This is a genomic window from Tenacibaculum gallaicum (genome assembly GCF_003387615.1).
Lineage (GTDB): Bacteria > Bacteroidota > Bacteroidia > Flavobacteriales > Flavobacteriaceae > Polaribacter > Polaribacter gallaicus.
In genome coordinates, this window is record NZ_QUNS01000005.1 from 170,178 (window position 1) to 227,848 (window position 57,671).

Genomic DNA, 57,671 nt, shown 5'->3' on the forward strand with positions numbered 1-57,671 from the left:
ATCCGCTAAAATGAAAGTAAGTAAATATAAAAAAGGTCTGTGTTCAACCGAAAAGTTAGTTTGTAAAAATCCGCTACTATTCTTATACGAGACCGTTAGGCTTAATTTAAAAAGCGAGGGTGCACAAAATAACAGACTAAAGATTTTTATATGCCATTAAGAGCCTTGATAGATGATATCGAAATTATTTCAACTTATTTGACTTCAAATGATTGGGATGAGCTTAAAGATAGAATAAAACAAGAATCATTAGATGTAATAATATCTCAGACAGAAAAGAAAGGTTATTTACGAACCAGTAAAAACGGATTGCAACATTTTGTTCATAAAAAAGGAGAAGCACCAGAAGACTATAAAACTGAATCCCCTCAATTACTATTTATTAAAAGTCAGATTTTATTAGGGTGCAAAGAAGCAGGATGGGATGCAATTTCTGAGTATGAAGAAAGTAAATGGAGTGCGGATGTTTTAGCAATTAATGGAAAAAACAGAATTGCATTTCAGGTTCAGTGGTCACCATGCACTTATGAAAAAACAATAGCAAAACAAAAGGAATATAAAGAAGATAGTGTAAGAGGGTGTTGGTTTTTTAAAAATCCACCAAAAGAGCTTAGGGATTGGGATAAAAAACCTATTGCAAATAAAGATATACCTCTTTTTAAAATTATAGAGGCGGAGGATAAGAGTTTAAAAGTTGATTTCAATAATCAATTATTTGAAATTAGCGAGTTTGTGTTCTTTTTATTAAGCAGGAAAATTAAGTTCTGCTCGACAATGAAAGCTAGGGAAAAGCAATCTATAACGATTAATTTTTACAAAAAAAGTTGTTGGAAATGTGGAGCAAATCAGCATTCTTATTTTTTATCTGAAACTGTAAAAAGCATTTGCGGTGAAGATATGTATCTTGAGAGTGTTATGTGGGAGAATGATGCAATCGAATTTAGTCCCGTGATTCAAAATGCAATTAAAGAGTTTCTTCTAACCGACAAAGGAAAGAATATAAAGATTGGTAAGATAAAAAAACGATTCAGTAAAACGGTTGGACATTCTTATATGTCATTTGGATGTGTGAAATGTGATGCAATATTTGGTGGCTGGCATAATCATGAAGAAATAATGGAAGTTAAAATGTATGGAGCAGATATTGCCTATGAAGTTGAGTTAGAATTGCCAATAATTAGAGAGGAAAGAGAACATTGGTGTTTAAATAAAAGCAAAGAATTTTGTGAATAATAAAAACTAAGCCCAACATTTTGTATAAGTAATGGCAGGTGATGTAGTAAATATAAAGGTTTGTAATCCGCTCAAACTGCGTCGCAGTTTGACAGGAAAGTTCTACGCAATCTGCCACTACTCATACAATTTACCGTTGGTAATAATTGCCTGCGGCACGTAGAAACCGTGTTTTAACAAACACTCCTTTTCTACTAATTATTACCAAAAAAATCCTGTATAGAATAGTTCATTTTTCTCTAAAATAAGATATATTTACATTTTGTATACAATATACAATTTATGATTAATCAAGAATCTTTAAAAAGTCAAATTATAAAAGCTTTGTGGGAGTTGATTATTGAGGGACACATCAAACCAAATGAACCCCTACGAGAAACTAACTTAGCCAGTTTGTTAAACATAAGTAGAACGCCATTGAGAGAAGCACTCCAGCAACTTGAATGGGAAAACATTGTTGTATCTGAACCTAGAAAAGGATTTCGATTAGCGCCACTTTCAGAAGAAGATATTTTAGAGATTTATCCTTTAAGAGCTAAATTAGAATCGTTTGCATTAGAGCTTTCAGGCGTTCCAACAAAACATATAATAAATGAACTCTTTCAAATTAATTCAAGAATTTTAAAAGCAAAATCATCCAAAGAAATTGTAGAATTGGATGAACAATGGCACTTATTATTAATATCAAATTGTCAGAATAAGAGATTGTTAAAAATGGTAAAAACTCTTCACAGGCAATCTCAACGTTATGAATACGCCTACTTGGCAATGAATAAGACAGTAGAAAAGTCTGTTATTCAACATGAGAAAATTATTAAGTATTTACAAAAAAATCAACTTCAAAAAGCAACTGAAATTTTTGCAAAAAACAATTTAGTAGGTGTTGACTCACTGATTAACTGGTTAAAACAACAAGAAAATGAACATTAAATTAATAATTGTATTCCTTATAACCTTCCTTAGCTCACAATCAACTCTTCCTTGTACCATGTACAAAATAACTAAGAACGGTAGAACCATTGTCGGAAATAACGAAGATTTTTTAAGCCCAAATAATCAATTTTGGTTTGAAGTTGCTGGAGATAAAGATTACGGAGTAATGTATATGGGTCTTTTAAATAATTTCGCTCAAGGAGCAATTAATGATGCAGGCTTGGTTTTCGATGGTTTTGCAGAACCTGAATTGCCAATCGTAAATACAGAAGGGAAAAAACAAATTTGGGTTGGGAAAGCTATTAAAAATATCATGCAGACAATGTCTACTGTAGAGGAAGTCAAAGGTTATTTAGAAACCATCAATTTAAGTTCACTTTCAAGTAGTCAACTTGTATTTGTGGATAAATCAGGAACTTATTTAATTGTTGAAGGTGATGAATTGATTATAGGAGAAGAATCTGAAAAATCATTTTCAAATTTTTATTATTCGCAAATAAATTCTTTAGAAGATGTTACACTTCCATGGTTTAATGTAGGTCAAGAATTTTTGAAAAAAACTACTGCTAAAGCCTCTTTAAACTATTGCAGTAATGTTATGAAAAACTACAAGCAGGTAGCAAAAGATTTATTTTCTACACAATTTACTACTGTATATGATTTATCTACTTTAAAAATTAGAGTGTATCTCTACCATGATTTTACAGAGTTTATAGAAATCGATTTAAAACAAGAATTGAAAAAAGGAAACCACAACAAAATGATGGTTGATTTATTTTCTGAAACATCACTCGCTCGTAAATTTTATGACCAATATAATGATAGTAAAAACCCCATTTCATTTCTTCAAGAGCAAATGAATCCAGATATATATTCCGAGAAAGAGTTACTAAGAATGGAGTTTAATGAAACTATTAGCATATTAGGTTATGAATGGTTAAATCAGAAGAAAAACCCAGATGCAGCCATTAAGATTTTTAAATACGGTGTTACTTTAATGCCTAATAATACCGATTTATACGATAGTTTAGGGGAAGCCTATTTAATAAATAACGATTGGACTAACGCAATAAAAAATTACGCCAAATCTTTAGCATTAAACCCTGAAAACGACAATGCAATTGATCAACTTGTATCGGCAAAAAATGACCGTGAACAATTCAAAGTAAAAAAGTTTAAACAATTGGCAGATCTAATTGACCAATATGCTGAAGCTACTTTAAAAAATGGCAATATTAACTCCATAGCTTTAGCTGTTTATAAAAATGGATTAGTTTATCAAAATTATTATGGAGAAATAGATAAAGGTGCTAATAATAAACCTTCAGACAGCTCGGAATATGAAATAGCGTCAATTACCAAAACCTTTACAGGTGCTTTGGTTGCAAAAGCAGTTTTGGGTGGTAAGCTAAACTTAGACGACGATATTCGAAAGTATTTGGATGGAGATTATTCTAATTTAGAATACCAAGGTCAAGCAGTCACCATTAAAAATTTGCTCACGCATAGTATCGGTTTTGATGATGAGGATAAAAACGGATTATCCACCATAAGTAACAAAATTAATCGTGGTGCTTTAAACAGCAATGAAGTTAATTATACCATTCAAGATTTTTTTGATGAACTTAAATCAGTAAAAATCAGCCATCAACCAGGAACGGTGTACGACTATAATTCTGTGGGGCCAGAGCTTTTAGCTTATATCTTAGAAAAAGTTAACAAAACGTCCTATATCAATCAGTTGGATGTGTTTCTTAAAGACTTAGGGATGCATAATACCTATATGCAAGGTCACGATAAGACTTCAAAAAACTTAGTCAATGGCTATGCCAACGGAAACTTAACGGAAATAAATGTCAGTCCATTGTATGGTGCAGCAGGTGGCGCCATATCTACTTTGCCAGATTTAACCATTTATATAAAATATTTACTTGAACATAAAGACGAAGCTTGGGTTAAGGAAGCTTCCCGTTCTTTGTTTGTAGATGAGGAGGATGATGAGAATATAGGCTATTTATGGCAAAACATAGGTTATGCCGAGGAAGAAGGCTATTATTATTCTAAAACAGGAACCTCTAATGGAGTGCAAAGTGGTGTCTTGATTTGTCCAGATTCTGACTATGGAATGGTTGTAATTGTAAACAATACAGGAGATAAGGCATTCAATGACTGGGGAACCTTATTTTTTAGAGATATTGAACCCGACGTAATAAAGTATCCTAAAATCAATTTATATGCTTTAACCAAACCAGATTTTATTAGGAATAAAACCATAGGATTAGCAAAATTTAATACGCTTATGAAACAAAAGGACGCCTATTACAATACGGACTTATCATGGTGTTTGAACAATATAGGGTATGAGTTGCTCAACAAAAAAGAAAATAATCAGGCCATAGAAATGTTTGAATTTGCAATAGAACAAGACCCTGAAAATGCAAACCTGTATGACAGCCTTGGAGAAGCCTATTTTATAGCAAAAGAATACAATAAATCACTTTTAAACTATGAAAAATCGCTGAAGCTTAATCCGAAAAACGATAATGCTAAAGCATATATTGATAAGATTAAAAAGAAACTAAAAAGATAAAAATACTATTGCTAACTTAAGCCGTATATAATTTATTGCTGGCGTCTCGCCTACTTACGAAAGTCCTCACGGACTTTCTATCTGTGATTTATTTACTAATTTTAGTGCTTGAAACACGTTGGTAATAAGTGCCTGCAACACGTAGAAACCGTGTTTTAACAAACACTTCTTTTCTACTAATTATTACCAACGCTCTAGGTTAATTGCTCCTCTAACAACTATATTTTGTACCTTTAGCTTTCTTCGTGAACTACACACGAAACTATAAACAACAAAATATATAACAAATGAGGCACAATTATGGCTCCTCGTGAGGCTGCGCCTCACGCGCCATACACCTAGAGCGTTGTGCTTAATGTAAAAAAAACTCCGAAAATTGACAGAATTACAGAAATATATTACTTCATACTTTGGAATTACAAACCAAAATATGGACAAAATAACGTCCTTGTTCACGAAATCTGAACTGAAAAAGGGAGATTTTTTTACGAAAACTGGTCTATATTGCGAAAAACTGAGTTTTGTGCGAAGTGGTTTTATTCGAGTTTTTGCAAACTCCAATCACAAAGAAGTTACCCAATGGATTTCTACCAAGGGCTATTTCATAACCGATTTGTACAGTTTTACTTTTAAGCAGCGAGCAAAATGGAATATTCAGGCATTAACAGACTGCGAACTTTACACAATCGATAAAGAGAATTATGCACTTTTGAACAATTTGGTTCCGAATTGGGCTGAGATGGAAAAACAGTTTATTGCAGGTTGTTTCGTTCAATTAGAAGATAGAGTATTCAGTCATTTATCACTAAGTGCAGAAGAGCGTTACGACAAACTTTTTGAGAACAACAAAGAGCTTTTTAACCAAGTTCCATTGCAATATCTTGCTTCAATGCTGGGAATGTCGCCCGAAACTTTCAGCCGAATAAGAAACAAAAAGGTTTCTTGATTTTTGTCAAGAGCAAGAACTCGATTTGAACCGAACTTTGTCAAATAAATAAAAAATTATGGCAAAGCAAATTAAAACATTGATTACAATAAACGCAAGTAAAGAGAAAATATGGAAAATACTTACCGACTTTGAGAATTATCCTGAATGGAATTCATTTATAAAGTCGGTTACTGGAGAAGTAAAAGTTGGAAACCAAATTCAAATAAAATTACAGGGAATGACCTTTAAACCTATTGTATTGACCTTTAATGAAAATACAGAATTAAAATGGCTTGGTCATCTTTGGTTCAAAGGTATTTTTGACGGAGAACATAAATTCAAATTGACCGACAACGGAAACGGAACAACCAATTTTGAGCAAAGCGAGAATTTTAGTGGAATCTTGGTCAAATTGTTTTCAAAGAGTTTGGACAAGGACACTAAAAGTGGTTTTGAGAAAATGAATCTGGAATTAAAGCTACGTGCGGAAAAACACTAAGCACAACAAAACCTATAAACAATACGGGGTTAGGTTTTAAACGCTAAGGCCTGCGTATATTTATAATATCGCAAAATCTTTGGGATTTCGCTTTCGAACAAAATTTCGCTACGTGCATGGCGCAAAGTAAACGCTAGTTTGCTCCCGTACTGTTCATAGCTAAGCCGTTGGTAATAATTGCCTGCGGAACGTAGAAACCGTGTTTTAACAAACACTCCTTTTCTACTAATTATTACCAACGCTCTAGGTTAATTACTCCGCTAACAACTATATTTTGTACCTTTAGCCTTCTTCGTGAACTACACACGAAACTATAAACAACAAAATGTATAACGAATCAGGCCCAATTATGGCTTCTCGTGAGGATGCGCCTCACACGCCATACACCTAGAGCGTTGCCAACAAGTTGAAAAGACTGTATGAATAAAATAATAATAGGGCTGATTTTGATAATTGGTTCAATGAATCAAACATTTGGACAAAGCCTACAAGAAGGACAGAAACGATGGAGTTCTGAACAAAAATTAACAATTGAGGATTTTAAAATCAAAATCAGCGATGAAAATAATGATGCTGTTTATAGTCAATTTATGATTTCACACGCAATTGGTGGATTTGACTTTATGAAACGAAATCTGAATCAAAAAATAGAAAACATCTTTCTTGGAAATGCCTCTTGGATTGACACAACAAAAGTTGCTGAAATTCAAAAGCAAATTGATTTTCAACAGATGCAGTTTGACCTTGCCGAAATACACGCAAGAAAATTTAGAAAACGAGCGCTAGAGAATAAGAAAAAAATTGCAAAAGGATTTGATATAATAAGTCAAATCAACAACGAAATTATGACTGAATTTTCAGAAAGTCGTTTAAAATTGATAAAGGAAACCGTAGGTGGACAAAATGAAGAAAAAATTGAGGAATGGAAAGAAAAAATTGCGACTGAATTAAAGGGAATGTATGAGTTTCGTTACGAAAATAAAAAGAAAATAAAAAGAAAATAAAACTGAATAAATAAAACCAGTTGGCAACACCGTGTATAATTCATTGCTAATTCTAGCCTACTTGGAAATTCCTTCGGAATTTTCTCTGGTTCGTTTTTGTTTACTAATTTAGTTGCTGAAACACGCAACGAAATCATACACAAACACGTTAGGTGCAATTAAAACCAACTCATCGTTAAACAATGACACCAGAATATCGAATAGAAACTGAAAATCACATTAGAGAGTATTTTAAATCATTTGATGATATAAAAGAAATTGTGAATATTAAATGTGAAGAAACCTTTACCGATTTAGATGTTGTTGTCAACGTTTGGAATGTAAAAACTGAAAATGAAGCTTATTGGGTAGTCGAAGGAGAAAACGCACCTATGAATTTATATACTCAAAGAGAGCATTATTTTTCCGCAGACGAAGCCTATTCTTTTCATATGGGAATTACTCAACGATTAACTAAAAGACATCAAAATGATTTTAAACATATAATTGATGAAATCCCTTTAGATATTAGTCATTTAAAATCAATAAGCAGAAAGTTAAATATGGCTTCAGAAAAACTTTCGATTGATTTAGAACCTGAAGAATTTCAATCTATCGGACTTTTATGTCGAGAAAGTTTAATAGACTTATCCAAAGTACTGTGTGAAAGAAATCCTGAATTGATAAAGGAAAAAGGATTAAAAAAATCTGACTTTAAAGGTGTAGCCAACGCTTTTATAGAATTTTATATTCCTGGAAATCAAAACTCGGATTTAAGAAATTATTCCCGAAAATTAGTAGATAGTGCTTGGAGCTATAATTCAATGGTGGTTCATTCAAAAAATAAAAAATATCCAGATGCAAAAATTGCTTTATTATTTACTTCTTCAACGATTAGTTTACTTGAAAATTTATTTTTTAAACATATAGGCTTCGACCAAGAATTACCTTGTCCTGAATGTGGAAGTTTACAAATGGAATTTATAGAAATTGAAAACGATAAATTAAAACAAGTCTGCATGAAATGTGAACATGAAGAAATTTTACACCTTGAAAAAGAAGAATAACTGCACCTAACAAAGAACTGAGGTAAAAAACAAGTAAATTTTATACTTTTTTAAACCAAAATACTTTTATAATTCGTATCATAAGGTAAACCACTTTTTACTATTTCAAAGGCTTGTTTTAGTAGCTTATTGCGTACCGCTATTAGACTAACTTAAGATAAATAACCACAATTAAGACGGATTCAGAACCCACTAATCAAAGCTTAAACATATCTTTAACCGTACATTTTTGTACGGTTTTTTATTTTGTTTTATCTTGGCTTACGCTTAATAAAAAAAACAAAAATTGCTAAAAACTTCCGCTTATAACCTTTAAGGTTCCGGGTAAAAGTAGTTTTAGTTCTTTTATAACAAGTTGTACGTCATATAACAGAACCCAAATGGCAATCCCGAAAAACAAAGAAGAGCTAATTTTTGAAATCGAAAATAACTATTCCAAACTAAAAAAGGATTTGGAAATAATTCCTACTAAATTGACCAAGGAAAAGGAACTCGAAGGACACACAAAAGGAACTCAAATGAGCGTTTCAGATTTAGTCGCTTACCTCATTGGTTGGGGCGAACTCGTGTTGAAGTGGAATCGAAAAATGAACAGAAACGAAAACGTGGACTTTCCCGAAACGGGGTATAAATGGAACAAACTCGGAAGGCTTGCTCAAAAATTCTATTCGGACTATGAACATCTTGACTATAAAATGCTTTTGGACAAATTGGATAAAGTTGTCATCGAAATTTCAGATTTGATAAAAAATACTGAAAATACCGATTTGTACGAAAAAGCATGGTACAACAAATGGACTAAAGGAAAAATGATACAGTTGAATACTTCTTCACCATATAAAAATGCGAGAAGCAGAGTAAGAAAATGGAAAAAGCTAAATGAAGGAAGAATACAAACTCATAACAATACATAACTGCAATTATAGCGGGTTCGACCACCCTTCTGCTTTGCTCAGAACATAATCCACTTAGAATTGATAACTGAAATAAATACTAATGCAATCCCTAACTGATATATAAAATCGTTAGAGGCAAGCTAAACCAACAATATGAAAAAAACAATAGTAGACATTCATTGTGATTTACTAATTCATTTAACAAAACCTAACTCCAGTGTTAACGATAAAGATTTAGGATGCTCTATTCCTTACCTCAAAAAAGGAAATGTTAAGCTACAAGTAATGGCTATTTTTGCGCCAACACAACCCAACAGTCATAAAACAGGACTTGAACAAAGTGAAATTTTCAAGAATTTAAATTTAAAAGAAGAGCCTCTTTATGCTATACAAAAACAGCATTTAAAAAACTTAAATAATAGTGATAATATAGGAATGCTGGCTGCTATTGAAAATGCATCTGCTTTTTGTAGTGAGAATACTACACTTAAAGAAGGTTTTGATAATCTTGAAAACATAAGAAACAATGTTGGCAATCTTTTTTATATAGGTTTCACACACCATTCAGAAAATAGATTTGGTGGAGGAAACTATACTACCACTGGTTTAAAAAATGATGGAAAAGCTTTAATAGATTATCTAGACAATAAAAATATTGCTATTGATTTTTCACATACAAGCGACAATTTAGCTCATGATATACTAAACTATGTAGCAAAACAAAATATAAACGTTTCAATTATTGCTAGCCATTCAAATTACCGATCTGTTTTTGACCATCCACGTAATTTACCAAATGAAATAGCACAAGAAATAATAAGTAAAAAAGGGTTAATTGGTCTTAATTTTTTAAGAGCATTTGTTAATAACGAAGACCCTAAAACGCTTCAAAAACATATTGAATACGGAATTAATTTAGGTGCCCATGATGCAATATGCTATGGTGCAGACTATTTTTATCATAAAAGTCACCCTGACAAATCAAGAATACCATTTTTCTTCAAAGAGCATGAAAATGCAACCTGTTATCAAGAAATAAACTCAGTTATTGAAGAAAAGTTTGGTGCTGAAATAGGTAACAATATTAGTTACAAAAATGTTATTAATTTCTTAATGAAACAGTGGGAATAATGAATTTACAAAAAGATTATTATTTAGAGAATTCAAGGGTATTATTAAAACCTTTGGTAATAGAAGACACTAACAAATTAGCTAATATTGCTATTAACGAACCTGACTTATGGAATTATACATTGAATAAACCTAATTCAGAGAAAAAACTAAATACATACATAACAAATGTGATAGCTGATAGAAAAAATGGAGTTTCTTATGCTTTTAGTGTTTATGACAAACAAAAGCAAGCCTACGCTGGGTGCACAAGAGTTTATGAAATTAATTCTATTCACAAAACTTGTGCTATCGGATATACTTGGTATAGTAAAAATTTTCAAGGAACTGGTCTTAATAAAAACTGTAAATACTTATTGTTTAAGTTTGCTTTTGAAGAATTATTAATGGAAAGAATTCAATTTCGAGCTGATAAAAATAACATTAGAAGTATAAATGCTATTAAAAGCTTAGGTTGTAAAGAAGAAGGGGGTTTGAGAAGTAATATGTATAAACCAGATGGAACAAGAAGGAATAGTATGATTTTAAGTATTTTAAAAAATGAATGGCTCAATTCTGAGAAAAAAAAGTTAAAAGATAAAATAGAAATTCATCACTAATAAAAAACGTATATAAAAAATTATTCGTTTTAAACTAAACAAGAAATCATTGAACGTTTACTACTTCTAAAAACCAATAAATGAACAAAACATTAAAAATAAGCTTAATAATAGTACTAACAATAGGTGTGTTATTCTCATATTTTTTATGGCGATTTCTTGGAAAACCTTATTATAAAATAACCCTTCTTGGAACAGAATATGTAGAGAATTCTGACGAGTTAAAATATGTTAATGAACAACTTGAAGATGACCTCTATCTAATTAAAAAATATAAATACTCAAAAGATGTTATGCTAATTGGTTTTGGCGGCGGCGGAAGTAGAACTGATGATTATTATTCTTACGGTATTGCCGATAAAAACAAAAACACCCTATTGAATCCTAAATATCAATTTCTAAATACTAAAACAAACTCGCATAAAGAATTAATTATATACGGACTTCCGTATGTAGAAAAAGGAAATGAAAAGACGATGTTTTATAAAATTGTAAACGGACAAATAGAATTGATTAAAGAAGAAAATAGTTGGTAACAATGTATAGTTGAAATATACTTTTTTTAACTCTATATTTTTGTATGTTTTCTATTTTGTTTTACCTTGGCTAATACTTAATAAAAGAGAATAAAATTGCTATCAACTTCCTTTTCTTATTTCCTAAACAAGTTTGCTTTAATTATAATGAGATACTACAATATAATATTTATTTTATTGCTTTTTCAAAGCTGTAATACAACTACACTTTCAGAAAAAGAAGCTAATAACATTTCAAATATACAAGTTGAAATATTGATTGAAGATGGTATTAAAGAAACATCGTTGAATAAAATTAATGCTTATATATCCAATGGTGAAAAAAGAATTATTAACGAAAACATAAAGATTCTATTAAACGGAAAACCATTAAAATTGTTTGTTAGAACTGGAAATTATTATGATAAATATCCTGTTTATTTGACAGATAATCTAGTACGAAGAGAATCCTACTACTTTGAAATAATTTTACCAGACAGTACTAGATATCCAATAGCTTATATAAAGCCTAGTAAAATAACATCAGAATTCAGTTTTCCAAAAAATATACCTTTAGATGAAGACTTCGTACTAGACTGGAAAACTAATAATATATCAGCAAATGTAGAATTATGGAAACTAGTACATCAAAAAGATAAACCAAATACGCACTCGGGAGGAAAATATGCAGAATCAACAATTCATCATACTATAAATACTGAAAATGGAAACTACAAAGTGCCAAAATTGTTTTATGAAGATTCTTTAACAATTGCTGATTATTTAAAAATTCGAATTAGCAGTAGGGAAAGTGGATTGACAAACCCTAAATTAATAACAAATAGTAAAATTTTATATACTTATGTAATAGAAAAAACAATTAGTTTGGAAAATTAACCAATTTTTGTTTTTTCGTTTTACAAAATAAAAACACTTATAAACATCTTAAAAACTATTGTTAACCAAATAAAATAACTGATAAAAAATATGGCAAGAATATATTACGATGAAAAAAAACTATACGGAAAACCGTTTAAATCAACTATTCTTAATATCAATTCTTTCAAGCACATATTTGAGAATACAATTATTCCAAAAAACTTTCCGAAAAAAATTGAATTTACTAATTCTAAAAAAGAGGTTTTTAAAACGTTACTTTTATATACAGACGATATTGAATATAATTCAAGCAAACGTAAAGTTTATATTCCAAATTCAATCATATTTTATGATTACGAAGATTATAACTTCCCTACAGAGTTTTATTTTATTGTCAGAGTTGAAAACCAAATTGAAATAAGAAAGTGTAATGGTGGGAAAGATGTAAAATGGTTTCACATTCCAGATATGCATAAACCTGTTTGTGATTTAAAAATTATAACTAAAGTAGAAGCTACTTTCTCAGAACTCATTAAACTCGTAGAAGAAAACTTAAAAAGAGAAAAAAACTCGAATAAAAAAGTAAACACAAAAAAAGAGTGTCCATCTATAAATAATATTCAGCGAGAAGCATACCAAGAACTGGCAGAAATATGTGTTTCAAACAAAAAAGAACGCATTTTAAACCACATAAAAACTCTTAAAAATTATGATAATGACAGTGAATATTTTACAACACTTAATTATCTAATAGACCTTTTAGAAGATGACGATATTTCGTTTATTATAAGATTAGACTGGAAAGCTGATATTAAAGATTTAGAATGGTTTTTAAAATCAACATTAAAAGATAATTATAACTTATCTATTGACTTACCCAGTCCTAATGATTATACAAAAAACGCATCTGTTTCTTTTGATAACGTTTTTGAGGATTTCGACAAACCTTTAAGACAAAATAACCTTCAATTAGGTTTTATAGATACTCAATCAGACGAATATGTTTTTATTTTACATAAAATTACAGATAAAGAAAAAATACAAAAACTTATTAAGCTTATTGGATACAACTATTACGAAAAATAAAAAGTTATTTAAGTTACAAACACTAATTATATAGTTATTTAATGAACTTAATTACAAACCACCCATATTTATCAACAATCATAATCATACTTGTTTTGAATTCTATAATTAAAAAAATTACACGAGCTAAACATTCTCCTCTTCTAAAAGCATTCTTGTTTATAATGGCAATTATCTCTCAAGCTTGTAGTCCTTTTGCAGGTCCTGTAGATAAATCTATTTCAGATTCCTATTACTATTCAAAATCAAAAAGTAACATCTGTTATTCTCCTATGGGAAATTGGTTTGAATTGGGTAATACCAAAATAAATGCAGATGTTGAGAGTTTTAAAGTTTTAGGAAGAGATTTTGGGAAAGACAAGAATCATTTATACTTTAAAACTCATATTATAGATAATGAAGTAGATATCGCTACTTTCTATGTTGATGATGATAATTACATCTGTTTTGATAAAGACCATGTATATAGAGCTTTAAATTATTTACCTCACGACTTTACTCAAACAAATCAAGAGAAAAAGCATTTATGGAAAGTTGCTAAAGCTAATCCGAAAACATTTCAAAGAATTGATAGTGACTGGTCTAAAGACGACAAACTTTATTTTTATAATTATGTTCCTATTGATGTGGATTATAACTCTTTTACTATTTTAAATAACAGCTTTGCTAAAGACAAAAACCAAGTATATTCTTTAAAAAACTATGAATTGTTAGCTTCTTCAATAAACCCTACTACAACAAAAAAAATCAACAGTAGATATATTGCAGATAAAAACAATATTTATGATTTTCAAGAATATGTAAATGGTAAAAAGGTAGATTCTCTCACTTCTATACCCTACCAAAATATTGATAATTTAACCATATTAGAAGATAAGTTTCTTCTATTTGATAATAAGGTTATGTATGATGGAATTATAATTGAAAAAGCTGATGCTTCGTCTTTTCAAATCATTCAATTTCCTTACTCTAAAGACAAAAATCATGTGTTTTATCACGAGGAGGTTATTGAAAAAGCTGATCCTAATACCTTCAGTATCTTTGAAACATCTTTTTACTCAAAAGATAAAAACCATGTATTCGTTTATGGGAAACTATTAAAAGATGCTGATGTAGCTACTTTTGGACCAGTAAACAAAAAACATTCTTTATTGTATAAAGATAAAAATCATACTTATCGTGGTGATCAGATTGTAGAGAACAATTAAACCTACTATTTAATATTAACTAAATGAAAAATAAACATGAAATACGGATACACTATACTTTATGTTGAGAATGTAAAAAAGACGATTAGCTTTTATGAAAAAGCTTTTGGTTTTACCCAAAAATTTATCACACCAGAAAACGATTATGGAGAGTTAATCTCAGGAGAAACAACCATTGCTTTTGCTTCTTACGAATTAGGAAAATCTAACTTTAAAAAAAAAATTAAGAAAGTAAGTTCATCTGACAAACCTTTTGGAGTAGAAATGGTTTTTGTGTCTGAAAATATAGAAGCAGATTTTAAAAAGGCTATTGATATGGGAGCTATTGAATTTGAACCAATCAAAGAAAAACCTTGGGGACAAAAAGTAGGCTACGTAAGAGACATTAATGGTTTTTTAATAGAAATTTGTTCGCCTATAAAAACTTAAGCAACTTTAATTCCCCTTATATTTATTTTGAAACCTGATATTCACTCGGGTTTTTACCTGTGTATTTTTTAAATGTCCTATTAAAATGGCTAGAGTCTGTAAAACCAATTTTATCAGCTACTTCACTTATACTTAAACTACTTTGCTTTAATAAACTTTCAGCCATTTTAATTTTGGTCTCCATTATATAACGCTGTAACGATATACCTGTATGTTTTTTTATAAAAATCCCCACATAGTTTGGCGATAAATGAAAAGCTTCTGCTATAGTGCTAACTTTTATCAGGTCTTTGTTTTGTACGTTTTGTCTTATATACGTCAGCATTAAATCAACTTTATTCTTATCATAAACATCTCCACTATTTTTTAATGTCGACTTTAGGTTTCTGGACAGTATTATTAACAAAGCACCAAACAATTCAGTCAATACATTACGGCTATAGGTTAACGGACTATGCAATTCACTTTTAATTAAATGATAAAGCCTAAAGAGCTGTTCTTTATCCGTAGCACAGCTAATCACACTTTTGGCAACAATATTTCGATGAAAAATTACAGACTCTAAATTCTTTCTCCAATAATTACTTGTAGAAAAAGTTGCTTTTTCTATAAACATCTGTTCTGTAAATTTTACCACACCAAATTTTGTAGGTTCCCCTATAATAAACTCATGCTCATCCTTTGGAGTTAAAAAAAACAAATCTCCTTCTTTATAATCTATAACACTTTCATTTAAAACATGCTTACCGCTTCCTTTCAAAACAAAAGTTAGTTCAAAAAAATGATGTTTATGTCTTGGGTACCCCCACTCCTTCTCTGCTTCAAACTCAAATACATCTAAGTTCTTGGTAATATAAAAACGCTGTGTCATCAGAATGTTTTTATACAAATATACAATGTATTTATACAATAAAATAGCCAAAATCTACTAGTAATTTTGCAGTCACAACAGTTAATTAAACAGAATTAAAATGAAAAAAAACAGCATTATAGTATTTGTTATCATAGCATTAAGCTTAACATTAAATGCTTGTAAAAAAGAGCAAAAGAACACAAATAAAGCAACCTCTAGTTCTTCAAAAACAGAGACTACAGTAAAGAAAAGCTATTGGCCGAATAAAGCACAATTAGTTATTTCTTTTTCAATGCAGTTTGAAACAGGAGGACAACCTGAAGGAGCTGAAAGTCCTTTTTCAGGAAACCCTTTACCTAAAGGAAATCCTGACTTGCCTGCTGAAAGCTGGTTTCGTTATGGAGCTAGAGAAGGCATGTGGCGAATGATGGATTTATGGGATAAACATGGAATAAAAGTAACCTCACATGTTGTAGGTGAAGCGGCAATAAAATACCCTGAAATTGCTAAAGCGATGGCTAATAGAGGGCACGAAATAGCTGCTCACGGAATTGCATGGGACGATCAATGGAATTTAAGTTACGAAGAAGAACTTGCCTTTGTTAAAAAAGGAATTGATACCGTAGAAGCCATAACAGGAAAAAGAGGACGTGGATACAATGCCAACTGGTTACGTAGAAGTTCTAATACATTAAAAGTTTTACAAGAACTTGACTTTTTATACCACATTGATGATGTAAGCCGTGATGAACCTTTTATTACCAAAGTAAGAGGTAAAAACTTTGTTGTTATGCCATACACTCTACGCAACAATGATATTGTAAATATAGCCGGTAAAAACTGGTCGCCAGATCAATTTCTTTTTCAATTAAAAACAGAGTTTAATCAACTTTATAAAGAAGGAGCTTCTAAAAGAAGAATGATGAGCGTAAGCCTACATGACAGAATTGGAGGAACACCAGCTGTAGTAAATGTTGTAAATCAATTTATTGAATATGCAAAACAGCATGAAGGAGTTGTGTTTATGCGTAAAGATGACATTGCAAAAATGGTCATAAACGACCCTAACACTCCTATTGATAATGCTGAACTAAAGTTTAACCAATAAAAATATAAACATGAAACATTTAATTTCTCTATACTTTGTATTATGTACACTAACTGTTATCAATGCACAAAGTAAGTTACCTTTTCAATTAGAAAAAGACTGGGAGTTAGAAGGTTTGAAAAACCCTGAAAGTGTAGTTTTCGATACATCAAACCAAGTATTATACGTATCTAATATAAATGGTGCTCCAACAGACAAAGATGGTAATGGTTTTATTTCTAAAATAAGTTTAGAAGGAAAACTACTGGAACTAGAATGGCTTAAAGGTTTTGATGCACCAAAAGGGCTGACTATTTACAAAGGAAAGCTGTATACTACCGATATAAATACTATTGTTGAAATTGATATAGCTACTAAACAAGTACAACGTTTTACAGCCAAAGATGCTACTTTTCTCAATGATATTGTTGCTGACAAAAAAGGAAATGTCTATGCTTCTAACACCTTTGGTTTTAGTGGAATTTACAAACTACCAGTAAAAGGTAAAAGAAGGGTTGAGTTGTGGTTAAAAAACGATAGTTTAAATATGCCCAATGGCTTACTTATAGAAAAAAACAACTTAATAGCTGCTGGTTGGGGCATGGATTTAGACCCTAAAACATTTGCTACTAAAACACCAGGTCGTTTAGTTAAAATAAACTTGAAAACAAAAAACATTGAATTTATGAGTAAACCTTTCGGAAACTTAGATGGGTTGAGTGAAACACTCCATGGTTTTCTTATTACTGATTGGTTTGCCGGTAGCTTGCTTTACTTCAAAAAAGGTTATGATAAAGGTCAAAAAGTAATCGACTTACCTCAAGGAAGTGCTGATACTTATTTTGATAAAACTGCTAAAACACTATACATTCCATTAATGTTGAATAATAAGTTATTAAAGTATCATTTTAAAAAGTAATAACATGAAAACCACACCTAAACAAACAGCGTATGCTTTACTACGTATTACCATGGGGATCAACTTTTTCGGACATGGAGTAACAAGACTGCCAAAAATACCTTCATTTCGTGATTGGATGGTAAGCCAATTTCAAGAAAGCATACTTCCAGAGTCTCTTGTGTATGCTTGGGCTAGCGTACTACCCTTCATTGAGTTTTTTATAGGTATCCTATTAATCATTGGTCTATTTACTTACAGAACAGCTATAATAGGCGCTATTGTCATTGCAATACTTATTCTTGGCTCGTGTTTAACAGAGCATTGGGAATGGGCAGGTGGTCAAATGTTATATGCCTTGTTTTACTTCTTTATTATAAGTCAAGTATCAGAAAATAAATGGTCTCTCGACAATAAATTATTAGCATCAAAAAGTTACACCCCCGTAAATAATTAAAATAAATGAGTTCACAATATCAAACAGAAAGGTTAATCATACGACCAACAAATACTGAAGATACCAACTTTATTTTCAATTTATTTAACTCTCCTAAATGGATTGAAAACATTGGAGATAGAAACGTAACTTCAACTACTCATGCAAAGCAATATATTGAAACAGTTATGCTTGAGCAACTCAAACAATTAGGGTATTCTAGCTATACTGTAATTAGACAATCTGATAATGAAAAAATAGGAACTGTTGGTCTATATAATCGTGATGGTGTAGATGGAATTGATTTTGGTTTTGCTTTTTTACCCCAATTTGAAGGTAAAGGATATGCTTTTGAAAGTGCTTCTAAAATAAAAGAAGTAGCTGTAAATGAGTTCAAAATTCAAAACCTAGTGGCTATTACACGTCCTAGTAATACTGGTTCACAAAAATTACTCAATAAATTAGGTTTCAACTTCAAAAAAGACATCATTCTTCCTAAACATGAGTTTAAAGAATGGCTTTTATATACTATAAACAAATAACAAAACTCTTATGAAAGTAGCAACAATAAACACAGCAGGTAATTGGTCTCCTTTTTGGACAGAGTCATTAAAAAAAGCGGCTCTATTAGGAACTAATTGTCATGAAATTGGACAAAAATTATTGTTAGAAAACAAACGAATTAAAGTATGGAATATTCAGTTAAAAGCTGGTAGCACACTATCTTTTCATAAACACGACAAACCATATTTTTATGTTTGTCATACAAAAGGTATCTCACGCTCCTATTATTCAAACGGCTCTATAATTGAAACACAATATGAACCTAATGATATTAAATACTTTAAAGATTTAAACGCCGAAAATTTCTTTATACACAACTTGGAAAATATTGGTAACACTACCCTACATTTTACAACTGTTGAATTCACATAATAACACAATATATTTTTACAAATAGAGCATGTAATTATACAACAAAAACATCTCTAAACAACAGTAAATTTGTAGTATTAAATAATTAAAACTTTATAAATCATGGCTTTTGAAAAGTTATATCAAACATATAATAAAAATAGTTTAACATTAAAAAACAGGTTTTTAATGGCTCCTATGACTCGCTCTAGAAGCTCTCAACCTGGTGATATCCCTAACAAATTAATGGCGGAGTATTACGGACAAAGAGCTTCCGCTGGAATAATTATATCTGAAGCTACTCAGGTATCGTTACAAGGAAAAGGGTATGCAAAAACACCTGGAATCTATACGCAAGAACAAATAGAAGCTTGGAAATTAATTACAGAAGAAGTACATAAAAAAGGAAGTAAAATATTTTTACAACTATGGCATGTTGGCCGTGTATCTAGTTCTAAAGTAAACGGATTGCAACCTGTAGCTCCTTCTGAAAAAGCTGCTAAAGAAATTAGCGTTTATATTTTTGACGGTGCTCCAAATGGTGATGCAACTTTTGTGCCTGTAGAAGAGCCTAGAGCAATGACAAAAGATGATATTACCCAAGTAATTGAAGAATTCAGGATAGGAGCAAAAAATGCTATTGAAGCAGGTTTTGACGGTGTTGAGATTCACGGGGCTAACGGATATTTAATCGATCAATTTCTAAGAAGTAACTCTAATCTACGAACAGACGAATACGGAGGAACCAAAGAAAATAGAGTACGTTTGTTAACTGAAATCACTCAGGCAGTTGCTCAAGAAATAGGTAGTGAAAAAACTGGCGTTCGCCTCTCTCCTTTTATTAGTTTTAAAGATATGAATGATCCTGAAATATTAGATACTATAATGATTGCGACCCAAGAGCTTGAAAAAATTGGAGTTACCTACTTGCATTTATGTGAAGCAGACTGGGATGATGCTCCTGAAATTCCTAATAACTTTAGAGAGAACTTACGTAAAGCATTTAGCAGAACTATTATTGCTACAGGAAACAAAACACCAGGGCAAGGAGAAGATTTATTAAAAAAAGATTTAGTTGACCTAATTGGTTTTGGACGCAATTTTTTAACCAACCCTGATTATCCGGCAAGAGTTAAACAAAATGCTCCACTAAACAAAATTATTGATACACATACGTTATTTGGTGGAGGTGATGCAAGAGGTTATACAGACTATCCGTTTTTAAAATAAATAAACTATGAATACTATTGAAGAAAAAATAAAAGCATTAGGCCTAAAACTACCAACTCCCAAACCTGGAGTTGGGGCTTATAAAGCTTGGACTATTTTCTCAAATAATATTGTTTGTACATCAGGACAAATTCCATGGAAAGAAGAAAAAGTAGCTTTTGTAGGTAGACTAGGAGATCAGGTAACTACAAAACAAGGAGCTCTTTCTGCTCAATTATGCGCTTTACACGCTATTGCACAATTAAAAGAAGCCACTAATGGTGATTTAACTAGAGTTAAACAAATTATTAGGGTTGAAGGTACCATTTATACTTCTCCAAGTTTTAGTGAACATTCGCAAGTATTAGATGGTGCAAGCAACCTTTTTAATGAAGTATTTGGATAAAAAGGCAGACATACTAGAACAGCTCAAGGTACGAATGCTTCGCCCCTTAATGCTAGTACTCTAATTTATATTTTTGCCGAAATTGAATAAATTCTACAGTCATGAAAACTACACCTTTACAAATAGGTCAAATTGATCTAAGCTTTCATAAAGTTACTGCTGCTATTGTTTTAGCTTATTTTGATACTATAGGACAAGCTTACCAATTGCACACCGAGCCTCACGAAAAATTATTTGAAAAATATAGAAAAAAGGAAATAGATATGATTTTGGGTGCGTGGTTACCTTCCTCTCATGGAAAATACATAAGAGAAGTAGAAAACGAAACACATAAATTTTCAACACTATATACACCTTTTTGTATTTGGGGAGTTCCAGATTATCTTCCAAAGAATATAGAAAAAATAAGTGATATCACAAATCCTACAACCGCAAAAAAATTTAATAAAACCATTCAAGGTATTAATGAAGGTGCGGGTATTTCAAGGTTTTCAAGAAATATTATAAAATCTTATGGTTTAGATTCTTTAGGTTTTAAATTTAAGACTGGAACTATTTCAGATTGTACTAACACCTTTATTGACAGCTATAAAAAGAAAGAATGGCTAATTATTCCGCTATGGAAGCCACAATATCTTTTTCATACGTATGCTATAAGACCTTTAAAGGAACCTAGAGGTTTATTAGGTGGTAAAGACAAGTCTACAATTATAATTAATAAAAATGCTGTAAATAAATTAACCCCTAAAGCTCTTAAATACATTAAAGATGTAACGTTTGGTAACCAATTAGTTACTAAACTTGACTACGAGTATCAAGTAAATGGGAATACACTTCAAAATATTGCAAATACATTTTTAGAAAATAAGTTTGAGTAATTTATTATTTTCTAATACTCCTCATCAATCAATATTTTAAAATAAATAAGTACTTTAGTGGCTGTTACATTAACTAACAGTCACTAACTATGTCCAAAAAAATAGGGTTAAAAGAAGCCATTTCAATAGGAATTGGTGGTATGGTAGGCGGTGGTATTTTTGCCGTTTTAGGTCTTGCTGTTTTGCTTGCCAAAGGAGGAACTCCAATTGCTTTTTTACTTGCAGGAATACTAGCTTTACTAACTTCATACAGCTATGTGCATCTTTCAAAAAAATATCCAGATAGAGGTGGCACTGTAAAATTTATTAATCAAGGGTTTGGTAGAACCATTTTTAGCGGAGCTATTAATAATCTTTTATGGATTAGTTATATTGTCATGCTCTCGTTATATGCTTCTGCATTTGGATCTTATGCTCCTAACCTTTGGGAAATTACTCAAAATAAAACAATCAATTTTCACATATACGCTAGTGCAATTATTATAATAGCTACAGCTATTAACTACTATAGTATTGCTGTGGTTGGGAAAATAGAATCGTACGCAGTAGTTATAAAACTCTTTATTCTTATTGGTTTTATTGCTATTGGAACTTACGGACTAATTGGAAACCCTAACGTAGCTCAATTATCTATTAGTAATTGGGAAAATCCCATCAAACTATTTGCTGGAGGTATGGTTATTTTTGTAGCCTATGAAGGTTTTGAATTAATAGCCAATGCTGCACCTGATATTATAAACCCTGAGAAAAACATTTCAAAAGCTTATTACTACTCTGTAATATTTGTAATTGTATTGTACATTATCATTGCTCTTGTTACTGTAGGTTCCCTCCCATTTAATCAAATTGCGAAAGCACAAGATTATGTATTAGCAGAAGCCGCTAAACCAATGTTAGGAAAAATAGGATTTACTATTATAACCATTGCTGCATTAATTTCTACATTCTCCGCTATCAATGCTTCATTATACGGGGGGAGTAAAGTAAATTATGAAATTGCTGAAGATGATGAACTGCCACATCATTTTCTAGCCAAATTTTGGAATCAACCTATCGGGTTACTTATTACGGCTGTAGCAACTTTGATATTAGTTAACACATTGAATTTAGAGAGTATTTCTACCGCTGGTAGTGTTGGGTTTATCCTTATTTTCGGAATTGTAAATTACGTAGGCTTTAAGCTTTCAAAAGAAACAAACTCTAATAAAGCAATTCCTTTATTAGGTTGTATTCTATGTACAATCGCCTTAGTAATTTTAATAAAACAACAGCTAGAATCAAATCTAATCGGAGTCTTTGTTTCTTTAAGTATTATTGTTTTTTGTTTTATCACTGAGTGGCTTTACAAGAAGAATGAAACAAAAAATACATCAAAGGCTATGTAAAATGAATTCATTCTAATAGCCTTTACCTTTTAATAAATTATTACTCTTCTAATTTAGAGTGTTCAGAATAGGTGCGCCATTTCTCTAAACAAGCAGTAATGTCTTCTGGTACTTCAGAATTAAATTGTAAAAATTTTCCTGTAGTTGGATGCGTAAACCCTAAGGTTTTTGCATGTAAAGCTTGTCTTGGTAACACTTTAAAACAGTTATCTACAAATTGTTTGTATTTAGTAAAAGTAGTTCCCTTTAAAATAGCATTTCCACCATAACGTTCATCGTTAAAAAGCGTATGACCAATATGTTTAAAGTGGGCTCTAATTTGATGCGTTCTACCCGTTTCTAACTTACATTGCACTAATGTTACATATGTAAGTCTTTCTAACACTTTAAAATGAGTAACTGCATGCTTACCATGTTCTCCCTCAGGGAAAACATCCATCTGAAGGCGATTTTTAAAGCTACGCCCTATATTTCCTTCAATAGTACCTTCATCTTCTTCAATATCCCCCCAAACTAAAGCATAATACAAGCGTTCCGTGGTACGATCAAAAAACTGCTTAGATAAATGTGCCATTGCATATTCAGTCTTAGCAACCACCAACAATCCACTAGTGTCTTTATCAATTCTATGTACTAAACCAGGTCGCTCATTTGAGTTCTTAGGTAAATTTTCAATATGGTGTATTAGTCCGTTAACCAATGTTCCTGAATAATTTCCATGACCTGGATGCACTACCATTCCTGCTCGTTTGTTCACTACTATCACTTCATCATCTTCATATACTATATCAATAGGAATGTCTTCAGCAACTAATAAGTTTTCATGAGGTGGGTATGTTAATACAACTCTCACAACATCCTTAGGTTTTACCTTATAATTAGGCTTAACGGCAATATCATTTACCAAAACATTTCCTGCCTTGGCTGCTTGTTGTATTTTATTTCGAGTAGCATTTTCAATAAAATTCATTAAAAACTTATCTACTCGTAAAGGTACTTGTCCCTCTGTTGCTACGAATTTATGATGTTCGTATAAGTCATCATTTTCTATCTCTGGAGTGTTATCTTCCTGCATCAATCAATTATAAAAAATTAGTATCCATTACCATCACCTAAAATCAAGTCGATGGTTGTTTGTTTTGGCAACTTAGTTCCTGGCTCTATTTTTTGTCCGTTATGTTTTAATCCACGAACCACATCTTTTCCTATATCATGAACCCAAGTAACTTTTGTTCCTACCTTAAATCCAATAGAACGTAAGTGTGTTGTTGCTTGACGCCTTGTACGTCCATTTAAATTAGGCACTTCCACATCTCTATACTTTGACGGATTCAAGGTTAAGTATATCTTACGCTTTTCTTTTACAAAGTCACCTGCTTCCGGATCTTGTTCAATAATTGATTTCTTTGGATAATCTGGGTTATAGCTAGCACTATCAATTACCACAAAATCTAAGTTCAACTCTTCTAACTTTTGCTCAACGTCACTTAAAGACATTTTGTGCAAGTTAGGCACCTGTATTTTTTGATTATGATTCGTTGTAACTCCTAACCACCATTGTAAAACAAATACAAAAACAAGTATCGAAACAATTGCTATAATTACGTTTTTTAAAAAAGATTTACTTTTAATAAATTGAAATAAACCTTTAAATTTTTCTGTAAAATTACTCATATCATTTTTTTGTAAGATCGCACAAATTTACAGTAAAAATATTACTATTTTAAATTCAATAAGTCTTAAACGAGTTTTTTTGGTAAGTTTGTATAATCCAACGGTTGGATTTTAGGCAAACAATGATAAAAACAGTAATTGAAATACATTTGAAGTGAAAAAAAACATCGCTATTATTATGGGAGGTTATTCCTCAGAAGTAGGAATTTCTCTAAAAAGTGGTAATGTAGTTTACAAACATATTGATACAGAAACACATAACGCATATAAAATTCATATTTTAGAAGATAAATGGGTATATGTTGACGATAATGAAGCGGAATATCCGATAAATAAAAAAGATTTTTCAGTTGAAATTGAAGGACAAAAAATCACATTCGATTGTGTTTTTAATGCCATTCATGGTACACCAGGTGAAAACGGTGTTATCTTAGCTTACTTTGATCTTATTGGCTTAAAACACACCTCTGCCCCATTCTATCAAATGGCTTTAACCTTTAATAAGCGTGATACCTTAAGCGTGGTAAAACAATACGGAATAGCAACTGCTATTTCTATTTATCTTAATAAAGGTGATGAAATAGATTGTGATGCTTTTATTAAAAAAGTAGGACTTCCATGCTTTGTAAAACCAAACGGGGCAGGTTCTAGTTTTGGTATTTCAAAAGTATACACAGAAGAAGAACTAATTCCTGCTATAGAAAAAGCTTACAAAGAAGATACTGAAATATTAATTGAAAGCTTTTTAGATGGTACTGAGGTTTCTGTAGGAGTAATTCAATATAAAGGAGAAACAAAAGTATTACCAATGACCGAAATTGTTTCTGAAAATGATTTCTTTGATTACAAAGCAAAATATGAAGGAGAATCACAAGAGATTACCCCTGCGCGTCTAACGAACTCTCAAAGAAAAAGAGTTAAAGAAGTTGCCAAACGCGTATATGAAATTTTAAACATGCGTGGTTTTTCTCGTTCTGAATATATTTTAGTTAACGATGAACCACATTTTATAGAAATGAATACTGTTCCGGGACTAACCGAAGCTAGTATTTTACCACAGCAAGCCAATCATGCAGGTATTTCGTTGTCTCAATTATTCGGAAATGCTATTGAAATGGCTTTAAACGACAAAATATAATGAAAAGAGCAATTTTTCCTGGGTCTTTTGATCCAATTACTTTAGGACACTTAGATATTATTGAACGTGGCGTTACACTTTTTGATGAATTAATCATCGCAATTGGTGTAAATGCAGATAAAAAATATATGTTTTCTTTAGAAGAGCGTAAGCGTTTTATAGAGGAAACTTTTAAACACGAGCCTAAAATAAAAGTGCTTACCTATAGCGGACTTACCGTGAATTTTTGTAAAGAACAAGATGCTCAATTTATTTTAAGAGGTTTACGTAACCCTGCTGATTTTGAGTTTGAAAAAGCTATCGCACACACCAACAGAAAACTTTCTGAAATTGAAACTGTTTTCTTACTAACCTCTTCGGGGAAAAGCTATATTTCTTCATCTATTGTAAGAGATGTTATAAGAAACGACGGTGACTATACAGGACTAGTACCTGATGCTGTTAGAGTTTAAACTTAAAAAACGCCTTTCTTTTGAAAAAACTACTTGTACTATTTCTAATAATAACTGTTGCTTGTAAACAAAAGCCTACAAAAAAAATTACAGATTTTACAACACTGTTTGAAACCTCAAACGGAACAGAAACACCTACATATCAAAAAGTAATTTCTTTTTATGAAGGTTTAGCTGAAGTATATCCTGAAATTTCTTTGTTTGAAATAGGTCGTACAGATATTGGGAAACCTTTGCATTTAGTTGTTTTCAATACTGAAGGGAAAATCGACGTCAAAGAACTTAAAAACTCTTCTAAAAATAGGGTTTTAATCAACAATGGTATCCATCCGGGAGAATCTGACGGCATAGATGCTTCAATGCTTTTATTAAGAGATATCGCTCAAAACGATTCTTTAAAAAAAAAGTACAAAAACTCATTAATTTGTGTTATTCCTGTATACAATATTGGCGGAGCATTAAACAGAAATTCACATACGAGAGCCAACCAAAATGGTCCAAAAGAATACGGTTTTAGAGGAAATGCTCGTAATTATGATTTAAATCGTGACTTTATTAAACAAGATACCAAAAACGCTGCTTCTTTCGCTGAAATTTTTCACACAATAAATCCTGATGTTTTTATTGATAACCATGTTAGTAATGGAGCAGATTACCAATATGCTATAACACATTTATTTACACAGCATAACAAGTTAGGTGGAAAGTTAGGCCGTTTTATTGAAACAAAAATGCGTCCTAAAATAGAACAGTCTTTGGCAGAAAAAGATATTATTATTACCCCATACGTAAACGTTTGGGGAAGCACTCCAGAAAGTGGTTGGTCGCAATTTTTTGATTCTCCTAGATATTCTACTGGCTACACTACCCTATTCAACACATTAGGATTAATGGTTGAAACTCATATGTTGAAACCATACAAAATTCGAGTAGAACAAACGTATGAATTGTTGCTCTCTACTTTAGACTTTTCTGAAGAAAACAGTACTAAAATAAAAGATTTACGAGAAAAAGCTGTTGAAGAAATCATTAATAAAAAAACATATCCTATCTCTTTTAAAGTTGATAATAACAATCCTTCAGTATTAGATTTTAAAGGATATAAAGGAACTTTTATAGATAGTAAAGTTACCAACGGAAAACGTTTGTTTTATGATAGGACAAAGCCTTACAATAAAAAAGTTTCTTATTATAACAACTTTGTTTCTACCAAAGAAATTACCATACCAAAAGCCTATATATTAGAACAAGGTTGGCATGATGTTGTAGAGCGATTAAAAAATAACAAAATTGAATTTATCCGTTTTAAAAAAGACACTATACTAAATATTGAAGTTCAACATATAAAAGACTTCAATACTCGAAAAATGCCATATGAAGGTCATTATTTGCACTATAACACTATAGTCTCAAAAAATAAAAAAGCTATTTCCGTTAAAAAGGGAGATATTTATATCCCAACGAATCAAACAGGAATACGTTATATTATTGAAACCTTAGAAACCGAAGCTACAGATTCTTTTTTTAACTGGAATTTTTTTGATACTATTTTACAACAAAAAGAAGGGTACTCTGCTTATGTTTTTGAAGATATTGCTGAAGATTTCTTAAATAATAATCCCTCAATAAGAGAAGAGTTTCTTAAGAAGCTAAAACTGGAGGGAGATTTTACTAAAAACTCGCAAGCACAATTGTACTGGATTTATCAGAAAACGCCTCATCACGAAAAAGCACATAAGAAATTACCAATTTTTAAGTTATATTAATAATTTTTTAACCTCTTAATTACATTTTCATACATTTGCTACCGATTAGGAACTTGATTTAAATGAATAAAGAACCCTTAAAATCTGTTTGTGAGCAAAAAAATTTTGAAGAAATTTTTAATCAACACTCACAAACATTGAGAAATTATATATATTACAAGTGTGGCGATACTCAGCAAGCTGAAGATATCGTACAAGAAGCATATATAAAGTTATGGAGCAATTGCGCTAAAGTTATTTTCGAAAAAGCCAAATCTTACCTATATACAGTAGCCAACAATCATTTTTTAAATGATATAGCACACAAAAAGGTTGTTTTGGAGCATCAAAAAAAAAACGTTTCTTCTGGTAAAACTAATGAGACACCTCAGTTTATTTTAGAAGAAGAGGAATTTCATATAAAGCTAAAAAAAGCAATTTCCGACTTGCCAAAAAAACAACGAGAAGTTTTTTTACTTAGCAGAATAGACAAAAAAAAGTATAGTGAAATTGCAGAAATTGTTGGAGTCTCTGTGAAAGCAGTAGAAAAAAGAATGAGTAAAGCGCTGCTTACCTTAAAGGAGCAAATAGGTAAAGTATAACAAAAAATAATATTTGTATTAGGTAGGGTAATTAGTCTTCTACTTGTTTTTAATACAAATAGCACGAATATATAGAAAATGAATATAAACTATAAAGATGAAACCTTTTTAGCCAGATGGGTAGCCAACGAGCTGTCAGCTGAAGAATTGAAAGAGTTTCAACAAACTGAAGTTTACCATCAATTTAAAGCCATTGATGATGCTTCGCTATTATTAAAAACTCCCTCCTACAATAAAAAGGAGGCTTTTAATAAAATTATGAAGAACATAGAGCCTGTAAAAACTAACAAAAAAGTGGTGAAGTTAATCCCTACTTGGTTGTACGGTGCAGTTGCTTCTATAGCTTTATTAATTAGCTTTTTATACTTTAATAACAGTACATCTAATTTTTCTACAAATTATGGAGAACAACTAACAATTACGTTACCTGACAATTCTAAAGCTCATCTATCACCTAAATCTACAATAACATATAAAAAACAAAACTGGAACGATAGAAGGGAATTATCTTTAAAAGGGAAGGCTTTTTTCGAAGTGGAGAAAGGAGAATCTTTTACTGTACAATCTAATGGAGGTAATGTAACCGTACTAGGAACAAAATTTACTGTAAATACTTCAGAAAACTATTTTGAAGTTAAATGTTATGAAGGTAAGGTAAAAGTTACCTCAAAAAACAAAGAAGAGATTATTCTAACTAAGGGAAAAGCTTATAGAAATTATAGTAATTCTAGTGAAAAGTGGGTATTTGTAGATGTTTTTCCTTCTTGGATAAAAGGAGAAAGTTCTTTTAATAATACTCCTCTACTTCAAGTAATAAAAGCTTTAGAGAATCAATTCAAATTAAAATTTGACGCTTCAAAAATAGATACCTCTCAACGCTTTACTGGTACTTTTACACATGAAGATGTTGATATAGCGTTACAAACTGTTTTTGCTCCTATGAAAATTTCTTATAAATTAGCGGAAAATAGTTCAGTTATATTGACATACAAGTAAATGAAGATAAAATTAAGTATACTTTTTATATGCTTAGCGATGTCTATTTTTTCTCAGGAAAAGGTAGACATTTCTTTTATTGATGTTCCTTTATTAAATGTTTTAAAAGAAACAGAAACCTATTTTGGAGTAAAATTTTCTTTTAATACTGAAGTTATTAATGGTAAAAATATCTCTTTTAAGAAAAAGAAATGTGAACTTGTGTATCTTATTAGTGAAATTGAACGTCAAACAGCTTTAATTTTTAATCAAATTAATGAACGTTATTATTATATAACAAAAAGCTCAACCTCCAAATCAAACGAATATAATCTTTTAAAGGAAGTCCTCGTAACTAACTATATTACCTCTGGTATTAATAAAAAAAGAGATGGAACTATATCTATTCTTCCAAAACAATTAGGAGTTTTACCAGGGTTAACTGAACCAGACGTATTAGAAAGTTTAAAAATTATCCCTGGCGTTCAAAGCCCCAACGAAACAGCTACAGGAATATATATAAGAGGTGGAACACCCAATCAAAACTTAGTTTTGTGGGACGGGATAAAAATGTATTATTCTGGGCATTTCTTTGGAATGATCTCAGCATTTAACCCATATACTACCAAAGAAATTACCCTCTCTAAAAGCGGCACAGGTGCAAGGTATGGAAACAGAGTATCTGGTGTAATTGATATTAAAACTACAGAAAAGATACCCAATAAAATAACTGGAAACTTCGGCTTGAACATGACGCATGCCGATGCTCTTCTTACCATTCCTTTTTCAAAAAAAACAGCTCTTTCTTTTTCTGCTAGAAGATCTTTTTCAGATGTTTTAAAGACATTTACTTTTAATAAATTATCAATGCGTGTTTTTCAAACATTTGATGATAATCAAGAAAATCAAATCATTGATAAGAATATTAAATTTGATAGAGATAATGAATTTAAATTTTCTGATTACACTACAAAGTTTGTATACAAACCTAATGAAGATGAGTTTTTAAGTGTAAGCTTCTTACACACAAAAAACCAAATGTTTAACAACTTTATAATTCCAAGGTACAAAGACAAATACAATGATAAGTTAGATATTAATAACACTGGTATAAGTGTAAATTGGAAAAAACAGTCCTCTGAAAAAAAGATTCATAATATAAAAAGTTATTTCTCTAATTTTCAGCTTGATTATGAAGGAAATTATAACTACATAGACAACTACCTAATTTTATTATCTACTAAAAGCAACTCTATAACTGATTTTGGTCTTTCATATAATATGAATTATTCTTTTAATGATAAAACAGATTTATTTTGGGGCTATGACTTTACATCTACCAAAGTAGCTTATGAGTTAAAGTATTCTATAGACTTAGAAAATGAGAACAGGTATTCTTCATTACAAGAAGATAAAGGAACAAATAACACACATTCAATTTTTGCTGAATACTTATACGATAATAATAACTGGAATATAAATTCAGGTATAAGATTTAATTACTTTTCAAAAATCGATAAACTTGTTTTAGAACCCAGATTATATTTTGAAAAAAAGCTTACATCAAGCTTAAGTTTCAAAGCCTCTTTTGAACAAAAGCATCAAACATTGAGTCAAATTATAGAGTTTCAAACTTCTAGATTAGGTTTTGATTTAGAAAACCAAATATGGGCTCAGGTAAATAATGAAAATATTCCTCTACAAAAAAGCTTACAAATTTCTACTGGAATGCTTTTTAATAAAAGTAACTGGAAAATAGATATTGAACCTTATTATAAAAAGGTTAGCGGAATGACATCACAAACAATCGGTTACAACGATCAAACCAGTGATTTTTCTAACGGTAAAGGAAAAATATATGGTATTGATATACTCATTAACAAAAAGTTTAATAACTACAGAACTTGGATTAATTATTCCTACACAAAAAATAGATTTAAATTTTTAGACTTAGAGAATAAGTTTTTTCCAGCAAATCATGATATAACCAATTATTTTTCTTGGTCTCATGCTTATAAATTAAATAACTACGAATTCTCTCTTGGATGGATCTTTAGAACTGGTAATCCTTATACAGCTATTAAAAGATTTTATACTGATGATGAAGGTGCTCCTCGTATTATCATAGATTCAGATAATATCAACGGACTCAGACTACCTAATTATAGTCGATTGGATGCTTCAGTCACCTACTCTTTTAGTTTCTCTGAAAAGTGGAAAGGTAAATTAGGTTTCTCCTTACTTAACATTTTTAATAAAAAGAATATTTTGAATAGAACCTATAACGCTATTCCAATTAGAAATTCTGATAATGAAATTGAGTATAAACTAAAGGAAGTAGATAAAATTTCTTTGGGAATTACCCCTAACTTTGTTTTTAGAGTAAATTTCTAACAAAAAAGACTCTACAAAATATGTAAAGTCTTTTTTTAGTTTAATAATTTCTATATTGTTTTGTTTCTTCAAAAATGTGTTCTAAAATTTGTTTTTCTCTTTCATCAAACTCAATACCTCGTCTTTTCATTACTACTTCAGCAACCTCAAAAACTTTATTTGTTTTATATTCAGTAAACCCTGAAGCTCCTCCCCAACTAAATGATGGAACAAAGTTTCTAGGAAAACCACTTCCAAAGATGTTAGCTGAAACCCCAATAACTGTTCCTGTATTAAACATGGTATTAATTCCGCACTTTGAATGATCTCCCATCATTAATCCACAAAACTGTAATCCTGTTTTAGAAAAACGACCTACTTCATAATTCCATAACTTAACTTCAGCATAATTGTTTTTAAGATTTGAGTTATTACTATCTGCACCAATATTACACCACTCTCCTAACACTGAGTTTCCTAAAAACCCGTCATGCCCCTTGTTTGAACATCCAAATAAAACTGAATTGTTCACCTCTCCTCCTACTTTACAATAAGGTCCTAAAGTAGTTGCTCCGTAAATTTTTGCACCCAACTTTAACACTGAACTCTCGCACATAGCTAAAGCTCCACGCACAACTACTCCTTCCATTATTTCAGCTTTCTTACCAATATAAATTGGACCTGTTGAAGCGTTTAATGTTGCAAAAGTTAGTTTAGCACCTTTCTCAACGAAAATATCATTTCTATTAACACAATTAACAGTTTCTGGTATTGGTTGAGACTTTCTACCTTCAGTTATTAAATCAAAATCAGCTCTAATCGCTTTATCATTCAATGAAAAAATATCCCATGTATTTTTTATTTGAATGATATCATCTTCAAATTCAATATGCTCATAAGCAGAAAAATCAACTTCTTCTTGAGTATCTGTTGTAAAAAAAGCAATAACATCTTCACCTTTAAAAATAGCTTGATTAACTTGAAGGTTTTTAACCATTTCAACCAGAGGTTTAGTTGGTAGAAAAGAAGCATTTAATAATACATTTTCTTCCATTTCAACCATTGGGTATTTCTCTTCTAAATACTCTTCTGTTACCGTTGTTGTAGTTAAACCTAGATACTTTTCCCATTTTTCTCTAATGGTTAAAATCCCTACTCTAATATCAGCCACTGGGCGTGTATATGTGAATGGTAATAAGGCTGTGCGCACATCACCATCGAATAAAATATAATTCATATTAATCATTTTTTGAAGCAACACAAACTTACCACTTTCAATTCATTTTACAAGTCAAAATATAAACCTTACTTTTGTTATTATATATGCTTCAATATTTTACTATGAAAAAAATTTTAGGTTTAATTTTAGTTGGTATTACTGTTATAGCAGCGCTATACTACGCTTTTATTTATTTTGTTCCTTACAGTGAAGGAGTTCGCTCAGGTGAACTAATAAAAATTAGCTATAAAGGTGTAGTAGTAAAAACTTGGGAGGGTGAAATTAGCCAAGGTATTTCAGGTGCACAAATTTTTTCTTTTTCTGTAGAAGATGGTCAAAAAGAAGTTATTAAGAAGCTTCAAGAATACCAAGGTCGTTATGTAAAAGTGACTTATAAAGAGCGCTTCGGAACCTTCTTTTGGTTAGGTGATACAAAACATTTTATAACCCATGTTGAAGAAGAACAATCTCCTCACTTTAGAGGAATAAAAAAAGACAATGAACAATAATAGTTATAGAAACATAGAAGATACTCATATTACTATTGCTGAGTTAATGCTTCCTTCTCATGCTAACTTTAGTGGCAAAATTCACGGTGGATACATTTTAAAGCTTATGGATCAAATAGCTTTTGCTTGTGCCTCTAAACATTCAGGAACTTATTGTGTAACAGCATCAGTAGATACTGTTAACTTTATCAATCCAATTGAAGTTGGCGAACTAGTTACCATGAAAGCTTCTATTAATTATGTTGGTAAAACTTCAATGGTGGTTGGTATACGCGTAGAAGCGCAAAATATACAAACAGGAAAGACCAAGCACTGTAATTCTTCTTATTTTACTATGGTAGCTAAAAAAGACAATGGTGATAATGCCAAAGTTCCAGGAATTATTATCAATCATGATAATGAAATGCGTCGATTTTTAGAAGCTATTCATAGAATAAAAATGAAAAAAAATAGACAAGAAAAGTTTGACAACGATAATTTTACTGCTCAAAACTACATTGAAGAGCTTAAAAATTACAATGTAAAGATTGAATTATAATTATGCCTCAAATTATCGATTTAAGTCAAGAAATTTTTGATGGAATGCCTGTTTACAAAAGCCTTCCTCAAGTTAAAATGTCTGTACACAACACCCACGAAGAATGGGACGGAATTAAAAACCCTATTACTAAAACTCCTGCTGTATATAAACTAGAAATGGGAGAACATACAGGAACTCATGTTGATGCTTTAAACCATATGGCTGCTAAGCATGAAGGAAAATCTATAGATACTATGCCCCTCAGTATGTTTTATACCGAAGGAATTTGTTTAGATTTTTCTCATAAAAACTTACAAGAATTAATTACTTCTGATGAAGTTAAAGAACAACTAGAAAAAGAAAAACTTAATATAAAAGAAGGTGATACTGTTCTTTTTTGTACAAACCATTATACTAAACATTTTAATACTGAAAACTGGGGAAAAGGCCCAGGTATTACAGCTGAATGTGCTACTTGGTTAGGTGAACAAAAAATTGCTACTTTTGGTGTAGAAACTATGTCGCCAGGGGTTCCTAAAATATCCAATAAAGAAGTACATCATATTTGTGGAGAAATGGGTTTTACTCATTATGAAAATATGATAAACCTAGATAAACTATTAGGCAGAGGTAGATTTCGTTTCATCGCTTTACCTTTAAAAATACGAGGAGGAACAGGCTCTCCTGTAAGAGCTGTTGCTATTTTTGAATAAAAAAGTCCGAAGTGAATTTACTTCGGACTTTATCTATTTTAATTCTAAAATGCTTTTATTTACTCAAGTACATTTTACGTCTTGCATATAAATCGTAAAAAGCATCATCTCTAAGTGAATCTATAAACAGAATACTTTCTCCTGTCGATTTCATCTCAGGTCCTAAATTCTTATTTACATTCGGAAACTTATTAAAAGAGAATACAGGTTGCTTAATTGCAAAACCTTCTAACTTTGGATTGAAATCAAAATCAGTTACTCTTTTGTCTCCTAACATCACTTTTGTAGCATAGTTAACATAAGGTTCTTTATATGCTTTTGCTATGAACGGAACCGTACGAGATGCACGTGGGTTTGCTTCAATGATAAAAACTTTATCATCTTTAATTGCAAACTGAATGTTGATTAATCCTACTGTATCTAGTGCTAAGGCAATTGTTTTAGTATACTCTCTAATTTGCTCTAATACTAATTCCCCTAAATTAAAGGCTGGTAAGGTAGCATTCGAGTCTCCTGAGTGAATTCCACAAGGCTCAATATGCTCCATAATTCCGATGATGTATACATTTTCACCATCACAAATTGCATCTGCTTCTGCTTCAATTGCTCCTTCTAAATAGTGATCTAACAATAATTTATTATTAGGAATTTTGCGTAATAAATCTACTACATGCTCTAATAACTCTTCTTTGTTAATCACAATTTTCATTCCTTGTCCTCCTAATACATATGATGGACGCACTAAAATTGGGAAATCTAATTCATCAGCTAAAGCTAAAGCTTCATCAGCATTTTCTGCAACTCCAAACTCTGGATAAGGAATATTGTTTTCTTTTAATAAGCTAGAGAAACTTCCACGATCTTCCGCTAAATCTAACGCTTTAAAACTAGTTCCTAAAATCGGAATTCCGTAACGTTCTAACTTTTCAGCTAATTTCAAAGCTGTTTGTCCTCCTAACTGAACTATAACGCCTTCTGGTTTTTCATGCTTGATGATGTCGTAGATATGTTCCCAGAAAACAGGCTCAAAGTATAATTTATCTGCCGTATCAAAATCGGTAGAAACAGTTTCTGGGTTACAGTTAATCATAATCGTTTCGTAACCACATTCTTTTGCTGCATACACACCGTGAACACAACAGTAATCAAACTCAATTCCTTGACCAATTCTATTAGGTCCTGAACCTAATACAATTACTTTCTTCTTATCAGAAACCACACTTTCGTTTGATACAGAAACGGTACCATCAGCTGTTTCTATTTCACTTTCAAATGTTGAATAGTAATAAGGAGTTTGTGCTTTAAATTCCGCAGCACAAGTATCTACTAATTTGTAAACACGTTTTATTTTTAATTCCTCACGCTTTTTATACACTTCACTCTCTAAACACCCTAACATGTGAGCTATTTGACGATCACCATATCCTTTCTGCTTAGCTTCTAATAATAATTCTCTATCAAGTGTATCAACAGTATATGTAGAAATTTCTTTTTCTAACATATATAGCTCTTCATATTGGCGTAAGTACCACATATCAATCCTGGTAATTGAGTGTATTTTACTTAACGGAATTCCCATTTGAATTGCGTCGTAAATAGCAAATACTCTATCCCAAGAAGCATATGTTAATTTTTCTATAACTTGGTTGTAGTCCTTATACCCTTTACCGTCAGCTCCAATTCCGTTACGTTTAATCTCTAACGATTGCGTTGCTTTATGTAACGCCTCTTGGAACGAACGTCCAATTCCCATTACTTCTCCAACCGCTTTCATCTGTAATCCTAACGTTCTATCAGAACCTTCAAACTTATCAAAGTTCCAACGAGGAATTTTTACAATTACATAATCTAATGTTGGTTCAAATAATGCTGAAGTTGACTTAGTAATTTGGTTATCTAACTCATCTAAAGTATAACCAGTAGCTAATTTAGCAGCAATTTTTGCAATTGGATATCCAGTTGCTTTTGATGCTAACGCTGATGAACGAGATACACGTGGGTTAATTTCAATTGCAATAATATCTTCTTTCTCGTCTGGTGAAACTGCAAATTGTACGTTACATCCTCCAGCAAACTCACCAATAGAGCGCATCATTTTGATTGCCATATCACGCATTTTTTGGAACGTTTTGTCCGATAATGTCATGGCTGGAGCTACTGTTATAGAATCTCCTGTATGAATCCCCATTGGATCCATATTCTCGATAGAACAGATAATTACAACGTTATCGTTATCATCACGTAATAACTCTAACTCATATTCTTTCCACCCCATCATTGCTTTATCAATCATTACCTCATGAATTGGAGAAATCTCTAATCCTCTTGATAATGATTCTTCAAATTCTTTCTCATCATATACGATAGATGCTCCTGCTCCTCCTAATGTGAAAGAAGCTCTAATACATAATGGAAACCCGAACTCTTGCGCTATTTCTTTTCCTTTTAAAAATGACGTTGCAGTAGCTTGAGGAGCCATTGGCACGCCAATTTTTTCCATTAATAAGCGGAACTTATCTCTATCCTCTGTAATATTAATAGCATCAATATCTACTCCTATAATTTCAACATCAAAGTCTTTCCAAATTCCTTTTTCGTCAGCTTCAATACAAAGATTTAATGCAGTTTGCCCTCCCATAGTAGGTAAAACAGCATCAATTTGTGGGTGCTCTTTTAAGATTTGAACAATAGACTTCGTATTAAGCGGCAACAAGTATACATGATCAGCCATCGATGGGTCTGTCATAATTGTTGCAGGATTCGAATTAATTAAGATAGTTTCAATACCATCTTCTCTCAAAGATCTTAACGCTTGAGATCCTGAATAATCAAATTCACATGCTTGACCAATAACAATTGGCCCAGATCCAATAATTAAAATCGATTTAAGGTCTTGTCTTTTAGGCATTTTAATTTGTGTTGTGTTGTGATGTAAAAATAAAAATTGTTTGGTTATAAAAAAAGGCGATACTTAACAGTAACGCCTTTAAAAAATTAACAATAGTTAATCATTATTTCTTTGGTCTAGATTCAGATGAAACAGACAATTTCTTTCTTCCTTTTGCTCTTCTTCTAGCTAATACTTTACGTCCATTAGCAGAAGCCATTCTTTCGCGGAAACCGTGTTTGTTTCTTCTTTTTCTCTTCGATGGTTGGTACGTTCTTTTACTCATTACAGTATATCTTAAATATCTTCTTTAAAAATGTTTTGCTTTTGTGAAATTCCGTCTGCTAAAAGCGTTGGCAAATATACAACAGTTTTTTAGTCTGACAAACCCTTGTTTTATTTTTTTTAAAAAAAGTTTGTTTGGCAAACATACATAATTTTTCTGTACGTTTTTTATCTTTTTTATTTGTTCTAATTGCCAGACTTCTTACTTTTGCCCAAACCTAACAGCACCATGAATAATACAAAATACGTTTTTGTAACCGGAGGCGTAACTTCATCACTAGGGAAGGGAATTATAGCCGCTTCTTTAGCCAAATTATTACAAGAAAGAGGATACTCAGTAACCATTCAAAAATTAGATCCATATATTAATATAGATCCAGGAACATTAAATCCATACGAACATGGGGAATGTTATGTTACCGATGATGGGGCTGAAACCGATTTAGATTTAGGACACTATGAACGTTATTTAAACATTCCTACTTCACAAGCTAATAATGTTACTACAGGTAGAATTTATCAATCTGTAATAAATAAAGAGCGTAAAGGAGAGTTTTTAGGAAAAACAGTTCAAGTAATTCCTCATATTACCGATGAAATTAAGAACAGAATCCAAATCTTAGGAAATACAGGCGATTACGACATTGTAATTACTGAAATTGGAGGAACCGTTGGTGATATTGAATCATTACCATATATAGAAGCAGTTCGTCAATTACAGTGGGACTTAGGAGAGGATAATGCAATTGTTATCCACCTAACCTTAGTTCCTTACTTAGCAGCCGCTGGTGAATTAAAAACCAAGCCTACACAACACTCTGTAAAAACATTAATGCAAAGTGGTGTTAAACCTGATATTTTAGTATGTCGTTCAGAGCACGAAATTTCTGATGATATTAAACGTAAACTAGCATTATTTTGTAATGTTAAAAAACAAAATGTAATTCAGTCGTTAGATGCTGAAACTATTTACGATGTTCCTAACCTTATGTTTAAAGAAGGATTGGATTATGTGGTATTAGATAAATTAAACTTATCTACACGTAAACAACCTAATTTAAAAACATGGAATAAGTTTTTAGAACGTCACAAAAACCCTACCTCTAGTATTGAAATTGGTTTAGTTGGAAAATATGTTGAATTGCACGATTCATATAAATCAATTACAGAAGCTTTTATCCATGCAGGAGCAGCAGCTAGTAATAAAACAAAGGTTAACGTTCGTTGGATTCATTCTGAAGAATTAACACCTGAAAACGCTGCTAAGCAATTAGAAGGTTTAAACGGTGTATTAGTTGCACCTGGATTTGGTGACAGAGGAATTGAAGGTAAAATTGCAGCAGTACAATATGTACGTGAAAACAATATACCTTTCTTAGGTATTTGTTTAGGAATGCAAATGGCAGTTATTGAGTTTGCTAGAAATGTGTTAGGTCTTAAAGATGCAAACTCTACCGAAATGACCCCTAAAGTAGCACACCCAGTTATTAACTTAATGGAAGAGCAAAAAGATGTTACTGAAAAAGGTGGTACCATGCGTTTAGGTGCTTGGGATTGTCAATTAACACAAGATTCTAAAGTTTTTCAAGCTTATAAAGAAGAATTAATAAGTGAGCGTCACCGCCATAGATTTGAATATAACAACGATTATAAAGAACAATTAGAAAGTGCTGGTATGAAAACAGCAGGTGTTAACCCTAAAACTGGGTTGGTGGAAATTGTTGAAATCGACTCTCACCCTTGGTTTGTTGGAGTTCAATACCATCCAGAATATAAGAGTACGGTATTAAATCCACACCCTTTGTTTGTAGGTTTCATTAAAGCTGCTTTAAAACAATCAAAAAAATAAATTAAAAATCCTGTAACTAAAAATTGCAGGATTTTTTATTGACAAAAAAGTGGAACGCTGTTTGAACTACCATTACTAATGAAATTATTCATCGTAAAACCTCAAAAAAACTAGAGGGTTTTACTACCTTTGTCCGGTTTTTCAGCTTTCAAGAAAAACTTTAAATGACAAGTTGACATTTTAATATATATCAATGGAAAAAAAAAAATTTGATTTAAATTCCTTTATAGGAATGCTTTTATTAGGAGGAATTATGCTTTGGTGGATGAACACACAAAAGCCAGAAGAAACTCCTGAAGCTACTACCCAAACAGAGCAAACTACAAATGCTACTACCAACACTGAAAACAATTTAACCGACAACGTAGTTGTAAACGACTCGTTACAACAAATTGCTTTACAAAATAAGTTTGGTGCTTTTGCATACGGAGCTTCTAAAAGCCAAGAAGGAAACACAACACTAGAAAATGACGTTGTAAAGTTAACTATCGATAACAAAGGTGGACAAATCATCGAAGCTTTAGTTAAAAACTACAAAACATACGACTCATTACCTCTATACTTAATTAAAGATAATAACGCTTCCTTTAATATCAATTTCGGAACCACTGATAACCGAATTTTAAATACTAAAGATTTATTATTTACTCCTACCCTTACCAAAAGTGGAGATACCCAAGTACTTTCTTTAAAGTTAAAGGTTTCTGAAGCTAAGTTTTTAGAGTACCGTTACGAAATGAAAAAAGGTGACTACCGAGTAGGTTTTGCTGTTCGTTCACAAGGGTTAAGTAATACCATTAATAGTTCTCAAGAAATTAATTTAGATTGGAGTTTAAAAGGTTTTAGACACGAAAAGAGTTTAAAAACTGAAAATATGTACTCTTACTATTATTATAAAGCTGACGATGAAGTAGATTACTTACAAATGAATGATGATGATGTTGTTAGTGATATTGATTGGGTTGCTTACAAACAACACTTCTTCTCTACTATTTTAACATCTGATACACCTTTTAGCAATGCAACTTTAAAATCTGTTGACTTTGCAGGCGAAGATAAAGATAGTGTATACACTAAAACTTACGGATTAAAGACTCCTTTGGCCTTAACTAATGGGGAATTAAATTATAATATGCAATGGTTCTATGGACCTACTGATTATAATTTGTTAAAATCTTATGAAGGCACTAGTTTAGATGAAATCGCTGACTTAGGCTGGGGTATTTTTGGTTTCTTAAACCGTACTGTATTCTACCCTGTATTTAATATGTTAAAAGGGTTTATTGGTAACTTCGGATTAATCATCATTTTAATGACGATTGTGGTACGTATTATAATGTCTCCAGTACTATATAAATCGTACTTATCAAGTGCTAAAATGAAGGTGATTCGTCCAGAAATGGAAGAAATCAATAAAAAATACCCAGGTAAGGAAAATGCGATGAAGCGTCAACAAGAAATCATGGCAGTACAGCGAAAAGCTGGAGTAAGCATGATGTCTGGTTGTATACCTGCATTAATGCAAATGCCTGTATTCTTTGCGCTATTTAAGTTTTTCCCTACAAACATTGATTTTAGACAAAAAGGGTTCTTATGGGCTGATGATTTATCTTCTTATGACATTGTATTTCAACTACCTTCTTGGTTAGATATTCCTTTCTATGGAAATCACGTAAGTTTATTTCCAATTTTAGCATCTATAGCCATTTTCTTCTACATGAAAATGAACCAGAGTCAGCAAGCTAATATGCAAGCGCCTACTCAAGAAGGAATGCCTGATATGAGTAAAATGATGAAGTGGATGATTTACTTCTCTCCTATTATGATGTTGTTCTTCTTTAACAATTATGCTAGTGGATTAAGTTTATACTACTTTATCTCAAACTTGTTAACTATTATAATTATGTTCGTTATTAAGAACTATGTTATTGATGAAGCTAAGATTCATGCTAAAATTGAAGAGAATAAAAAGAAACCTGTTAAAAAGAGTAAGTTCCGTGAGCGTTTAGATACTGCCATGAAACAAGCTCAAGAACAACAAGCTGCGCAGCAAAAAACTAAAAAGAAAAAATAATTTTTCAGTAAGTAATTTAATAAAAAAGGATGCTAATACGCATCCTTTTTTTATTTAACATTCTTTTAACTAAACCCCGTTAAACCTTTAGGGAAATTTGCGGTCAAATAAGCTTTATAAATCAACATAATGAAGAAAATTACATTACTTATTTTACTAATTAGTTTTACAGCTGTTGCACAGCGTACTACAAAAGGTATCGGTTCTAAAATTACTCTAACTGGTAAAGTTTTAGAAACAAACTCTAAACAACCTTTAGAGTACGCAACTTTAGTATTAAAAAATGCTAACACACAACAAGTTATTGGAGGAGTTACCGATGCTAATGGAAATTTTTCTATAGATGCCTCCTCTGGTGCATATGATATAAAAGTTGAATTTATAGGCTTTAAAACTAAAAGTTTAGGAAATCATACTTTAACAGAAAATAAAAGCTTAGGAACTATTCTACTTTCTGAAGATGCTGAAACATTAGAAGAAGTTGAAATTATTGCAGAAAAATCTACCGTTGAAATTCGTTTAGATAAAAAGATTTATAATGTTGGAAAAGATATGACCGTTAAAGGTGGTAATGCTTCTGATGTTTTAGACAATGTACCATCAGTAAATGTAGACGCTGAAGGGGCTGTAAGCTTGCGCGGTAATGAAAACGTACGTATTTTAATTGACGGAAAACCTTCTGCTTTGGTAGGATTAACTGGTACAGACGCCTTAAGAAACCTTCCTGCTGATGCTATTGAAAAGGTAGAGGTTATTACTTCTCCATCTGCGCGCTACGATGCAGAAGGTACTGCGGGAATTTTAAATATTATTCTTCGAAAAGGTAAAATTACTGGTTTCAATGGTTCAGTAAACTTAACTGTTGGTAACCCTGATATGTTTAGAATTTCTCCCAACCTAAATTATAGAACAAAAAAACTTAATATTTTTTCAAACTTAGCATACTCTTACAGAAAAGGCCCTGGAAATTCAAATAGTTTTTTTACTAACTTTGATGATAATGGTGTTGTCTCTGATTATAGAGACGAAGACAGAACTTTTGACAGAAAAAGTAATAATTATAATGGTTCGTTAGGTGTAGAATACTACATTAACGAAAAAAGTTCTGTTACAGGTAGTTTCTTCTATAGAAACTCAAAAGATGATGATATTGCTACTAATAACACTACTTTTTATGACGAAAATAGAACGTTAGATGGTAATCAAATAAGAATTGAAAATGAAAAAGAAGACTCTGTAGACAAGCAATACTCTTTAAACTATACCAATAATATTGACGATAAAGGGCAAAAACTAACAATTGATTTGCAATACGGTGACAGTGAAGAATCTGAGCCTGCTGAAATTTTTGTAGATGGAACTCTTTCTGAGCAAAACTCACAAATTACAACCTCTAAAGACCGTCTTTTCCAAATGGATTATGTATTACCCATTGGAGAAAATAGTCAATTTGAAGCAGGTCATAAAGCGACCTTACAAGATTTAAACTCAGATTTTAGAGTACGTGATGCTTCTGGAAACCCTTTTCCAAGAGACCTATCAAATGCTATTGAGTTCAAACAAAATATTTACGCTTTTTACTCTCAATATGGAAGTAAAATTGATAAATTCTCTTATTTGTTAGGTTTAAGAGCAGAAATTACTGATATCGACTTAACAGTATTTACAACAAATCAATTTAAAGAAAAAAATTATACTGAGTGGTTCCCTACCGTTAATTTAGGGTATGAAATCAACGATGGAGAAAATATTTCATTAGGATATAGTAGAAGGTTACGTAGACCACGTCATTGGTTTTTAAACCCTTTTGAAAGTCGTAGTTCTGCTACCAATGTATTTAGAGGAAACCCTGACTTAGACCCTACTTTTACAAACTCACTAGACTTAGGGTATAACACTAGAATTAGTAAACTTAACTTAGGAGCTTCATTATACTATCAATATTCTACGAATATTATTCAAGGAGTTTCAATCTTAGAAGAAAGAGAAGTAGGTGGAGCATTAACCAATGTAACAGTAAGACAACCTGTAAACTTAAATGATGAAAATCGTTATGGCTTTGAGTTTACAACAAACTATAATCCAACCAAAAAAGTTAGATTATCAGCTTCTTTTAATTATTTTAAGTTTAATACAGATGCCTTTACTTATGTATATACTGCCGCAAACGGAGATCAAGTTATCACTCCTTTAAAAGAAGTTAACAATAGTAGTTGGTTTGCTCGTTTTAATTCTCGTGTTACTCTTCCTTGGAAACTACAATGGCAAACACGCTTAATGTACCGTGGACCACAATCTAGTGCTCAGAGTGATAGGGAAGGTATGTTTATGGCTAACCTTGCATTTAGTAAAGATTTATTTAAAGATAAAGCTTCTTTAGTTTTAAATGTTAGTGACTTATTCAACTCTCGTAAACGAGAAAGTACAACTTACTTATATGATGATAACGGACTTCTTAAAACAATAAATGATGGTTCTTTTCAATGGAGAGAACGTCAAATATCTTTAAGTTTTACCTACCGATTCAATCAAAATAAAAAACGTGAACGTCCTGAACGTAATGGTGATTTTGATGGAGGTGGCGAAGGATTTTAATTCTTAATTATATATAACAACTTAATAAAAAAGAGAACTGTATTATATAGTTCTCTTTTTTATTAACATTAGGAGTTTAAATAAGCTTTTATCAATATCATATTAATCCATAAAGCTTCCCAAAAGAAAGGGTACTAAAAACAAAGGCATAAAAAAACCACGCAGATGCGTGGTTTTTAAAATATATCTTATATAAAACTACTTACCTTCCTCAGCAGCTTTCTTAGCTTCTCTCTTTAATTTCATGTTTTCCCAAATAGTCCCACCAATCCAATAAGGAACTACAAATGTTAATAAGAAAATTAACAACCAAAATCCAGCTGTAAAAATAAACATGAATAATACCAATCCTGAGAATTCTGAAAAATCTAACATTTCTTTCTTGTTAATAATTGTTATGCCACAAAATTATAACTATTTTTCTTTTCCTCCAATAAAATCTGATAAAAATCACTATTAAAAACTATAAGAATTTGTAATTTTGAGCATCATTAATTTTTAGCCTTTTAAATCATTCCAAATGACAAAATATAGAATTGAGAAAGATACGATGGGACAAGTAGAAGTTCCTGCTGATAAATATTGGGGAGCACAAACAGAACGTTCTCGTAACAACTTTAAAATTGGCCCTGCTGCCTCTATGCCTTTAGAAGTAGTACACGGATTTGCATACTTAAAAAAAGCAGCAGCTTACACTAACGCAGAGTTAGGTGTTTTAGCTACTGAAAAACGTGACTTAATTGCACAAGTATGTGATGAGATTTTAGCAGGAAAACACGACAATCAATTTCCTTTGGTAATCTGGCAAACAGGTTCTGGCACACAGTCAAACATGAATGTAAACGAAGTAATTGCTAACCGTGCACACGAAATTGCAGGAAATATAATTGGTGAAGGAGAAAAAACCATTCAACCAAACGATGATGTAAACAAATCACAATCGTCTAACGATACCTTCCCTACCGGAATGCACATTGCAGCCTACAAAAAGATTGTAGAAGTAACCATTCCAGGTGTAGAGCAATTACGCGATACCTTACAAGCTAAATCAGAAGCTTTTAAAGATGTGGTTAAAATTGGACGTACACACTTAATGGATGCTACTCCCTTAACCTTAGGACAAGAATTTTCTGGATATGTAGCGCAGCTAAACTTTGGCTTAAAAGCCTTAAAAAATACCTTAGCACATTTAGCACAATTAGCTTTAGGAGGAACTGCGGTAGGAACAGGATTAAACACTCCAGCTGGTTACGATGTATTAGTTGCTAAATATATCGCTGATTTTACAGGATTACCATTTATAACTGCTGAAAATAAATTTGAAGCTTTGGCTGCACACGATGCGTTAGTTGAAACACACGGAGCCTTGAAGCAATTAGCTGTTTCGTTAAATAAAATCGCCAACGATATTCGTTTAATGGCATCAGGACCGCGTTCTGGAATTGGAGAAATCATTATTCCTGCAAACGAACCAGGTTCTTCTATCATGCCAGGAAAAGTAAATCCAACGCAAGCAGAAGCGATTACCATGGTATGTGCACAAGTAATGGGTAACGACGTAGCAGTAACTTTAGGTGGTACACAAGGTCATTACGAGTTAAACGTTTTCAAACCTATGATGGCTGCTAACGTGTTACAATCAGCTCAATTAATTGGAGACGCTTGTGTATCATTCGACGTAAACTGTGCAGCGGGTATAGAACCTAACCAAACAAGAATTACTGAGTTATTAAACAACTCTCTAATGTTAGTTACTGCCTTAAATACTAAAATAGGCTATTACAAAGCTGCTGAAATTGCTAATACAGCACACGCTAACGGAACTACTTTAAAAGAAGAAGCCGTACGTTTAGGGTATGTAACTCCAGAACAATATGACGAATGGGTAAAGCCAGAAGACATGACAGGAAGTTTAAAGTAAAAAAAACTTACTCATAGATATAAAAAACCACATCAATTAGATGTGGTTTTTTATATAACGAACTTTTTAAGAAATTATATCTCTTGATATGTATATGTTTCTGCTATTTTTTTAATTCTTTCAGGAGTAACAATTCCTTTTTGAACTTCATAATCTTCAGCGGTTTTTCTTGGTATATGAATTGCCCCTTTAGATAATTTTACAGTGTATCCAAAATGTTCATTTATAAAATGCTCTTTATACGAACCAATATTCTTATCTATTAAACTTGCTTGTTTGGTAATACCGATTACTCCTTTTTTATTATTTTCTGTCTTTATCATACTAATTTATTTAAATTTTTAATAGTTTCTTTTTACAATTATTATTTGTGTTTTAAAAACACATAAATCACGATAATACACCATTACACTTACACGTAGTGTATTCTTAGTTCAATCAAAAAATTAAAAGAAATATAGTAAGGATTACTTTTGCTTTTTCAAAGTTTGAAGGTACGGATAACTAATAGCACTACAAAAAAATATCCTTATTCTATAAAAAAAATCTATCCTTCATAGCTGTATTAAGCTATTAACTACTATTGTTTTTAACAATAGTGAATCATTATGAGGATTCTCTCAAATCAAAATACCAACAATTAATACCCAAAAACTAAACGCTTAAGAATTTCTTAAAACCAACTCTAACTTATATTCCTTATTTTTAAAGATATATAATGTCAAACTTAAACTAACCAAAAATGACAAACCCCTCACAAGACAAGTCTTCATCATGCTGGAACTGCGATGGAGACATTACCCAAGTTACACAACGTTTAAAAGAAATGTTTGTAGAAATGGGACAAAAAACCCGTATTGAAAACGGACAGCAGCCTGCCGAGAGAGCTGTATTTAGAAAACAACACGGTATCGCCTACGGTCGTTTTGTAGTAAACAAAGACATCGAAGAAAAATTCAAAATCGGAATTTTTGCTGGTGATACTTACGAATGTGCTGTTCGTTTTTCAAGTGATACGGGACCAACTTCTCCCGATTTACACTCTACTTTAGGTGTAGGTTTAAAACTCTTCGGTGTAGAAGGCCCTAAACTATTGGGAGATGGTACAAATGCTGATTTTATATTTCAAAACATCGATCGCTTTTTTGCACGTGATGCACAACAGATGTGTAGTTTTACCACTGCTGGTGTTATTGATCGTGATTACGACTCGTACATAGCAAAACATCCCGAATTAGCGAGTATTTTAAAAGCAATGACCAAAGAAGAAGCTAGTGTATTAAGTGCTAGCTACTGGGCAATTCTTCCCTTTAAATTAGGCGACTCTCAAATTGTAAAATATCGTTTAGTTCCTGAAGACACTTATAAAGGAACTCCTTTTAACGATAACAATTACTTAGGTATCGACTTACAACAGCGTTTGTTAACCAAAGAAGCGACCTTCCGTTTCGAAATACAATTGCGTACCAACGATGCTACCATGCCGTTAGATGATGCACAGGTAGTTTGGAGCACAGAAGAAAGTCCATATATATGTATAGCTAAATTACATTTACCTCAACAAGATGTGGCTGGTATTGGGCAAGCAGAGTTTGGAAGCAACTTAGCCTTTAATATTTGGAGAACCTTACCTCAACACGAACCATTAGGATCTATTGCACAAGCAAGAAAAGTAGTATATGCTGCTAGTGCCGAAGCACGTCATCAAGCAAACGGGCAGCAATTACAAGAACCCAAAGAAATCAATCCACAGTTTGAAGGTAACACCGATGAAAATAGTGACTGTATCGTAAAAGCAGGTATCTACCCTCCTATTGGCGTGATGCGTGTAGGAAACAGTGAAAACGAATACTTTATTGGCCCACTGGTTGACAACCCTGAATCTCAAACCGACCCGTATGCATATAGAGATAAAACAGGTGCCTTAAAAAGACAAGCAGCACAGTTTAGAGTTTACGGATTCAATGCTGCAGGAAAAGCGGTGAAAGAATTAACCTCTGAAAATGCAAAAATTACGTGGCATAGCCATTTAGCCAATCAAAAATCGTCTTGGTATCAGTTCAATATTGCCTTAGATATTCCTGAAGCTGCTGACGTGCCTCCTTCTATGTTACGAAATATTGATGTAAAAGATCGTAATTCATTATTAATTGACGGAGGTGCAAAATCTATTACCGGCACCAATGTTAAAGAAGGACCTTTCTTTGAAGGTGAATTTCTTTCAAAAAAAGTGTACTTAGGTGAAATGCGTACCGATGAAAAAGGACGTTTAGTGATGTTAGGCGGACATGGGAAATCGGAAAACATCAACGGTGATATTGCCATTACGTTTGCAAATAACGAAGGTTGGTACGATGATATTTCGGACGGTCCTGTTACTGCGGAAGTTGAATACGAAGGAACAAAATTAAAAGTAGATCCAGCCTGGGTTATTTGTGCTCCACCAGATTATGCACCGATGCAAAAATCGGTACGTACTATGTGGGATTTAATGCGTGATGTAGCCGTAAAGTCTAAAATGTTAGTACGTCCTACTAGACCATCGTTTACCAAAGATATATTACCAATCTTCCAACGTATGACTGACTTACAATGGGTGAATGCAGGTTTTGCAGGAGCTTTTGGTTTTGGAGGTCAGTTCAACTACACCACTAATGAGTGGATAAAACGATTAGGTAATCCGTCGCCTGCTTATATGGAAATGCGAAGAACGATTTCTAACAACTTCCGTCGTTTTGATGTGTCAGGAGCAGAAGCACCTCAACTATGGCCTTGGCTATATGGTGATGCAATCAGCATTCCTTCTACGGGTTCTGTTCGACAACATGCTACCTTATCAGACTTACAATTAGAGTTTTTAGACCAATGGGTACAAGGTGATTTTGATGCTGATTATGTAGATATGACTAGATGTCCGCACACACCTAAGCCTCCAACGATAGACGAGCTTCCTGTTGCTGAACAACCGGATATGTTAACCAAAGCAGCTATGGAGTTTTGTTTGGCTGATGCTTTTCACCCTGGCTGTGAAATGACCTGGCCTATGCGTTCTTCTGGTATGTACATGGCTCCTTTTAGAATTAAACATGCACCTAAAACACCGCCTGTAAACACTGCCTATTACGGTCCTATGATGAATAATGATATCTTACCATTGGCAAAAGGTCCTATTTTAGGTGGACAAGTAGCTGGGAGTATTACGCGTTGGATGGCAATTCCTTGGCAAACAGATACAGCAAGTTGTAGAGATGGATATACAAGTGAGTATGATCCGTATTTACCAACATTTTGGCCTGCTAGAGTGCCGAATAACATCTTAAGTGAAGAACGTTATAAAGAAACAATGGATTCTAATTTATCAGAAGAAACCCGTATTCAGGCCTTTAATTTCCGTTCCGATTGGCTAGATAATCTTCCGTTAGACGGTGAAGCACCTACCTATACAAATCAAATTAATAGCATGATTAAGTATTTTGATCAGTTAGCCGTGGTACAAAAGCGTCCAGGGGTTGCACACGATCCTAATTTCCCTAAAGAAATGCAAGTGGGTATTACTCCTACTCCAGAACAAGAAGCAGCACTATTAAAAACTACCATACAAGACTTACAAGGTGTTTTAACTGCTAAACATACATTAAAGAAAGGAGTTCAAAATACAATAGATGCAGCCGTAGACAAACTATCACACGATAATTTATTAAACGAGCAATTTATATTGGAAGATGCTCAACGTAGTTTATTAACGTTGACTGAAGATGAACTAGCAAAAGACTTTAAAGCAACACCAAATGTTATTAAAACCATACATTTAATTGCTTCTAAGTTACACCACATGAAACAGTCTGATTCACACCAAGAAACTACTCCTAAAAGAGTTGAAGTTGGTATTCCTGAGAAAATGACACGTTTTTCAAGGTATACTCCTAAATAATATAAATGTTGAAAGAATATAATAGTACTACTGACATACTAATTATAGGTGGTGGCATTGCAGGTTGCATTGCCGCCATTTCTTTGGTTAATCATTATAATGTTACTCTACTGGATAAACTGGTTGAACCTGTTGATAGAATTGGAGAATCATTAGCTCCTTCTGCACAACGGATTTTAAAAGAGCTGAATCTATTAGAAAACGAATCGGATTCTATAAAACAAACCATATTCCGTAATAATTTAGGAATGCAATCTTACTGGAGAAGTAATCAACTTCAAGTTGTTGATCATTTGAGAAACCCCGATGGCTTCTCTAGAAGTTTAGATAGGAAGAACTTTGAAGTTTACTTAAGAAAGAGTGCTGCTGAAAGAGGGGTTAATTGTATTTGGGGAACACGACTTTCTACTAGCTCTTATGAAAATAACTACTGGAAAGTAACTACAAAGTCTGATGATTTAAAAAAAAGAATCACACATACTATTCAGACAAAATTCGTAATTGACGCCACTGGTAGACAATCGCATTTCACCAAAAGCTTAGGTATTCAACGTACATCGTATGATAAGTTAATATCTTGTTGGATGAGCTTACCAAATACGTTAGAAAATACCATGAGTACGATTGTAGCTGATGAATTAGGTTGGTGGTATAGTGCTATAGTTCCCGATAATAAAAGGGTCATCTCTTTTCAAACAGATGCTGATTTAGTGGATAGAAATACGTTTAAACATCTAGATGCTTTTTTAGCTTTTACCAAACAGAATAAACTCAATGCTCCTTTAATTAAAGGTAACGAAGCAAGTATTAACTTCCATGGTACGGTAAGTGCCAATTCTACTCGTTTAGAACAGGTAGCTGGTAAACAATGGATTGCTTTGGGCGATGCTGCTATGAGTTTTGATCCACTTTCTTCTCAGGGAATGTTTAACGCTATGGCGAATGCTATGCAGCTTCAAAAGTTACTTATAAATATTAACTTTATTAAGGATTTACATCCTGATAAGATGGAACAATTCAATATATTATATAGTCAACAAATACAACAAGTTTGGAATCATTACCTAAAGCATAAAAACTTTTTTTATAGTACTGAAACTCGATGGAAAGAAGCTCCTTTTTGGAAAAGACGTAGTATTAATTGATAATTTTAGGTACTTATATTTATGAGATTTAACTATGTTGAACCTCATTCATGATAGTTAGAAAAATATTTTAAAGCTCCTAACATACAACTATAAAATTTCTCTGTCCTCGCCTTCTTTGAAATGACGGTTTACGATTGTAAATTTGTTACTCCTTTTAAAAAGATTCCTCTCTATCGTTCGGAATGACTGTGATTTTGAGTAAAACATGCCAACAACTAACAAAAATAAAACCTCCCCAGTAACTAAATAGACTGGAGAGGCTTTTTGTAAAGTCAATCTTAAAAACTTTACTTTAAGCTGTTTTTCATAAAGTCTTCTACTTCTTGCTTTGCTTTTAAAGCTTCTACTTGATTAAATGTTTTTCCTTCTCCTCTTAATAAGTATGCGTTAAATATGTGACTTATATACAATGGCGATTTCTTATTTGTTGAAAAGTTTACAGCGTTATGACAACTAAAACAGTTTGCTAGGTTTGATGCATTAATGTCTTTTAAGCTACTTTTAAAAGTTTGTGTATATGTTTCCATGGTAACATTAGCACAGTTTACCGATCCTCTTGCTACCGAAGTACTGTCTGGTGTTGCATTTCCTATGTTTCCTCCTAAACTATTTATTGTAGCAGTTTGCTCTTCTAGAGTCAATCCATCTGTATCAATCCAAAGAGAACCGTTGTAGAAATAGTTTTTCCATACATCAGTTAAATTTTCTTTTACACAAAGATTAAGGTTCTCTATGTTATTAAAGTTTATAGGTTCTGACTGACTTGTGTTCATAAAGTTCCCTACACTATCTCTTGGAACTCCATACTTAAATAAATCGTATGCCTTATATGGTAATTTAGCACTACCATTACTCCATACAATACCGTCAATTCCCGTAGTAGTTCCTTCAGCAAATAATAATTTATTGGTAGCTGAAGTCGCTTTGTTTTCTTTCCAGTTATAGTTTGGTGCTAAATCGTCATGTTCAAACGTAGCCCAAATAAATTCTGGGTGATTCTCTACAATTCCTACAACATGCATTCCTAGCAGTGCTACCTTTGTGTTAGTATATGTTGTTCCGTCTGTACTCAACGCCGCTACCGTTGTATAGTAGTTATCAATTTCTTCTTCAGCAATAGCCGTAACAGGTGTCCATGATACTTTTAACTCTAAAGAACCTACAGGAAAAGATGCTTGATTATCTTGACTCAAAGTTCCGTTAACTATAGAATCTCTATACTTTCTTGATGCCTCTCTCATTGTAGAACTTATGTGAATTGAATAAAATACCGTTTCTGATACTCCTTCTTTGTTATACTCAGGATTTGTTTTTAATATTCCTCCTGAACCTGCTTGGGCTGTGTCTTCTAATACTACAGCAGCTCCTTGTTTGGGAACTACATCTTGCATATGCGATGTTACTTGGTGCATTTTCTTAGGGTTTAAAAATAACGGTAACATTTCTCCCACATACAGAGGAACTTCTTTTCCTTCTTGTTTTACTACTAATTTTTCTATTTGATATTCTGGTTTGGTAAGCCATAAAAACTTTTGCCAAGACCATTGGTGAAAAATTGCATTGGTTGTGCTCGATACATCAAACGGACTTCCTTTTCCTTCAGCAGGGGCTGGGGTTTGTGTGTGAGGAAACCAATCACTTTCACATAAACTTTTGGTTGCTGTTTTGTTGTAAGCTACTTTTGCTACTTGCTCTACAGCATCATTTTCTTTTTTCTCCTTTTTACAAGAATAAAAAAACACAACACCCATTACTAGCATTGTATTTAAAATAAGTTTGGTTGTTAATTTCATGATTGATTAGTTTTTGATAATAGTTACAAATTAGAGAATATTTTACTAGCCTATTAAAAAAGATGTCATAACCCCATAAATTACAGTTATAAAAAGCTGTTTTTTGATACCAAGTGTAAGTAATCTTTATATTTCTACTTTAAAAAATATTTTATTTAGTAACTTGAACCAAAGAAAAGACTTAGTTTTGTAACCTTTTTTTATAAAAATTAAACAATGAATACACACGAAGAATATATGAGTGAAGCTGTAAAAGCAGCTTTAAAAGGAATGCAAAACAATGAAGGAGGACCTTTTGGGTGCATTGTAGTAAAGGATGGAGAAATTATTGGACGAGGAAACAACAAAGTTACCTCTACTAACGACCCAACAGCTCACGCAGAAGTAACTGCTATTCGTGATGCTTGTAAAAATATAGGTTCTTTTCAGTTAGACGGTTGTGTGGTGTATACCTCTTGCGAACCATGCCCTATGTGTTTAGGTGCTATTTATTGGGCGCGTCCTGATAAAGTTTTTTACGGTAGCAACCAGCAAGATGCCGCCGATATCGGTTTTGATGATGAATTTATTTATAAAGAAATTCCACTACCTTACGAAAAAAGAAGTATTCCGTTTGAACAAATAGGACGCGATATTGCTCTAGAACCTTTTCAGAAATGGTCTAAGAAAGAAGATAAAGTTGAGTATTAGAGCAAATAACCTCAGGATAAACCTGTGGAGTAATATACCCTTTGTAATTTTTACAAAGGGTTTCTTGTTTATTACACTTAAGAGTCTAATACTTTTTTAGCCTCTTCATATTCTTCTTTGGTTATTTCACCTTTTGCAAAACATCTTTTAAGGACTTCTAACGGAGATTCTTTTTTTGTTACTTGGAATAAAGAACTGTAAAAAAAGAAAAAGAATACTCCTATTACTATACAAACAATCCACCATACAAAATGCATTCCCCAAAAATGTCCGTCGTGATAATGCATAACTATTTAGTTTTTATATTAAAGTAATACTAAGCTACGAAATTATATAGTTGAATATTAGTTAAATACATTTTTAAATGTAAGTTTTGCAACATGTCTTTTTCTTTTCAGTCTTTAATATAAAATTAAAAAGATTTATATGAAACTACTTACACTATTATTATCATTATGTATTTGTTCAACATCCTTTAGCCAAAGAACAAAAGACTTAAAGACTTTTAAACACTATTCCGTAGTAACAAATAAAGACACCATTAACTATCATACATATGCTAAAAAAGATATTGAATCTACCAATGTTCTTCTCTTATACATTCAAGGATCGAAAGCAATGTCTCTATATCAAACAATGAAAGAAAATGGAAAAACGTATGTTGGAACAACATTGCCCCTTGATTTTAACCTTTTGCCTGATAATTATCTATTTGTTGTAATATCTAAAAAAGGGTTTCCTTTCTTAACAAAAATGGATGAGGAATTTCCTGTTCCTAAATCTTATTATGAAAACCAAACATTAGCGTATCGAACTCATCAAGCTAACCAAGTAATTAACAGCATTACTAAAAAGTATCCAAATCAACTCAAAAAAGTTATTGCTCTCGGACACTCTGAAGGAAGCGATGTTGTTGCTAAATTAGGAACTATAAATAACGGTATAACTCATTTTGGGTATTTGTCTGGTGGAGGAAACACACAGTTTATTGACTTTATTACATTTACTAGAAATAAATTAGCAAAAGGTTTAATTAGTGAAAAAGAAGCACAAAGAGAGATTAGTTCAATATTAGAAGATTTTAAAAAAATAATGGCAAACCCTAATGCTACCGATAAATATTGGGCTGGTAAAAACAATAGTTATAAAAGGTGGAGTTCTTTTTCTGAACCCCCAATTGATAATTTATTAAAAATTTCAAAGCCTTTATTTGTAGCTATTGGAACAAAAGATCAGGCTGTAGCTCCAGAATCCGCTTACCTTATTCCAATAGAGTTTATTAGGAAACAGAAAAATAATTTAACATTCAAATCCTACCCTGGTTTAGACCATGGTTTTGGAAAAGAATTAGAGAATGGAAAGTATGAAAAACACTGGAACACTGTTTTTAAAGATTTTTTGAACTGGGTAAAAAAGATATAATAAGTATTATACCCCTATTTTATATACTTCCACTTTTTTGGTATACAGTTTATTTTTCAATAATTTAGTTTTTTAATATCTCACTATTAATTTCAACCAAAAAGCTATGCAATTAACACAAAAGGAAATTAAGGAATTAGAAGAACAATTAAGTTGTCCTGATGGAAAATTAGGTGTTGAAGTTGGAAAAAACATGAACGAGACTAATATTAACATGACTTTAAGTACTATTGATTCTTTAGAGTTGAAAGACAAAAATTCTGTACTAGAACTCGGTCATGGTAATTGCGGACATTTACAAAAATTATTAGCCGAAGCTGACAATATAGGTTATTTTGGGTTAGAAATTTCTAAAACAATGCACGAGGAAGCTAAAACTATTAATACAACTACGCAAGCTGAATTTCTTCTTTACGACGGAGAAACAATTCCGTTTAAAAACAATTCTTTTAACCGTGTTATGAGTGTAAATACGATATATTTTTGGTCGAATCCTCAAAAACTGATAACCGAAATTGAACGCGTTTTAAAACCTAATGGTATTTGTATTTTAACCTATGCCAATAAAGAATTTATGAAAAACTTACCTTTTGTGGGTGATAAATTTCAGCTGTTTGGAAAAGAAGAGATAAAGACACTTGTAAGCGCTTCTAACTTAAAAATTGACGCGCTTATCCATAAAACTGAACAAGTTACAAGTAAAACAGGTGAATCTGTTGAGCGAACCTATACCCTAGCCAAATTAAAAAAAGAGTAATATGTTTTCTTTAACGGTAAATTAAATGAAAGAACTATTAATCACATCTATTTCAAAATACATCAAGTTAACTTCAGAAGAAGAGAGTATCATTAAAAGCTTTTGGACTAAAAAGACTCTTGAAAAAGGAGACTATCTCTTAAGAAATAGTGATGTATGTAGAACTGATAATTTTGTAATTAATGGAACCCTTAAAGCCTTTTATATAAATGCTGCTACAGGAACTGAAGAGGTATTATATTTTGCCATAGAAAACTGGTGGGCAACTGATATTGATAGCTTTCAAAAACAACAACCTTCTATTTACAATATTCAAGCAATAGAAAAAACTGAATTGTTACAAATACGTTATGATTCTTTTCAGGAAATGCTAAAGCAAGTACCTAAATTAGAACGCTTTTTTAGAATTATCCTCGAAAATTATCTTGGTAGCATACAAAGAAGAATTATTCACAACAATGTGTATGATGCTGAACAACGGTATCTTGATTTTATAAAAGACTATCCAAAAATAGCAGAGAAAGTTCCTCAATACTTAATTGCTTCGTACTTAGGTGTAACTCCTGAGTTTTTAAGTAGAGTTCGTAAAAAACACAAGCCATCTTAAACTAGGTCAATATTTTTTACTTTTTCTACAACGAACTTTGCCATATCATGTAAACTATATTAAGATATGAACAAAGTACTTATTATCAATGCAAGTGTAAGAAACCAAAAATCACACAGCAGAAAACTAACACAGCTTTTTGTAGATAATTGGCAACAAAAGCATCCTAACGATACGTTTTCGTACCGAGAAGTTGGATTAAAAGAAATTCCTCACATCAACGAAAAATGGATTGCTAGTGCGTTTATGAAACCTGAAGAAAGAACAGCAGAAAATCAATCAGGAGTTGCTTTGAGCAATGACCTAATTAAAGAATTTAAAGAACACAATGTGTATGTTATTGGTACGCCTATGTACAATTGGTCTATTCCTAGCGGATTAAAAACTTACATCGATCAACTTATGAGAATTAATGAAACATGGAAATTCCGCTCAGGAACACCCGATGGTGATTATGTAGGGCTTTTGAAAAACAAAAAAATGTTTATTCTATCTAGTCGAGGAGATACTGGCTATGGTGAAAATGAAAAAAACGAACATATGAATTTCCAAACAACCTATTTAAAATTTGTTTTTGGAATTATGGGTATTAAAGATGTTTCCATTATTTCTTTAGATAATGAAGAGTTTGGAGGAGCTATTTTTGAAAACTCTAAAAAGAAGATATATCAAGAAATTGGGGAAATTTAAAATACATCCTCTACAAACCAACGCTGTTAATACTTATGTTAACAGCGTTTTTTAATGCT

General features: G+C 31.9%; 54 protein-coding genes and 1 pseudogene. 44 read left to right on the forward strand and 11 right to left on the reverse strand.

The annotated features are described in order from the left end of the window. The first annotated feature begins 150 nt into the window (after window positions 1-150). The 7 genes from C7448_RS11015 (at window position 151) to C7448_RS11045 (ending at window position 8,233) form a co-directional block, all read left to right on the forward strand. Window positions 151-1,233 (forward strand): competence protein CoiA family protein, encoded by a 1,083-nt coding sequence (locus tag C7448_RS11015; RefSeq protein ID WP_115901431.1) that lies wholly within the window; start codon window positions 151-153, stop codon window positions 1,231-1,233. A 282-nt stretch (window positions 1,234-1,515) separates the two neighbouring features. After that, the gene (locus C7448_RS11020) at window positions 1,516-2,163 is read left to right on the forward strand and encodes a GntR family transcriptional regulator (protein ID WP_115901432.1); all 648 of its coding nucleotides are present in this window, start codon (window positions 1,516-1,518) and stop codon (window positions 2,161-2,163) included. After that, window positions 2,153-4,756 carry a serine hydrolase gene (locus tag C7448_RS11025; protein ID WP_115901433.1) on the forward strand — a complete coding sequence of 868 codons (2,604 nt, stop codon included), beginning with the start codon at window positions 2,153-2,155 and terminating at the stop codon, window positions 4,754-4,756. The genes C7448_RS11020 and C7448_RS11025 overlap by 11 nt, the downstream gene beginning before the upstream one ends. A 376-nt stretch (window positions 4,757-5,132) precedes the next feature. Further along, window positions 5,133-5,702 carry a Crp/Fnr family transcriptional regulator gene (locus C7448_RS11030; protein WP_115901434.1) on the forward strand — a complete coding sequence of 190 codons (570 nt, stop codon included), beginning with the start codon at window positions 5,133-5,135 and terminating at the stop codon, window positions 5,700-5,702. A 58-nt stretch (window positions 5,703-5,760) separates the two neighbouring features. Beyond that, a complete protein-coding gene (locus C7448_RS11035) occupies window positions 5,761-6,183 on the forward strand; it encodes an SRPBCC domain-containing protein (protein ID WP_115901435.1) in 423 nt (140 codons plus the stop codon). A 419-nt stretch (window positions 6,184-6,602) separates the two neighbouring features. Next, a complete protein-coding gene (locus C7448_RS11040; RefSeq protein ID WP_115901436.1) occupies window positions 6,603-7,187 on the forward strand; it encodes a hypothetical protein in 585 nt (194 codons plus the stop codon). A gap of 182 nt (window positions 7,188-7,369) precedes the next feature. Continuing rightward, window positions 7,370-8,233, forward strand: a complete 864-nt coding sequence (locus C7448_RS11045) for a hypothetical protein (RefSeq protein ID WP_115901437.1) — start codon at window positions 7,370-7,372, stop codon at window positions 8,231-8,233. A gap of 50 nt (window positions 8,234-8,283) precedes the next feature. Here the strand turns inward: C7448_RS11045 and C7448_RS16225 are convergent. Continuing rightward, window positions 8,284-8,385, reverse strand: a pseudogene (locus C7448_RS16225) (IS110 family transposase); the annotation flags it as partial. Window positions 8,386-8,613: 228 nt separating this feature from the next. Between C7448_RS16225 and C7448_RS11055 the strand changes: the two are divergent. From C7448_RS11055 to C7448_RS11090, 8 genes are all read left to right on the forward strand, one after another. Then, window positions 8,614-9,147: a ClbS/DfsB family four-helix bundle protein gene (locus tag C7448_RS11055; protein WP_115901438.1), complete on the forward strand. Its 534-nt coding sequence runs from the start codon at window positions 8,614-8,616 to the stop codon at window positions 9,145-9,147. Window positions 9,148-9,282: 135 nt separating this feature from the next. Then, window positions 9,283-10,260, forward strand: coding sequence for a dipeptidase (locus C7448_RS11060; RefSeq protein WP_115901439.1), 978 nt, complete (start codon window positions 9,283-9,285; stop codon window positions 10,258-10,260). Then, complete coding sequence (locus C7448_RS11065; protein ID WP_115901440.1) at window positions 10,260-10,859, forward strand: GNAT family N-acetyltransferase; 600 nt, start codon at window positions 10,260-10,262, stop codon at window positions 10,857-10,859. Before C7448_RS11060 ends, C7448_RS11065 begins: the two co-directional genes overlap by 1 nt. Window positions 10,860-10,939: 80 nt before the next feature. Continuing rightward, complete coding sequence (locus tag C7448_RS11070) at window positions 10,940-11,395, forward strand: hypothetical protein (protein WP_115901441.1); 456 nt, start codon at window positions 10,940-10,942, stop codon at window positions 11,393-11,395. Window positions 11,396-11,542: 147 nt separating this feature from the next. Then, complete coding sequence (locus C7448_RS11075; protein ID WP_115901442.1) at window positions 11,543-12,271, forward strand: hypothetical protein; 729 nt, start codon at window positions 11,543-11,545, stop codon at window positions 12,269-12,271. Between the two features lie 90 nt (window positions 12,272-12,361). After that, a complete protein-coding gene (locus C7448_RS11080) occupies window positions 12,362-13,339 on the forward strand; it encodes a DUF6630 family protein (RefSeq protein WP_115901443.1) in 978 nt (325 codons plus the stop codon). Window positions 13,340-13,503: 164 nt separating this feature from the next. Next, window positions 13,504-14,547, forward strand: a complete 1,044-nt coding sequence (locus C7448_RS11085) for a DKNYY domain-containing protein (protein WP_170137035.1) — start codon at window positions 13,504-13,506, stop codon at window positions 14,545-14,547. A gap of 36 nt (window positions 14,548-14,583) precedes the next feature. Next, complete coding sequence (locus tag C7448_RS11090; RefSeq protein ID WP_115901445.1) at window positions 14,584-14,976, forward strand: VOC family protein; 393 nt, start codon at window positions 14,584-14,586, stop codon at window positions 14,974-14,976. A 22-nt stretch (window positions 14,977-14,998) separates the two neighbouring features. Here C7448_RS11090 and C7448_RS11095 read toward each other — a convergent pair whose 3' ends face one another. Next, on the reverse strand, window positions 14,999-15,847 hold the full coding sequence (locus tag C7448_RS11095) for an AraC family transcriptional regulator (protein WP_115901446.1): 849 nt from the start codon (window positions 15,845-15,847) through the stop codon (window positions 14,999-15,001). Between the two features lie 100 nt (window positions 15,848-15,947). Here C7448_RS11095 and C7448_RS11100 point away from each other — a divergent pair, with 100 nt between their 5' ends. The 9 genes from C7448_RS11100 (at window position 15,948) to C7448_RS11140 (ending at window position 23,043) form a co-directional block, all read left to right on the forward strand. Then, the gene (locus C7448_RS11100; protein ID WP_115901447.1) at window positions 15,948-16,937 is read left to right on the forward strand and encodes a polysaccharide deacetylase family protein; all 990 of its coding nucleotides are present in this window, start codon (window positions 15,948-15,950) and stop codon (window positions 16,935-16,937) included. Between the two features lie 10 nt (window positions 16,938-16,947). Continuing rightward, a complete protein-coding gene (locus C7448_RS11105) occupies window positions 16,948-17,835 on the forward strand; it encodes an SMP-30/gluconolactonase/LRE family protein (protein WP_115901448.1) in 888 nt (295 codons plus the stop codon). Between the two features lie 4 nt (window positions 17,836-17,839). Beyond that, complete coding sequence (locus C7448_RS11110; protein WP_115901449.1) at window positions 17,840-18,271, forward strand: DoxX family protein; 432 nt, start codon at window positions 17,840-17,842, stop codon at window positions 18,269-18,271. 5 nt (window positions 18,272-18,276) lie between these two features. Continuing rightward, complete coding sequence (locus C7448_RS11115; protein ID WP_115901450.1) at window positions 18,277-18,792, forward strand: GNAT family N-acetyltransferase; 516 nt, start codon at window positions 18,277-18,279, stop codon at window positions 18,790-18,792. Between the two features lie 10 nt (window positions 18,793-18,802). Beyond that, window positions 18,803-19,186, forward strand: coding sequence for a cupin domain-containing protein (locus C7448_RS11120; protein ID WP_115901451.1), 384 nt, complete (start codon window positions 18,803-18,805; stop codon window positions 19,184-19,186). A gap of 102 nt (window positions 19,187-19,288) precedes the next feature. Further along, on the forward strand, window positions 19,289-20,395 hold the full coding sequence (locus tag C7448_RS11125; protein ID WP_115901452.1) for an alkene reductase: 1,107 nt from the start codon (window positions 19,289-19,291) through the stop codon (window positions 20,393-20,395). A gap of 7 nt (window positions 20,396-20,402) precedes the next feature. Then, window positions 20,403-20,780, forward strand: coding sequence for a RidA family protein (locus C7448_RS11130; protein ID WP_115901453.1), 378 nt, complete (start codon window positions 20,403-20,405; stop codon window positions 20,778-20,780). A gap of 101 nt (window positions 20,781-20,881) precedes the next feature. After that, window positions 20,882-21,658, forward strand: a complete 777-nt coding sequence (locus C7448_RS11135; protein ID WP_115901454.1) for a glycine betaine ABC transporter substrate-binding protein — start codon at window positions 20,882-20,884, stop codon at window positions 21,656-21,658. Between the two features lie 89 nt (window positions 21,659-21,747). Then, a complete protein-coding gene (locus tag C7448_RS11140) occupies window positions 21,748-23,043 on the forward strand; it encodes an APC family permease (protein ID WP_115901455.1) in 1,296 nt (431 codons plus the stop codon). Window positions 23,044-23,083: 40 nt separating this feature from the next. Here C7448_RS11140 and C7448_RS11145 read toward each other — a convergent pair whose 3' ends face one another. Next, window positions 23,084-24,118, reverse strand: a complete 1,035-nt coding sequence (locus tag C7448_RS11145; RefSeq protein WP_115901456.1) for an RluA family pseudouridine synthase — start codon at window positions 24,116-24,118, stop codon at window positions 23,084-23,086. Window positions 24,119-24,135: 17 nt separating this feature from the next. Then, on the reverse strand, window positions 24,136-24,717 hold the full coding sequence (locus C7448_RS11150) for a PASTA domain-containing protein (protein WP_115901457.1): 582 nt from the start codon (window positions 24,715-24,717) through the stop codon (window positions 24,136-24,138). 154 nt (window positions 24,718-24,871) lie between these two features. On the opposite strand from C7448_RS11150, the gene C7448_RS11155 reads away from it, so the two are divergent. The 6 genes from C7448_RS11155 to C7448_RS11180 all read left to right on the forward strand — a co-directional run bounded on the left by C7448_RS11155 (window position 24,872) and on the right by C7448_RS11180 (window position 32,023). Then, complete coding sequence (locus C7448_RS11155; RefSeq protein WP_115901458.1) at window positions 24,872-25,855, forward strand: D-alanine--D-alanine ligase; 984 nt, start codon at window positions 24,872-24,874, stop codon at window positions 25,853-25,855. Then, entirely contained in the window at window positions 25,855-26,307 is a 453-nt protein-coding gene (gene coaD, locus C7448_RS11160; protein WP_115901459.1) for a pantetheine-phosphate adenylyltransferase, read from the forward strand. Before C7448_RS11155 ends, coaD begins: the two co-directional genes overlap by 1 nt. 20 nt (window positions 26,308-26,327) lie before the next feature. Next, on the forward strand, window positions 26,328-28,073 hold the full coding sequence (locus C7448_RS11165; protein ID WP_115901460.1) for a M14 family metallopeptidase: 1,746 nt from the start codon (window positions 26,328-26,330) through the stop codon (window positions 28,071-28,073). A 62-nt stretch (window positions 28,074-28,135) separates the two neighbouring features. Next, window positions 28,136-28,654 (forward strand): RNA polymerase sigma factor, encoded by a 519-nt coding sequence (locus tag C7448_RS11170; RefSeq protein ID WP_115901461.1) that lies wholly within the window; start codon window positions 28,136-28,138, stop codon window positions 28,652-28,654. A 78-nt stretch (window positions 28,655-28,732) separates the two neighbouring features. Next, entirely contained in the window at window positions 28,733-29,650 is a 918-nt protein-coding gene (locus C7448_RS11175; RefSeq protein ID WP_115901462.1) for a FecR family protein, read from the forward strand. After that, complete coding sequence (locus tag C7448_RS11180; protein WP_115901463.1) at window positions 29,651-32,023, forward strand: TonB-dependent receptor plug domain-containing protein; 2,373 nt, start codon at window positions 29,651-29,653, stop codon at window positions 32,021-32,023. A 40-nt stretch (window positions 32,024-32,063) separates the two neighbouring features. On the opposite strand, the gene C7448_RS11185 is transcribed toward C7448_RS11180, so the two are convergent. Beyond that, the gene (locus C7448_RS11185) at window positions 32,064-33,239 is read right to left on the reverse strand and encodes a GlmU family protein (protein ID WP_115901464.1); all 1,176 of its coding nucleotides are present in this window, start codon (window positions 33,237-33,239) and stop codon (window positions 32,064-32,066) included. A gap of 104 nt (window positions 33,240-33,343) precedes the next feature. On the opposite strand from C7448_RS11185, the gene C7448_RS11190 reads away from it, so the two are divergent. From C7448_RS11190 to C7448_RS11200, 3 genes are read left to right on the forward strand one after another with little or no spacing between them, the layout of a single operon-like run. Beyond that, window positions 33,344-33,730 (forward strand): 6-phosphogluconate dehydrogenase, encoded by a 387-nt coding sequence (locus C7448_RS11190; protein ID WP_115901465.1) that lies wholly within the window; start codon window positions 33,344-33,346, stop codon window positions 33,728-33,730. Continuing rightward, the gene (locus C7448_RS11195; protein ID WP_115901466.1) at window positions 33,720-34,268 is read left to right on the forward strand and encodes an acyl-CoA thioesterase; all 549 of its coding nucleotides are present in this window, start codon (window positions 33,720-33,722) and stop codon (window positions 34,266-34,268) included. The genes C7448_RS11190 and C7448_RS11195 overlap by 11 nt, the downstream gene beginning before the upstream one ends. A gap of 2 nt (window positions 34,269-34,270) precedes the next feature. Continuing rightward, the gene (locus tag C7448_RS11200; RefSeq protein WP_115901467.1) at window positions 34,271-34,963 is read left to right on the forward strand and encodes a cyclase family protein; all 693 of its coding nucleotides are present in this window, start codon (window positions 34,271-34,273) and stop codon (window positions 34,961-34,963) included. 55 nt (window positions 34,964-35,018) lie between these two features. Here the strand turns inward: C7448_RS11200 and carB are convergent, their stop codons facing one another. Both carB and rpmH read right to left on the reverse strand, forming a co-directional pair. Then, window positions 35,019-37,871 (reverse strand): carbamoyl-phosphate synthase large subunit, encoded by a 2,853-nt coding sequence (gene carB / locus C7448_RS11205; protein WP_115901468.1) that lies wholly within the window; start codon window positions 37,869-37,871, stop codon window positions 35,019-35,021. Window positions 37,872-37,974: 103 nt separating this feature from the next. Next, window positions 37,975-38,136: a 50S ribosomal protein L34 gene (gene rpmH, locus C7448_RS11210; RefSeq protein ID WP_028891113.1), complete on the reverse strand. Its 162-nt coding sequence runs from the start codon at window positions 38,134-38,136 to the stop codon at window positions 37,975-37,977. A 228-nt stretch (window positions 38,137-38,364) separates the two neighbouring features. Here rpmH and C7448_RS11215 point away from each other — a divergent pair, with 228 nt between their 5' ends. The 3 genes from C7448_RS11215 (at window position 38,365) to C7448_RS11225 (ending at window position 44,653) form a co-directional block, all read left to right on the forward strand. Continuing rightward, the gene (locus C7448_RS11215; protein WP_115901469.1) at window positions 38,365-39,984 is read left to right on the forward strand and encodes a CTP synthase; all 1,620 of its coding nucleotides are present in this window, start codon (window positions 38,365-38,367) and stop codon (window positions 39,982-39,984) included. A 193-nt stretch (window positions 39,985-40,177) separates the two neighbouring features. Next, window positions 40,178-42,058: a membrane protein insertase YidC gene (gene yidC / locus C7448_RS11220; protein WP_115901470.1), complete on the forward strand. Its 1,881-nt coding sequence runs from the start codon at window positions 40,178-40,180 to the stop codon at window positions 42,056-42,058. Window positions 42,059-42,187: 129 nt separating this feature from the next. Then, on the forward strand, window positions 42,188-44,653 hold the full coding sequence (locus tag C7448_RS11225; RefSeq protein ID WP_115901471.1) for a TonB-dependent receptor domain-containing protein: 2,466 nt from the start codon (window positions 42,188-42,190) through the stop codon (window positions 44,651-44,653). A 198-nt stretch (window positions 44,654-44,851) separates the two neighbouring features. Here C7448_RS11225 and C7448_RS15850 read toward each other — a convergent pair whose 3' ends face one another. Beyond that, window positions 44,852-45,028, reverse strand: coding sequence for a hypothetical protein (locus C7448_RS15850; RefSeq protein ID WP_164505156.1), 177 nt, complete (start codon window positions 45,026-45,028; stop codon window positions 44,852-44,854). A gap of 145 nt (window positions 45,029-45,173) precedes the next feature. Here C7448_RS15850 and fumC point away from each other — a divergent pair, with 145 nt between their 5' ends. Next, window positions 45,174-46,574 carry a class II fumarate hydratase gene (fumC, locus tag C7448_RS11230; RefSeq protein WP_115901472.1) on the forward strand — a complete coding sequence of 467 codons (1,401 nt, stop codon included), beginning with the start codon at window positions 45,174-45,176 and terminating at the stop codon, window positions 46,572-46,574. Window positions 46,575-46,648: 74 nt separating this feature from the next. Here the strand turns inward: fumC and C7448_RS11235 are convergent, their stop codons facing one another. Further along, entirely contained in the window at window positions 46,649-46,897 is a 249-nt protein-coding gene (locus C7448_RS11235) for a hypothetical protein (RefSeq protein WP_115901473.1), read from the reverse strand. 419 nt (window positions 46,898-47,316) lie between these two features. Between C7448_RS11235 and C7448_RS11240 the strand changes: the two genes are divergently transcribed. Together C7448_RS11240 and C7448_RS11245 are read left to right on the forward strand one after the other, a co-directional pair. Then, complete coding sequence (locus C7448_RS11240; protein ID WP_115901474.1) at window positions 47,317-50,505, forward strand: LodA/GoxA family CTQ-dependent oxidase; 3,189 nt, start codon at window positions 47,317-47,319, stop codon at window positions 50,503-50,505. A 5-nt stretch (window positions 50,506-50,510) separates the two neighbouring features. Next, window positions 50,511-51,650, forward strand: a complete 1,140-nt coding sequence (locus C7448_RS11245) for an NAD(P)/FAD-dependent oxidoreductase (RefSeq protein WP_115901475.1) — start codon at window positions 50,511-50,513, stop codon at window positions 51,648-51,650. 290 nt (window positions 51,651-51,940) lie between these two features. Here C7448_RS11245 and C7448_RS11250 read toward each other — a convergent pair whose 3' ends face one another. Continuing rightward, window positions 51,941-53,446: a hypothetical protein gene (locus C7448_RS11250; RefSeq protein ID WP_115901476.1), complete on the reverse strand. Its 1,506-nt coding sequence runs from the start codon at window positions 53,444-53,446 to the stop codon at window positions 51,941-51,943. 216 nt (window positions 53,447-53,662) lie between these two features. Between C7448_RS11250 and C7448_RS11255 the strand changes: the two genes are divergently transcribed. Further along, entirely contained in the window at window positions 53,663-54,136 is a 474-nt protein-coding gene (locus C7448_RS11255) for a nucleoside deaminase (RefSeq protein WP_115901477.1), read from the forward strand. Between the two features lie 77 nt (window positions 54,137-54,213). Here C7448_RS11255 and C7448_RS11260 read toward each other — a convergent pair whose 3' ends face one another. Then, window positions 54,214-54,423, reverse strand: a complete 210-nt coding sequence (locus C7448_RS11260; RefSeq protein WP_115901478.1) for an SHOCT domain-containing protein — start codon at window positions 54,421-54,423, stop codon at window positions 54,214-54,216. A 139-nt stretch (window positions 54,424-54,562) separates the two neighbouring features. On the opposite strand from C7448_RS11260, the gene C7448_RS11265 reads away from it, so the two are divergent. The 4 genes from C7448_RS11265 to C7448_RS11280 all read left to right on the forward strand — a co-directional run bounded on the left by C7448_RS11265 (window position 54,563) and on the right by C7448_RS11280 (window position 57,612). After that, window positions 54,563-55,558: a dienelactone hydrolase family protein gene (locus C7448_RS11265; protein WP_115901479.1), complete on the forward strand. Its 996-nt coding sequence runs from the start codon at window positions 54,563-54,565 to the stop codon at window positions 55,556-55,558. 106 nt (window positions 55,559-55,664) lie between these two features. After that, a complete protein-coding gene (locus C7448_RS11270) occupies window positions 55,665-56,315 on the forward strand; it encodes a class I SAM-dependent methyltransferase (protein ID WP_115901480.1) in 651 nt (216 codons plus the stop codon). A 25-nt stretch (window positions 56,316-56,340) separates the two neighbouring features. Next, entirely contained in the window at window positions 56,341-56,922 is a 582-nt protein-coding gene (locus C7448_RS11275) for a Crp/Fnr family transcriptional regulator (protein ID WP_115901481.1), read from the forward strand. A gap of 66 nt (window positions 56,923-56,988) precedes the next feature. Beyond that, a complete protein-coding gene (locus tag C7448_RS11280) occupies window positions 56,989-57,612 on the forward strand; it encodes an FMN-dependent NADH-azoreductase (protein ID WP_115901482.1) in 624 nt (207 codons plus the stop codon). Window positions 57,613-57,671 lie beyond the last annotated feature (59 nt).

Coding starts and splice junctions, on each gene's coding strand:
- C7448_RS11015 (WP_115901431.1), top strand. CDS start 151: ATGCCATTAAGAGCCTTGATAGATGATATCGAAATTATTTCAACTTAT.
- C7448_RS11020 (WP_115901432.1), top strand. CDS start 1,516: ATGATTAATCAAGAATCTTTAAAAAGTCAAATTATAAAAGCTTTGTGG.
- C7448_RS11025 (WP_115901433.1), top strand. CDS start 2,153: ATGAACATTAAATTAATAATTGTATTCCTTATAACCTTCCTTAGCTCA.
- C7448_RS11035 (WP_115901435.1), top strand. CDS start 5,761: ATGGCAAAGCAAATTAAAACATTGATTACAATAAACGCAAGTAAAGAG.
- C7448_RS11040 (WP_115901436.1), top strand. CDS start 6,603: ATGAATAAAATAATAATAGGGCTGATTTTGATAATTGGTTCAATGAAT.
- C7448_RS11045 (WP_115901437.1), top strand. CDS start 7,370: ATGACACCAGAATATCGAATAGAAACTGAAAATCACATTAGAGAGTAT.
- C7448_RS11055 (WP_115901438.1), top strand. CDS start 8,614: ATGGCAATCCCGAAAAACAAAGAAGAGCTAATTTTTGAAATCGAAAAT.
- C7448_RS11060 (WP_115901439.1), top strand. CDS start 9,283: ATGAAAAAAACAATAGTAGACATTCATTGTGATTTACTAATTCATTTA.
- C7448_RS11065 (WP_115901440.1), top strand. CDS start 10,260: ATGAATTTACAAAAAGATTATTATTTAGAGAATTCAAGGGTATTATTA.
- C7448_RS11070 (WP_115901441.1), top strand. CDS start 10,940: ATGAACAAAACATTAAAAATAAGCTTAATAATAGTACTAACAATAGGT.
- C7448_RS11075 (WP_115901442.1), top strand. CDS start 11,543: ATGAGATACTACAATATAATATTTATTTTATTGCTTTTTCAAAGCTGT.
- C7448_RS11080 (WP_115901443.1), top strand. CDS start 12,362: ATGGCAAGAATATATTACGATGAAAAAAAACTATACGGAAAACCGTTT.
- C7448_RS11085 (WP_170137035.1), top strand. CDS start 13,504: ATGGCAATTATCTCTCAAGCTTGTAGTCCTTTTGCAGGTCCTGTAGAT.
- C7448_RS11090 (WP_115901445.1), top strand. CDS start 14,584: ATGAAATACGGATACACTATACTTTATGTTGAGAATGTAAAAAAGACG.
- C7448_RS11095 (WP_115901446.1), bottom strand. CDS start 15,847: ATGACACAGCGTTTTTATATTACCAAGAACTTAGATGTATTTGAGTTT.
- C7448_RS11100 (WP_115901447.1), top strand. CDS start 15,948: ATGAAAAAAAACAGCATTATAGTATTTGTTATCATAGCATTAAGCTTA.
- C7448_RS11105 (WP_115901448.1), top strand. CDS start 16,948: ATGAAACATTTAATTTCTCTATACTTTGTATTATGTACACTAACTGTT.
- C7448_RS11110 (WP_115901449.1), top strand. CDS start 17,840: ATGAAAACCACACCTAAACAAACAGCGTATGCTTTACTACGTATTACC.
- C7448_RS11115 (WP_115901450.1), top strand. CDS start 18,277: ATGAGTTCACAATATCAAACAGAAAGGTTAATCATACGACCAACAAAT.
- C7448_RS11120 (WP_115901451.1), top strand. CDS start 18,803: ATGAAAGTAGCAACAATAAACACAGCAGGTAATTGGTCTCCTTTTTGG.
- C7448_RS11125 (WP_115901452.1), top strand. CDS start 19,289: ATGGCTTTTGAAAAGTTATATCAAACATATAATAAAAATAGTTTAACA.
- C7448_RS11130 (WP_115901453.1), top strand. CDS start 20,403: ATGAATACTATTGAAGAAAAAATAAAAGCATTAGGCCTAAAACTACCA.
- C7448_RS11135 (WP_115901454.1), top strand. CDS start 20,882: ATGAAAACTACACCTTTACAAATAGGTCAAATTGATCTAAGCTTTCAT.
- C7448_RS11140 (WP_115901455.1), top strand. CDS start 21,748: ATGTCCAAAAAAATAGGGTTAAAAGAAGCCATTTCAATAGGAATTGGT.
- C7448_RS11145 (WP_115901456.1), bottom strand. CDS start 24,118: ATGCAGGAAGATAACACTCCAGAGATAGAAAATGATGACTTATACGAA.
- C7448_RS11150 (WP_115901457.1), bottom strand. CDS start 24,717: ATGAGTAATTTTACAGAAAAATTTAAAGGTTTATTTCAATTTATTAAA.
- coaD (WP_115901459.1), top strand. CDS start 25,855: ATGAAAAGAGCAATTTTTCCTGGGTCTTTTGATCCAATTACTTTAGGA.
- C7448_RS11170 (WP_115901461.1), top strand. CDS start 28,136: ATGAATAAAGAACCCTTAAAATCTGTTTGTGAGCAAAAAAATTTTGAA.
- C7448_RS11175 (WP_115901462.1), top strand. CDS start 28,733: ATGAATATAAACTATAAAGATGAAACCTTTTTAGCCAGATGGGTAGCC.
- C7448_RS11180 (WP_115901463.1), top strand. CDS start 29,651: ATGAAGATAAAATTAAGTATACTTTTTATATGCTTAGCGATGTCTATT.
- C7448_RS11185 (WP_115901464.1), bottom strand. CDS start 33,239: ATGAATTATATTTTATTCGATGGTGATGTGCGCACAGCCTTATTACCA.
- C7448_RS11190 (WP_115901465.1), top strand. CDS start 33,344: ATGAAAAAAATTTTAGGTTTAATTTTAGTTGGTATTACTGTTATAGCA.
- C7448_RS11195 (WP_115901466.1), top strand. CDS start 33,720: ATGAACAATAATAGTTATAGAAACATAGAAGATACTCATATTACTATT.
- C7448_RS11200 (WP_115901467.1), top strand. CDS start 34,271: ATGCCTCAAATTATCGATTTAAGTCAAGAAATTTTTGATGGAATGCCT.
- carB (WP_115901468.1), bottom strand. CDS start 37,871: ATGCCTAAAAGACAAGACCTTAAATCGATTTTAATTATTGGATCTGGG.
- rpmH (WP_028891113.1), bottom strand. CDS start 38,136: ATGAGTAAAAGAACGTACCAACCATCGAAGAGAAAAAGAAGAAACAAA.
- C7448_RS11215 (WP_115901469.1), top strand. CDS start 38,365: ATGAATAATACAAAATACGTTTTTGTAACCGGAGGCGTAACTTCATCA.
- yidC (WP_115901470.1), top strand. CDS start 40,178: ATGGAAAAAAAAAAATTTGATTTAAATTCCTTTATAGGAATGCTTTTA.
- C7448_RS11225 (WP_115901471.1), top strand. CDS start 42,188: ATGAAGAAAATTACATTACTTATTTTACTAATTAGTTTTACAGCTGTT.
- C7448_RS15850 (WP_164505156.1), bottom strand. CDS start 45,028: ATGTTAGATTTTTCAGAATTCTCAGGATTGGTATTATTCATGTTTATT.
- fumC (WP_115901472.1), top strand. CDS start 45,174: ATGACAAAATATAGAATTGAGAAAGATACGATGGGACAAGTAGAAGTT.
- C7448_RS11235 (WP_115901473.1), bottom strand. CDS start 46,897: ATGATAAAGACAGAAAATAATAAAAAAGGAGTAATCGGTATTACCAAA.
- C7448_RS11240 (WP_115901474.1), top strand. CDS start 47,317: ATGACAAACCCCTCACAAGACAAGTCTTCATCATGCTGGAACTGCGAT.
- C7448_RS11245 (WP_115901475.1), top strand. CDS start 50,511: ATGTTGAAAGAATATAATAGTACTACTGACATACTAATTATAGGTGGT.
- C7448_RS11250 (WP_115901476.1), bottom strand. CDS start 53,446: ATGAAATTAACAACCAAACTTATTTTAAATACAATGCTAGTAATGGGT.
- C7448_RS11255 (WP_115901477.1), top strand. CDS start 53,663: ATGAATACACACGAAGAATATATGAGTGAAGCTGTAAAAGCAGCTTTA.
- C7448_RS11260 (WP_115901478.1), bottom strand. CDS start 54,423: ATGCATTATCACGACGGACATTTTTGGGGAATGCATTTTGTATGGTGG.
- C7448_RS11265 (WP_115901479.1), top strand. CDS start 54,563: ATGAAACTACTTACACTATTATTATCATTATGTATTTGTTCAACATCC.
- C7448_RS11270 (WP_115901480.1), top strand. CDS start 55,665: ATGCAATTAACACAAAAGGAAATTAAGGAATTAGAAGAACAATTAAGT.
- C7448_RS11275 (WP_115901481.1), top strand. CDS start 56,341: ATGAAAGAACTATTAATCACATCTATTTCAAAATACATCAAGTTAACT.
- C7448_RS11280 (WP_115901482.1), top strand. CDS start 56,989: ATGAACAAAGTACTTATTATCAATGCAAGTGTAAGAAACCAAAAATCA.